This window comes from Streptomyces sp. NPDC058674 (genome assembly GCF_042716505.1).
Taxonomy (GTDB): Bacteria; Actinomycetota; Actinomycetes; order Streptomycetales; family Streptomycetaceae; genus Streptomyces.
On sequence record NZ_JBHXSC010000016.1, the window covers coordinates 1 to 56,285 of the forward strand.

The window sequence follows — 56,285 nt, forward strand, 5'->3', positions numbered from 1 at the left end:
GCGCCTCCAGCGCCCTGAACCGCGAGGACGCCGAGCACCTGGCCGCCGTGGCCTCCGGCTTCCACAGCCTGGCCAAGGGCGCGGGCCGGCACTTCCACGCCGGAGGCGTGCGCCAGACGATGGTGGAGATGGACGGGGGGCTCCTCGTCGTGGCGGCGGCGGGGGACGGCTCGTGCCTGGCCGTGCTCAGCGGCGCGGGCGCCGACCTCGGGCTCATCGCCTACGAGATGGCCCGGCTGGTCAAGCAGGTCGGAGAGCACCTCTACACCCCGTCCCGGTTCGCGGCCCGCCCGCCGTCCGCCGGCTGAGGGCGGTCCTGGACGTGAACGGCCAGTGGTACGACGCCGACGCCGGTCCGCTCGTCCGCCCGTACGCCATGACCGGCGGGCGTACGAAGCCGGGACCGCACGGGGTCCGCTTCGACCTGATCGCACTGGTCGTCGTGGACCCGGAGGGCACCGACGCGGATTCCGAGGCGCTGCTCGGCCCCGAACACCGGGCGCTGCTCGGCCTGTGCCGGTCCGAGACGCAGTCGGTGGCGGAGCTCGCCGCCGACGCGGATCTGCCCGTGGGGGTGGTGCGGGTGCTCCTCGGCGACCTGTTGGAGGGCGGTCACGTCAAGGTCAGCAGGCCCGTGCCGCCCGCCCGGCTGCCGGACGAGCGGATTCTGCGTGAAGTCATCGAGGGATTGCGAGCGCTGTGATGGTGGGACTGGGACTGGGACCGGGGCCGGGACGGGGACCGGGACGACACGACGAAGGATGCGGCGGACGGGCCCCTGAACCCGACCCGCAGGACGACGGCGAGTTCGCCGCCCTCGCGCTGAAGATCCTGGTGGCCGGCGGGTTCGGGGTCGGCAAGACCACGCTCGTGGGTGCGGTCAGCGAGATCCGGCCGCTGCGGACGGAGGAGCAGCTCAGCGAGGCCGGTGAGCGGGTCGACGACACGGGAGGGGTGGAGAGGAAGACCACCACGACCGTGGCCATGGACTTCGGGCGGATCACCATCCGGTCCGGGCTCTCGCTGTACCTGTTCGGGACGCCCGGGCAGGACCGCTTCTGGTTCCTGTGGGACGACTTGTCGCAGGGCGCGCTCGGCGCGGTGGTGCTCGCCGACACGCGCAGGCTGGAGGACTCCTTTCCGGCGGTGGACTACTTCGAGCACCGTCGCATCCCCTTCGTGGTGGCCGTCAACTGCTTCACGGACGCGCGCCGCTACGGGGCCCACGACGTGTCCCGGGCACTGGACCTGGAACAGGGCACGCCGGTGCTGTTGTGCGACGCGCGGGACAAGGATTCGGGGAAGGAAGTGCTGATCAGGCTGGTCGAGTACGCGGGGCGGGTGCACACCGCGCGGCTGCTGGACTCCGTGGGGCCGCAGGCCGGCCCGGCGTGAGCCGGCCTGCGGGCGCCCGGGTCAGTCCGCGACTCCGGCGGTGGCGATCACCTTGTCGATCGTGACCCGGACGAGGAGCTCGCCCGGGACGGCGTTGCGGCGACCGAAGGCCTCGGCCCGCTCCTCGCCCATGTAGCGGGCGGCGATCCTGGTCGCCCAGGTGAGCATGGCGTCCTGGCCGTCGGCGTACTCGGCGACCTCCGCGCGGCCTTGGAGCACGACGTAGGCGAACGGCGGCCGGTCGTCGTCGACGCAGAGCGCGACCCGGCCGTCCCGGACGAGGTTCCGCCCCTTGACCGTGTCCTTCCCGGTGTTGAACACGAAGGAATCGCCGTCGAGCACGAACCAGACGGGCGCGATGTGCGGACTGCCGTCCTCGCGGACGGTGGACAGCTTTCCCGTACGGGTGGAATGGGAGACGAATGCCCGCCATTCCTCTTGAGTCATCTTCTTCGCCATGGGGACATCCTCCTTGCCGGAAAGGGGCTGGTGGGGAAGGCTGGCGGCACGACCACGCGGGGCGGGGTGCGGCCAGGTCGGCGGCGCCCGGGGGGAGGGGCTCGACATGGCACTGGACAAGCAGCTCGACTGGCTGCTGGACGACCTGACGCGCAGGGTCCAGCAGGTGCGGCACGCGGTGGTGCTGTCCAACGACGGTCTGGTGACGGGCGCGAGCGCGGGGCTGGCCGGGGAGGACGCGGAGCACTTGGCCGCCGTCGCGGCCGGTCTGCAGAGCCTGGCGAAGGGTTCGGGACGGCACTTCCGGGCGGGTGAGGTCCGGCAGACGATGGTCGAGTTCGACGAGGGCGTCCTGTTCGTCATGGCGGCGGGTGCGGGCAGCTGCCTGTGCGTGCTGAGCGCCGCCGAGGCGGACATCGGGCAGGTCGCGTACGAGATGACGCTGCTGGTCAACCGGGTCGGAGAACACCTGGGCGTCGCGGAGCGGCGGATCACCGGCGGCTGATCCCGCGCCGCGGGCCGAGCGCCCGGGGAGTTGTCCACAGGCATCGCACGCTCTCGGCGTGCTGTCGTCGCGCTGGGTTACGGTCTTCACACAGAGTAATCGTTGCTCGTGGGGGAGGACCGTGATGGTGCCGATGGGGACCGCGCTGTGCGCCGGTGTGGGCGTGGATGCGCAGGAGCTGGTGGGCGGCGTGCAGGCCGCGGGGGAGCTGGGACTGAGCCGGAGCGAGTTCGCCCGGGCCGTCCAGTTGGGGATCGTGCGGGCGGGCCCGCCGGGGGCGGGCGGCTCCGCGCGCTACGCCCGCGCCGAGCTGGACCGGGTCCGTGCGGACGGGGGGCCGCCGGACGCGCTGCGCGACCGGCTGGAGACCGCGGCGGGCGCGGAGGCCGCGGCGGCGGTCCTGGGCGTGGGCCCGAGCCGGTTCACCCGGCTCGCGCGCTGCGGACACCTCGTCCCGGTCGGGTACCGGATCAACCGGTACCGGGCCGTGGTGTGGCTCTATCTGGCGGCGGAGCTGAGGGAGTTCGCCGCCCGGGAGCCGGGGATGCTGCGCGGCGCCGCACCCGCCGCGGACCGGGAGCTGATGGAGGCCAGGGCGGACCTGCGGCCACGCAGGTGGCGCGGCCGGCACGTCGGGCTGCTGCTGAGACGGACCGCGGACCCCTGGGAGCGGGCCGCGGTGCTGGCTTCCGTACTCCCGGAGGACGAGGTGGAGGCCGTGCCGGACCCGGCGGAGCGGACGGTGCTGACCGCGCTCGCCCCGCCCCCGCCGTACGGGCACCCGCAGGCCCCGGCCGCCGCGGCCGTGGCGGCGGCGCTGCTGAAGGCCGGCCCGCGGGACGAGATCGACTGGTACCGCTGCGGCCTGGGGTCCGCCCTGGCCGAAGCGAGGGGTCAGTCGAACTCGACGGGGGAGCGGGGGCCCACGTAGACCCAGGAGCCGTCCTCGCGGGAGAAGTCACTGTGCTCGTGCAGCGAGCCGGCATGCCCGCCCTCCCGGTAGTGCGCCCGGAACTCCACCGAGCCCTCGGTCTCGAACATCCCGCCGCGCTCGGTGGCGAGGACCTCCAGGCGCTCCCAGCGCTGTCCGGGTTCGAGGTCGAGCCGGTCGGGCCGCGTCGAGGAGTGCCAGGAGCGCAGCAGGTAGGCGGTGTCGCCGACGGCGAACGCGCTGAACCGGGAGCGCATCAGCGCCTCCGCGGTGGGGGCCGGCCGGCCACCGGTGTGGAAGCGTCCGCAGCAGTCCGGGTAGGCGGCGGGCAGCCCGCAGGGACAGGGGAGGGAGGACGTGGTCATGCGGGGGCTCAGTTCTCGGGAGGGGGCTCGACGGCCGCGGTGGCCGCGGTGGTCGAGGAGGGTGCGGAGGGCCGGGCCGGCTTCGCCGGATACGGGCGGAAGAGGCCCTCCTGGACCACGGAGACCAGCAGTCTGCCCTCCAGGTCGTAGATGCGGCCGCGGGCCAGACCCCGGCCGCCGTGCGCGATGGGCGCCTCCTGGTCGTACAGGAACCACTCGTCCGCCCGGAACGGACGGTGGAACCACATGGCGTGGTCGAGGCTCGCCATGTCGAAACCGCGCATCCCCCAGAGGGGCTCGACCGGGATGCGCACGGCGTCGAGGAGGGTCATGTCACTGGCGTAGGTGAGGGCACAGGTGTGCACGAGCGGGTCGTCGCCGAGGGGGCCGACCGCGCGCATCCACACCGCGCTGCGGGGATCGGCGTCCTTGAGCTCCTCGGGAGTCCAGCGGAGCCGGTCCACGTACCGGATGTCGAAGGGCTGGCGGCGGGCCATCCGCTCCAGCGCCTCGGGCAGCGCACCCAGGTGCTCGCGGATCTCGTCCGCGACCGTCGGGAGCGTGTCCGGGTGGGGGAAGTCGAGGCGGGGAGGGAGCTGGTGCTCGATGCTCCCCTCCTCCGGATGATGGAAGGAGGCGGTGAGATTGAAGATGGTCTTGCCCTGTTGGACCGCGGTGACCCGGCGCGTGGTGAAGGACCGCCCGTCGCGCACCCGCTCCACCTGGTACACGATCGGCACCCCGGGAATGCCCGGCCGCAGGAAGTACGCGTGGAGCGAGTGGACCGGGCGGTCGCTCTCGGTGGTGCGGCCCGCCGCCACCAGCGCCTGGCCGGCGACCTGGCCGCCGAAGACCCGCTGGAGGGACTCCTGCGGGCTGGCGCCCCGGAAGATGTTGACCTCGATCTGCTCCAGGTCGAGCAGATCGACCAGTCTCTCGGCGGGGTTCGTCATCAGAGGTTCTCCACTGTCGGGTCCGGGTCCGGTGCGTCCGGCGGGTTTCGGGGGTGGGTCAGAGAGCGCCGAGCTCGCCGACGGAGGTGAGCCGGATGACCGCCCGGCCCTCCTCGTCGGAGGCGGCGAGGTCGACCTCGGCACTGATGCCCCAGCCATGGTCGCCGTTGGGGTCGGCGAAGGTCTGGCGGACGCGCCACAGTCCGTGCGCCGCGTCCTCCTCGATCTGCAGGAGCTTGGGGCCGCGCGCGTCGGGGCCGGTGCCCAGGTCGTCGTACTCGTCCCAGTACCCGTCCATGGCCTCGCCCCAGGCGTCGGCGTCCCAGCCGGACTCGGCATCCAGCTCGCCCAGCACGTTGACGTGGTCGAGAGCGGCCAGCTCCACCCGGCGGAACATGGCGTTGCGGACCAGGACGCGGAAGGCCCGCGCGTTGGCGGTGACCGGCTTGACCTGGTCCGCCTTCTCCTGGGCCTGCTCCGCCGTCTCCACCTCGGGGTTCGCCAGCTGCTCCCACTCGTCCAACAGGCTGGAGTCCACCTGGCGGACCAGCTCGCCGAGCCAGGCGATCAGGTCCTGGAGGTCCTCGGACTTCAGGTCGTCGGGGATGGTGTGGTCCAGCGCCTTGTACGCGCCGGCCAGGTAGCGCAGCACGATGCCCTCGGTGCGGGCCAGCTCGTAGTAGGCGGTGAACTCGGTGAAGGTCATCGCGCGCTCGTACATGTCGCGGATGATCGACTTGGGGGAGACCGGGTGGTCGCGCACCCACGGGTGGCTCTTGGCGTACACGTCGTAGGCGTGCAGGAGCAGCTCTTCGAGCGGCTTGGGATAGGTGACGTCCTGCAGACGCTCCATCCGCTCCTCGTACTCCATCCCGTCGGCCTTCATCTGGCCGATCGCGATGCCGCGTTCCTTGTTCTGCTGGGCCGCCAGGATCTGCCGCGGGTCGTCCAGCGTCGACTCGACGACGGACACCATGTCCAGGGCGTAGGACGGGGACTCCGGGTCCAGCAGGTCGAAGGAGGCCAGCGCGAAGGTGGACAGCGGCTGGTTGAGTGCGAAGTCCTGCTGGAGGTCGACGGTGAGCCGGATGGTGCGGCCCTCCGCGTCCGGGGTGTCCAGCTTCTCGACGACCCCGCCGTCCAGCAGCGAGCGGTAGATCGCGATGGCCCGGCGGATGTGCCGCAACTGCGCCTTGCGCGGCTCGTGGTTGTCCTCGAGGAGGTGGCGCATCGCCCGGAAGGCGTCGCCGGGGCGGGCGATCACCGACAGCAGCATGATGTTGGTGACCTTGAAGCGCGAGGTCAGCGGCTCCGGGTCCGCGGCGATGAGCTTCTCGAAGGTGGTGTCCGACCAGGCGACGAAGCCCTCGGGTGCCTTCTTGCGGACCACCTTGCGGCGCTTCTTCGGGTCGTCGCCCGCCTTGGCGAGGGCCTTCTCGTTCTCGATGACGTGCTCGGGCGCCTGGGCCACCACATAGCCCGCGGTGTCGAAGCCGGCCCGGCCCGCCCGGCCCGCGATCTGGTGGAACTCCCGGGCCCGCAGGGTGCGGACACGGTTGCCGTCGTACTTGGTGAGCGCGGTGAAGAGCACCGTGCGGATCGGGACGTTGACGCCGACGCCGAGGGTGTCGGTACCGCAGATGACCTTCAGCAGGCCGGCCTGCGCGAGCTTCTCCACCAGGCGCCGGTACTTGGGCAGCATGCCGGCGTGGTGGACGCCGATGCCGTGCCGGACGTAGCGCGAGAGGTTCTGTCCGAACTTGGTGGTGAAGCGGAAGTTGCCGATGAGATCGGCGATCTTGTCCTTCTCCTCACGGGTGCACATGTTGATGCTCATGAGGGACTGCGCCCGCTCCACCGCCTGGGCCTGGGTGAAGTGCACGATGTAGACGGGGGCCTGCCGCGTCTCCAGCAGCTCGGTGATCGTGTCCGTGATCGGCGTGGTGACGTATTCGTACGAGAGCGGGACGGGCCGATTCGCGGAGCGGACCATCGAGGTCGGCCGCCCGGTGCGCCGGGTCAGGTCCTCCTCGAAGCGCTTCATGTCGCCGAGCGTCGCCGACATCAGGATGAACTGCGCCTGCGGCAGCTCCAGCAGGGGGATCTGCCAGGCCCAGCCCCGGTCCGGCTCGGCGTAGAAGTGGAACTCGTCCATCACGACCTGGCCGATGTCGGCGTGCCTGCCGTCGCGCAGGGCGATGGAGGCCAGTACCTCGGCGGTGCAGCAGATCACCGGGGCGTCCGCGTTCACGGAGGCGTCGCCGGTCAGCATGCCGACGTTCTCGGTGCCGAAGAGCTTGCACAGGTCGAAGAACTTCTCCGACACCAGCGCCTTGATGGGGGCCGTGTAGAAGGTGACCTTGTCCTGGGCCAGCGCGGTGAAGTGCGCGCCCGCGGCCACCAGGCTCTTGCCGGAGCCGGTCGGGGTGGACAGGATCACGTTCGCGCCGGAGACGACCTCGATCAGCGCCTCCTCCTGCGCCGGGTACAGGGTGATGCCCTGATCCTCGGCCCACGAGGAGAAAGCCTCGAAGAGGGCGTCGGGGTCGGCGTTCGGCGGGAGCTGATCAATGAGGGTCACACCCCCCATCTTGCCTGGCTTCGTGCCGGATGAGAGAACCGGCGGCCGGGACGAAGATCATCGACGGTACGCTGTGCCGTCGATGCGGCCCGAACGAATCCCTCGGCAGGGCCCGACCAGCACACCACCGGGGCGGGAACGACCATGATGGGTCCGGCGCACTCATTGTCCGGCGCGGCAGCCTGGCTGGGGGTGGGCGCGGCGACGGCAGCCGCCGGCCGTCCCATGCCCTGGCCGGTGCTGGTCGTCGGGGCGCTCATCTGCGCGGGAGCGGCCCTCGCCCCCGACCTGGACCACAAGTCGGCGACGATCTCACGCGCCTTCGGCCCGCTCTCCCGCGTCCTGTGCGAGGTGGTCGACAAGATCTCCTACGGTGTCTACAAGGCCACCCGCTCACCGCGGGACGCCCGCCGCACGGGCGGCCACCGCACCCTGACGCACACCTGGCTCTGGGCGGTCCTGATCGGCGTGGGCGCCTCCGCGCTCGCCGTCACCACCGAGCGGTGGGGCGTGCTGGCCCTCCTCTTCGTCCACCTCGTGCTGGCCGTCGAAGGCCTCCTCTGGCGGGCCGCCCGGATGTCCAGCGACATCCTCGTCTGGCTGCTGGGCGCCACCAGTGCCTGGATTCTGGCGGGCGTCCTCGACCAGCCCGGCAACGGCGCCGGCTGGCTGTTCGAGGCACCCGGCCAGGAGTACCTCTGGCTCGGCCTGCCGATCATGCTGGGCGCCCTGGTGCACGACATCGGCGACGCCCTGACCGTCTCCGGCTGCCCCGTGCTGTGGCCGCTCCCGATCGCAGGCAAGCGCTGGTACCCGCTGGGCCCGCCGAAGATGATGCGGTTCCGCGCGGGAAGCTGGGTGGAGCTCAAGGTCCTCATGCCGGTGTTCGTGCTCCTCGGCGGCGTCGGCGGAGCCTCCGCCCTCGGGTTCATCTGACCCCTCGCAGCGCGTACGGGGTTCCGGCCCCCGCAACGGCGGGGGCCGGAACCCCGTACGGGGCCGCGCCTGTCGGGTCAGCCGTGCCAGGAGCGCCACAGGGACGCGTAGGCGCCGTCGGCCGCGACCAGCTCGTCGTGCGAGCCGAGCTCGCTGATCCGGCCGCCCTCGACCACCGCGATCACGTCCGCGTCGTGCGCGGTGTGCAGCCGGTGGGCGATCGCGATGACCGTACGGCCGTCCAGCACCCGTGCCAGCGAGCGCTCCAAGTGCCGTGCGGCGCGCGGGTCCAGCAGGGAGGTGGCCTCGTCCAGCACCAGCGTGTGCGGATCGGCGAGCACCAGCCGGGCCAGCGCCACCTGCTGGGCCTGCGCCGGGGTCAGCGCCGTGCCGCCGGAGCCCACCTCGGTGTCCAGGCCGGCTTCCAGGGCCCGCGCCCAGCCCTCCGCGTCGACCGCGCCCAGCGCCGACCACAACTCCGCGTCCCCGGCTCCCGTACGCGCGAGGCGCAGGTTGTCCCGCAGCGAGCCCACGAACACGTGGTGCTCCTGGTTGACCAGGGCCACGTGCTCGCGCACCCGCTCCGCCGGCATCCGCGACAGCCTCGCCCCGCCGAGGGTGACCTCGCCGGTCCGGGGCGCGTAGATGCCGGCCAGCAGCCGGCCCAGGGTGGACTTGCCCGCGCCCGACGGCCCGACCAGCGCCATCCGGGTCCCCGGCGGCACCGACATCGACACCTGGTGCAGGACGTCCACGCCCTCCCGGTAGCCGAAGTGCACGTCGTCCGCGCGAACGGCCCGGCCCTCGGGGGAGACGGTCGCGTCCCCCGCCTCCGGCTCGATCTCCCGTACGCCCACCAGCCGGGCCAAGGACACCTGAGCGATTTGCAGCTCGTCGTACCAGCGCAGGATCAGGCCGATCGGGTCGACCATCATCTGCGCCAGCAGCGCGCCCGTGGTCATCTGCCCCACCGACATCCAGCCCTGCAGCACGCAGAAGCCGCCGATGAGCAGCACCGAGCCGAGGATCGTCATGAAGGTGACGTTGACGACGGGGAAGAGGACCGTCCGCAGGAACAGCGTGTACCGCTCCCACGCCGTCCACTCCTTGATCCGCCGCTCCGACAGCGCGATGCGGTCCCGCCCGAGGCGGTGCGCCTCGACCGTGCGGCCCGCGTCCACCGTCTCGGTGAGCACCGCCGAGACCGCCGCGTACCCAGCCGCTTCCGAGCGGTACGCGGAGGGCGCCCGCCGGAAGTACCAGCGGCAGCCGAGGACCAGCACCGGCAGTGCCACGAGCGCGGCCAGCGCCAGCGGCGGCGCGGTGACCGCGAGCGCCCCGTAGAGCAGCCCCGCCCACACCACGCCGATGGACAGCTGCGGCACGGCCTCGCGCATGGCGTTGGCCAGCCGGTCGATGTCGGTGGTGATCCGCGACAGCAGGTCACCGGTGCCCGCCCGCTCCAGCACGCCCGGAGGCAGGCCGACCGAGCGGACCAGGAAGTCCTCCCGCAGATCGGCCAGCATCTCCTCACCCAGCATCGCCCCGCGCAGCCGGACCAGCCGCACGAAGACGGTCTGGACGACGAGCGCCACCGCGAACAGCAGCGCGACCCGACCCAGATGGAGATCGCGCGCCCCCGCCGTCAGCTGGTCCACGACCCGGCCCAGCAGGTACGGGCCGACCATGGAAGCCACCACGGCGACCGCGTTGACGCTCACCAGCGCCACGAAGGCCCGCCGGTGCCGTCGGAACAGGCCGCGCACATAGCCCCGTACGGTCGCCGACGTGCCCACGGGCAGGGTCGCGGCCGCCTCGGGGGCCGCCGGATCGTACTGCGGCGGCGCCACGCCCGTCATGCGGATTCCTCGATCTCTGTGAGTGCCTCTTCGAGCTCTGTCAGTTCAAGCCCCGCGAGCCGCTGTTCCTCCTCCGTCTCACGGGTGACCACTGCCCGGTAGAGCGGTTCGCCCTGCAGCAGTTCGCGGTGGGTGCCCGTCGCGGTGACCGAGCCCTCGTGGATCAGCACCACCCGGTCGGCACGGTCCAGCAGCAGCGGGGAGGACGACAGCACCACCGTGGTGCGACCGGCGCGCAGCGCCGCCGTCCCGTCCGCGATCCGTGCCTCGGTGTGCGAGTCGACGGCCGAAGTCGGCTCGTCCATCACCAGCACCTCCGGGTCGGTGACCAGGGACCGGGCCAGCGCGAGTCGCTGGCGCTGCCCGCCCGACAGGGACCGGCCGCGCTCGGTGATCCGTGCGTCCATCGGGTCCTGCACGCCCTCCGGCGCCGACTGCAGCAGCGCGTCGAGCACGTCCGCGCACTGCGCCGCCTCCAGGGCGGCGGCGGGCTCCACCGCTCCGGACGCCGGTACGTCGAACAACTCGCGCAGGGTTCCCGACAGCAGTACCGGGTCCTTGTCCTGTACGAGGACCAGCGTGCGCGCCGTGTCCAGGGCGAGTTCGTCCAGTGCGACCCCGCCCAGCAGTACCGAGGGTCCGCCGGCCGCGTCCGTCGGGTGGCCTCCCAGCCGCTCGGCGAGCCGCCCCGCCAGGTCCGGATCCCCGCACACCACGGCGGTGAACCGGCCCGCGGGGACCAGCAGCCCGGTCTCCGGGTCGTACAGGTCGGCGCCCGGCGCGGGCGCGTCCGGCGCCGCACCGCCGTCCGCAAGGTCAGCCTCCGGTTCCGTGTCGGTCCGCGTCAGCGACAGCACGCGCGCGGCCCGCTGGGCGGAGGGGCGGGAGAAGGAGTACGCCATGGCGATCTCCTCGAAGTGCCGCAGCGGGTAGAGGAGCGTCGCCACCGCGCTGAACGCCGCGACGAGTTCACCCACCTCGATGCGTCCGTCCAGGACGAGCGCGGCGCCGTACCAGACGACGGTGATCAGCAGGACGCCCGGCAGGAGCACCTGGACGGCGGCGATCAGCGCCCACATCCGGGCACTGCGCACGGCGGCCGTGCGGACCTCCTGCGACGCCTCCCGGTAGCGGCCGAGGAACAGCTCCTCGCCGCCGATGCCGCGCAGGACCCGCAGGCCCGCGACCGTGTCGGAGGCGAGCTCGGTGGCCCTGCCCGCCTTCTCGCGTTGGAGATCGGCGCGCCGGGTGGCGCGCGGCAGCAGCGGCAGCACCGCCAGGGCCACCAGCGGGACGCCGACCGCCACGACCACGCCCAGGGCAGGGGCGTAGAAGAGCAGGCCGGTACAGACCAGGACGACGGCGAACGCCGCGGCGAGGAAACGGGAGACGGCCTCGACGAACCAGCCGATCTTCTCCACGTCACCGGTGGACACCGCGACCACCTCGCCGGCGGCGACCTGCCGGGTCAGCGCGGCGCCGAGTTCGGCGGTCTTGCGCGCCAGCAGCTGCTGCACGCGGGCGGCCGCGGTGATCCAGTTCGTGACGGCGGTCCGGTGCAGCATGACGTCGCCGACGGTGATGGCCGCGCCGAGCAGGAGCAGCAGGCCGCCGACGCGCAGCAGCCCGCCGGAGTCGCGGTCGACGGCCGCCTCGACGCCCAGTCCCACCGCGTACGGCAGTCCGGCGATACCGGAGAAGTGCAGCAGCCCCCAGCACAGGCTCTTGGCCTGACCGCCGAGTTGACCGCGCCCCAGCCACCACAGGAAGCGGGGGCCGGAGCGGGCGTCGGGTACCCCAGGGTCCGGATACGGTAGATCGCTGATCTGCATGACGCCCCATGGATGGTCGAGTGGTCCAAACCGTGCAAGGTTCGCTGTCCGGGCCGGTGCCGGGCAATCGGTTTTCCGGCTGCCGACGGGGGCCTGAGAGGATTTCTCCCGGTCAGGGACGGGTGGCGTGTTCCAGTTCGAGCGGGGCCGAGTAGTAGCTCCGTCCGGTGGCCCGCTCCATGCCCACCTCGCACATGCGGTTCGCCGAGAGGTGCGCGTCGTACGGCCGGGCCGCCACCTCCGCGGCCTCGCGGACCGTCGCCGAGGCCGTCAGCTCCGGGTGCAGCATCCCGCGGTCGCCGGCGAAGGCGCAGCAGCGGGCGTCGTACGGGACCACCACCTCGTCGGCGCAGGCCGCGGCCACCGTCCGGAGCTGCTCCTCGTCCCCCAAGTGCCGCATCGAGCACGTCGGATGGAGCACTGCGGACCGGACGGTGCGCCGGACCTCCAGGTGCGGCAGCAGCTCGTCCGCCGCCCAGACGACGGAGTCGACGACGGTGAGCTCCGCGTGCAGGGCCCGGTTGTCGCCGGTCAGGTAGGGGACCACCTCGCGGGCGATGCCCAGGGTGCAGGAGGAGGCGTCGACCACCAGCGGCAGCCGCCCGCCCGCCGTCCAGCCCCAGGCGGCCTCGACGATCCGGTTTGCCATCACCCGGTTGCCGGCGTCGTACCCCTTGGAGTGCCAGATCGTCGCGCAGCAGGTTCCGCGCACGTCGCGGGGGATCCACACCGGCTTCCCGGCGCGCTCCGAGACGGCGACCACGGCCTCCGGCAGGGACGGGCCCGAGCGGCCGTCGGGCCCGGCGAAGATCCGGTTGACGCAGGCCGGGTAGTACACGGCCGCGGCGCCCTCCCGCGTGGTGGCGGGCAGCTTCCGGGCCGCGGCGCCGGGGGCCTGTACCGGCCACTGCGGCACCAGGTCCGGGCGTACGGCCCTGCGCGCGGCTCCCGTGACCGCTGCGAGGAATCCGTCCCCTACCAGGTCGCCGATCCTTCCGGCGGCGGCCACGGCGAGCCGCGCCGCGCTCTCCACGGCCGCGAACCGCCGTGCGGCGAGCGCGGCGGCGCGCTCCTCGCGGGCGCTGTGCCGACGGTGGCGGAAGTCCTTCATCAGGGCTCCGGTGTCGATGCCGACCGGGCAGGCGAGCTTGCAGGTGGAGTCGCCGGCGCAGGTGTCCACCGCGTCGTGGCCGTAGGCGTCGAGCAAGCGCTCCTGCACGGCGGAGCCGGGCGGCTGGCGCACCATCTCGCGCCGCAGCACGATGCGCTGGCGCGGAGTGGTCGTCAGGTCCGCGCTGGGGCAGGTCGGTTCGCAGAAGCCGCACTCGATGCAGGGGTCCGCGACCGCCTCCACCCGCGGGATGGTCTTCAGCCCCCGCAGGTGCGCCCGGGGGTCGCGGTCGAGGAGGATGCGCGGGGCGAGCACCCCGTCGGGGTCCACCGTCCGCTTGGTGCGCCACATCAGTTCGGTGGCCCGGGGCCCCCATTCCAGCTCCAGGAAGGGCGCCATGTTGCGGCCGGTGGAGTGCTCGGCCTTCAGGGAGCCGTCGAAGCGCTCCACGGTGAGCCGGCAGAAGGCGTCCATGAAGGCCGCGTACCGCTCGACGTCGGCAGGGTCGGCGGCGTCGAAGGCCAGCAGGAAGTGCAGGTTGCCGTGGGCCGCGTGGCCGGCGACGGCCGCGTCGAAGCCGTGCCGCGCCTGGAGTTCGAGGAGGGCCTCACAGGCCTCCGCCAGCCGGGAGGGCGGTACGGCGAAGTCCTCGGTGATCAGGGTGGTGCCGGGGGCGCGGGCCCCGCCGACGGCGGTGACGAAGGCCTTGCGGGCCGTCCAGTAGCCGTTGGCGGTGCGGGTGTCCCGGGTGAAGGCGTTGGTGACGGACGCGGCCGGCTCCACGAGGTCCAGTCCGGTCAGCACCTCGGCCGCGCGGCGCTCGCAGGCATCGCGACCGGCCTCGTCCGGTGCGCGGAACTCCACCAGCAGCGCCGTCGTCTCCCGGGGCAGGTCCGCCCAGTCGGCGGGCACGCCCGGGACGCTGACGGAGGCGCGCAGGGTGTTGCCGTCCATCAGCTCGACGGCGAGGGCGCCGGCCGCGTTGAAGAGAGGTACGGCGGCCGCCGCTGCCGGCAGGGAGGGGAAGAAGAGCAGTCCGGTGCTCAGGCAGCGGTCCAGCGCAAGGGTGTCGAAGACGACCTCGGAGATGAAGCCGAGGGTGCCCTCCGAACCGACCGCCAGCCCGCGCAGGATCTCGACGGGGGTGGCGCCGTCCAGATAGGCGTCCAGACGGTAGCCGGTGGTGTTCTTGATCTCGTACTTGGCGCGGATGCGGGCGACCAGTTCCCGGTCCGCCTCGATCTCCCGCTTGATCTCCATCAGCCCGCGGCACAGGGCCGGTTCGGCGCGGGCCAGCTCCTCGCCGGCCAGCGGGTCGGCCGTGTCCACGACGGTCCCGGTGGGCAGGACGAGGGTGAGCGAGGACAGGGTGCGGTACGAGTTCCTCGTGGTCCCCGCCGTCATGCCGGAGGCGTTGTTCGCGACGACCCCGCCGAGGGTGCAGGCGATGGCGCTCGCCGGGTCGGGGCCCAGGACCCTGCCGTACGGCGCGAGGGCGGCGTTGGCCCGCAGGACGGTCGTGCCGGGCCGGATCCGGGCGCGCGCGCCCGCGTCCAGCACCTCGACGCCGGCCCAGTGGCGGCGCACGTCCACGAGGATGTCCTCGCCCTGGGCCTGGCCGTTGAGCGACGTCCCCGCGGCGCGGAAGACCACCTCGCGCTGCCTGCCGTGGGCGTAGGAGAGGACCGCGGAGATGTCGTCGATGTCCTCGGCGACCACCACGACCTGGGGCACGAAGCGGTAGGGAGAGGCGTCCGAGGCGTAGCGGACCAGGTCGGAGGCCTTCCACAGGACCTTCTCCGCCCCCAGCAGGTCTTCCAGCTCGGCGCGCAGCGGCTGCGGGGTGCCGCCGGCCCGGTGTTCCGGCAGCCGGTCGTGCGCGGGGCCGCCGCCGCCGAGCGGGCGCAGGCTTCCCGGTTTCGGTTCCAGCATCGGCATGTGCGATCCCTCGCCTCGTGGCGGCCTGCGCGGCCCTATCGGCAGCGCTGCTCCGGCGGAGCGTCCGCCAGGGTGTTCAGCAGGCCTCCGAGCAGCTCGCGCTGCTCAGCGGTCAGTGGGGCCAGGATCTCCTCCGCGGCCCCCGTCCGCGCGTTGCGCAGGCGGCGCAGCGTGGCGCGGCCGGTGTCGGTCAGTTCGATCCGTATGACCCGCCGGTTCGCCGGGTCGGGGGCGCGGCGCACGCACCCGGCGGCCTCCAGGCCGTCCACCAGCGTGGTGACGGCCCGGGGGACGACCTCCAGGCGGGCGGCGAGGTCCGCCATCCTGGGCGGCTGCGCGCCCTCGTAGTGCGACACCAGGCGCAGCAGGCGGCCCTGGGCCGGGGTGATCCCGAGCGGCTCCATGTGGTGCTTCTGTATGCGGTGGAGCCGACGGGTCAGGCGCAGCAGCTGCTCGGCGAGAACGCCGTCTGTGGTGTCGCTCTCGGAAGGTGTCCTCATACTGGGAACAGTATCAGGACCGGATTCATTGTGAGTATAGGTAACAATGAGCTATGCTCATTCGAGTCTCGTCAGAAGGAGGCCCATGCGCCCCGAGGAACCGAAGTGGACCCCATCGAAAGAATCCCTCGACCCCGACCGCCCCGCCCCGGCCGAGCAGCCGCGTGAGCTGCGGCGGATCGTCTCGCTCTTCCGGCCCTACCGCGGCCGGCTCGCCGTCGTCGGCCTGCTGGTGGGCGCCTCCTCGCTGGTCGGCGTCGCCTCGCCGTTCCTGCTGAAGGCGATCCTCGACGTCGCGATCCCGCAGGGGCGCACCGGTCTGCTCAGCCTGCTCGCGCTCGGCATGATCCTGACCGCCGTCGTCACGAGCGTCTTCGGCGTGCTCCAGACCTACATATCCACCACCGTCGGCCAACGCGTCATGCACGACCTGCGCACCGCCGTCTACGCCCAGCTCCAGCGGATGCCGCTGGCCTTCTTCACCCGGACCCGCACCGGCGAGGTGCAGTCCCGCATCGCCAACGACATCGGCGGCATGCAGGCCACCGTCACCTCGACCGCGACCTCGCTCGTCTCCAACCTCACCGCCGTCATCGCCTCCATCGTGGCCATGCTCGCGCTCGACTGGCGCCTCACGGTCGTCTCGCTGCTGCTGCTCCCGGTCTTCGTGTGGATCAGCCGCCGGGTCGGCACCGAGCGCAAGAAGATCACGCTGCAGCGCCAGAAGCAGATGGCGGCGATGGCCGCGACCGTCACCGAGTCGCTGTCGGTCAGCGGCATCCTGCTCGGCCGCACGATGGGCCGCTCCGACTCCCTCACCGACTCCTTCTCCCGGGAGTCCGAGAAGCTCGTGGGTCTCGAAGTGCGCTCCAGCATGGCCGGACGCTGGCGGATGTCGACCATCGGGATCGTCATGGCCGCCATGCCCGCCCTCATCTACTGGGCCGCGGGCATCGCGCTCCAGACGGGTGCGCCCTCGCTCTCCGTCGGCACCCTGGTCGCCTTCGTCACGCTCCAGCAGGGCCTGTTCCGGCCCGCCGTGAGCCTGCTGTCCACGGGCGTGCAGATCCAGACCTCCCTCGCCCTCTTCGCCCGCATCTTCGAGTACCTCGACCTGCCGGTGGACATCACCGAGCGCGAGGACGCGGTGCGGCTGGACCGGGCCGCGGGAGAGGTCCGTCTGGAGGGCGTGGACTTCGCGTACGACGCCAAGAACGGTCCGACCCTCCAGGGAATCGACATCACCGTGCCGGCCGGCGGCTCCCTCGCCGTGGTCGGTGCCACCGGCTCCGGGAAGAGCACGCTGAGCTATCTGGTGCCGAGGCTCTACGACGTGACCGGCGGCCGGGTCGCCATCGACGGGGTGGACGTGCGCGACCTCGACTTCGACTCGCTGGCCCGTTCCATAGGCGTGGTCTCCCAGGAGACCTACCTCTTCCACGCCTCGGTCGCCGACAACCTGCGCTTCGCCAAGCCGGACGCCACCGATGAGGAGATCATCGAGGCGGCCCGCGCGGCCCAGATACACGACCACATCGCCTCCCTGCCCGACGGGTACGACACTCTGGTCGGCGAGCGCGGATACCGGTTCTCGGGCGGCGAGAAGCAGCGCCTCGCCATCGCCCGCACCATCCTGCGCGACCCTCCGGTGCTGATCCTCGACGAGGCCACCAGCGCCCTCGACACCCGCACCGAGCACGCCGTGCAGCAGGCCATCGACCACCTGAGTGCGGGGCGCACCACCATCACCATCGCGCACCGCCTCTCGACCGTCCGCGACGCCGACCAGATCGTGGTCCTGGACGCGGGCCGGATAGCCGAGCGGGGGACGCACGAGGAGCTGCTGAAGGCGGAAGGACGGTACGCCGACCTGGTCCGCCGGGACCGGGACGCCGCGCTGGCGCCCGAGTCGACCCGAGAGGTGCGCGCGGCTGCGCAGGGAGTCCAACTGTCCCCGGTGAAGGTGTGACCGTACGGTCGGCGCCCGTGCCGGGTGCCTGCACGGTGTGTGCGTGCAGGCTGCCCTCCTCGCGCGCACGGTGCAGACCGCGAACCGGCGGTTCGCCACCCGGACGGCGACGGCGGACGGCAGCAAGGCGGACCGGCAGCGGCTCCTTCTTGTCTGACCGCCTGACCGCCTGACCGCCTGACCGCCCTGCCGCGGGTCTCCGGCGGTCACCGGCGGTCACCGGCCCTCCCCGTCGGACGCGCTACAGCGCGGTGGTCGCCGCCGCGGCGCGGTTCAGGAGGCGGCGGAGCTCGCGGACCGCGGCGCCGCCCGCGCGGTTGGCCCCGATCGTGGACGCCGACGGGCCGTACCCCACCAGGTGGATCCGCTCGTCCCGGACGGCCCTGGTCCCCTCCACCCGGATGCCGCCCCCCGGCTCGCGCAGATGCAGCGGGGCCAGGTGCTCCACGGCCGCGCGGAAACCGGTGGCCCACAGGATCACGTCCGCCCCGACCCGGCCGCCGTCGGCCCAGACGGCGCCGTCGGGGGTGATGCGGTCGAACAGCGCTCTGCGGTCCAGCACCCCCGAGGCGAGCCCGGCGCGGACCGCGTCGTTCAGCGGGAGCCCGGTCACGCTGACGACGCTCTGCGGAGGCAGGCCCCGGCGCACTCGCTCGTCCACCAGGGCCACCGCGGCCCGGCCCTCGGCCTCGCCGAAGCCTCCGTCGTGGAAGACCGGCGGCCGTCGAGTCACCCAGACGGTCCTCTCCGCCACCTCTGACATCTCCAGCAGGTGCTGTACCGCGGAGGTGCCGCCGCCGACCACGATCACCCGCGCCCCGGCGAACTCCTGCGGCCCCGGATAGTTCGCGGTGTGCAGCTGGCGCCCGCGGAAGGTCTCCTGGCCGGGGTAGCGGGGCCAGAAGGGCCGGTCCCAGGTGCCGGTGGCGTTGACCAGGGCCCGGGCCGACCAGGTACCGGCGGAGGTCTCCACCCGGAGCCGGCCGTCCCCCGCGTCGCGCACCGCGGAGACGTCCACGGGACGGCGTACGCGCAGGCCGAAGTGGTCCTCGTACGCGGCGAAGTACTCCCCGACCACCTCGGACGAGGGCCGCAGCGGGTCCGCCCCGGTCAGTTCCATGCCGGGCAGGGCGTGCATCCCGTGCACCCTGCCGTAGGTGAGCGAGGGCCAGCGGAACTGCCAGGCCCCGCCCGGGCGGGGCGCATGGTCCAGGACCACGTGGTCCACCCCCGCCCGGGTGAGGTGGTACGCGGTGGACAGGCCCGCCTGCCCGGCGCCGATGACCACCACGTCCACGTCCCGTGCGATGTCGTTCACGGTTCTACCAACCGACGGGGGCCCGGGGAACTTCCCGGCTACGGCCGGCCGGGCCGCGAGAGGCCGGCACCGGTCACCCGCCGGGTACGGCAGGCCGGGGCCCCGGCAGGGTCGGCCGCCACCGGGGTACCGCTCAGGCGGAGGCGCTGATCCAGGCCTGCAGCTGCTCCGGGGTCGTGGACGGGTCGGCGACCAGCGTGGCCAGCTCGTCCTCCTTGAAGCTCGCGGTGGTGATGGCCGGGCAGCGGTGGCAGGCGTCGACGCCCGTCTGCTGCCACCACTGGCACCGAGAGCGCAGGTGGCACCGTGGGACCGCGCGGTCCTCCGCCGCGGGCGGCAGCGTCAGCACCCGTTCCACCAGGGTGCAGTCGTTGCCCCGGCGGTTGGCGCAGCCGGTGACGCAGTGCGAGGCAAACCGCAGGACGCGGGTCGGCTCGATCCCCTCGGGGACGGCGCCGAGCACCTCGGACGCCGGAACCGGGTCGGCGAGGTAGGTCACCCGGCCGTCGCTCCCCGAACGGACGCCGAGGACGACGGACTCGGGAGACCGGGCGTCGCCGCTCGGACACCAGGTGGCCGGCGCGGCCGCGGACGGATCGGATCCCACGGTGCTCACCCGGCCCGTCAGCCGTCGATCGCGTCGTGCGAGGCGTCCAGCGCCTTGCCGACGGGTCCGCCGATGGTGCCCTGGAGCCCGAGGGCCTGCTCCTGTTCCACGGCCTGCGCGAGGTTCTGGTGCAGCTGCTCCACGGAGGTGATGCGCGCGGAGCTGCTCGGCGCGGCCTCGGTCGCGTTCGCGGCGCCCACCGCCGTGATCGCGATGCCCACCGCGATCACGGCCGCGGCGCCGCCGGCTGCCAGCTTGTTCTTCTTCATGAGGTCTCTCCCGGTGTCGGCGACGGAGGCTCCGCCGCTGTCCTGTACCGGGACGGTATGCCCGGCGCTCCGCCGGAAGAGGCAGTTTCCAGGGGCAGTTGTGGACCCTCCCGGCCTAGGAGCGGGCTGCGCGGAGCGTCGCCGGGACCGGGCCGACCGGTTGCAGGGTGAGGCCGGGGAACACCCCGGCCCGCCGCGCCCCCGTGTCCAGGTGGAACCGCTGCCCCAGCACGGCGAGCACGAGCGCCGCCTCCACCAGGGCGAACCGTGCGCCCAGGCACGCCCGGGGGCCGCCGCCGAAGGGGAACCAGGCGTGTTCCGGCACCGGATGCGGGGCGTCCGCGTCCCACCGCTCGGGGCGGAAGGCCTCCGGGTCGGGGAACCACCGCGCGTCCCGGTGCACCGACCACGGGCTGGCCCACACGGAGGTCCCCGCGGGCACCGCCCGCCCGCCGATGCTCGCGCCCTCCGCGGCCACCGCCGAGATCAGCCAGATCGGCGGGTAGAGCCGCAGGGCCTCCTTGACCACCTGCTGCGTCCAGGTCAGCTTCGGATAGTCCTCGTACCTCGGCAGCCGCCCGCCCAGGACCCGGTCCAGCTCCTCGGCCAGCCGGCCCAGGGCCGCGGGCGCCCCCGACAGCAGTTGCCAGGCCCAGGTCAGCGTGGTGGAGGTCGTCTCGTGGCCGCCTATGTAGAGGGTGATGGACTCGTCCCGCAGTTCTCTGCGGGAGAGCGGGCCGCCCTGTTCGTCGCGGGCGGCGAGCAGTCGGCCCAGCAGGTCGTCCCGCTCCGCCCCGGCCGCCGAGGCCGCCTCGTGCTCTCGTACGACGTGCTCGATCTCCCGGTCCAGGACCGCCACCGCCGCCCGCATCCGGCGCCGACCGGGGGTCCGCACCCACGGCGGCAGGAAGAGCGTGAGCCCCCGGAACTCGGCTCCCAGCTCGCGCTGCGCCGTGGCCATGGCCGCGCTGATGGGAGCCTCCCGGCCCGCTGCGTCACTCCCGAACAGCGTGCGCACCGCGATCCGCTGGGTGAGCCCGGCCATCTCCCGGTGCACGTCGATCCGTTGCCCGTCGCTCCAACCGCGGGCCAGCGCGTCCGCGCACTCCACCATGGTGGCGGCGTACGCGCGCACCTGGCGCGGCCGCACCGCGGGCTGGACCAGCGCCCGTTTGCGGCGCCAGTCGTCCCCGGTGGCGACGACCACTCCGTTGCCCAGTAACTGGCGGAAGGCCCAACCCAGTTCGGTCGGCTTGAAGGAGGATTCGACGGCGCCGAGCAGTTCGCCGGCGTGCTCGGGGCGGGAGACCAGCACATTGCGCCGGGGACCCAGCGCCCACGGCACCCAGTCGCCGTAGTCGTCCCGCAGGGACTCGAAGAAGCCCAGCGGATCGCGGGCGAAGGCGGGGAGATTGCCGAGGAGGGGCCACCGGCGCGGTCCGCGCTCGGCGCCCGGGGGCGGCAGCAGGGTGGCGGTCACCCGGGCATGGTGGCAGCGGACCGCGCCGGGCACCAGGGGAGCGCGCCGGACGGTTCCGCCCCCAGCGCCCGCCCCCAGCGCCCGCCCCCAGCGCCCGGCCCCAGCGCCAGGCCCCAGCGCCCGGCCCCGGTCCCCGCCGCGCCGTCAGCAGGCTCGGCGCCCGGCCCCCTGGCCCAGCCGCGCAGCCGCCCAGCCGCTCAGCCGGTCCGCCGTGCCGTCAGCCAGTCGTGCGCGGCTTCGGCGCTGAACTCGCCCTGCCCGCCCGGGAAGAGGAGCCCGACGTCCGCGAAGGCCGGATCGTGCGCCGTCGCCGCCACGTAGGGCACCGCCACGCAGTCCATGCCCGCCGCACGCGCGGCCAGCGCACCCGGCGCCGCGTCCTCGACGACCACGCAGTCCGTCGGCTCGGAGCCGAGCCGGCGGGCCGCCTCCAGGAACACGTCCGGCGCCGGCTTGCCGTGCGCGACCTCCTCGGCGGAGACCGCGGTGGTCAGCTGCGCGTCCAGGCCGGTGCCGGCCAGCACGGCGTCGATCGCCTCCCGCGAGGACCCGGAGGCCACCGCCATCGGCACGCCGGCGCGGTGCAGGCGCTCCACGAACGCGCGCATCTCGGGGAAGACCTCGGTCCGGGCGCGGGCCAGCGCCAGGTAGGCGGCGTTCTGCTCGGCAAGCAGTTGCTCCACCGGGGCCGCGATCCCGTACCGGGCCTTGAGGATCTCCAGGGTCTCCAGGGTGCCGATGCCGATGAAGCGGGAGTGCTGCTCCCACGTGAAGTCCGGGACGCCGTGCCGTTCCAGGGTGCGGCGCCCGGACTCGTAGTAGTTCGGCTCGCTGTCCACGAGGGTGCCGTCGAGATCGAATATGACGGAGAACATCCGCTGTGCCCGTCCTGCCGGTCGTGTCCTGTCTAGACCATTCTGTCAGGTGGTGCGCGCGGCCCGCCCCACGGACTCGACCAGCGGCAGCAGCCGGTGCGCCACCCGCTCGCGCAGGGCGACCTCGGTACGGGTGCGGACCACCCCGGGGAGCTGGATCAGGCGCTGGATGACGTCTTCCAAGTGCGCGTTGTCGCGGGCCGCGACGCGCGTCAGCAGGTCTCCGCCGCCCGTGATCGAAAAGGCCTCGATGATTTCCGGCACGGCGGCCAGGGCGTCCCCCACGTCGTCCAGGTGGCCCTGCGTGACCTCGATGTGCACGAAGGCGAGCACCGGATGCCCGAGCGCGGCGGGGGAGAGCACGGGACCGGTGCCGGTGATCACCCCGGTCCGCTCCAGGCGTTCCAGCCGGGCCTGCAGGGTGCCGCGCGCGACACCGAGGAGGCGTGCGTACTCGCGCACGCTGGTGCGCGGCTGCTCGATCAGCAGGCGCAGGATCTTGGTGTCGAGCTCGTCCACCGCCATGCGGCGACTGTACCAACGCCCCCCGAGCCCCGGCCGCGCCCGCCGTCCGGACGGCACCGCACCGCACCGCACCGCGACGCCCCCGGGAACGGCGTGCTGCGACCGCGCTGCGACCGTGCTCCGGCCAGTGCCTCCGCTGGACCTTCCCGCGGTACTTCCGGTGGTGCTTCCGGCCGTCCGGTGTGAGTGTCGGTAGCGGCACCGGTCCCGGGCCGGGACACGCGGTTCGCGGGCGCGGGACGGGGGAGCGGCGCATCCGATCGGGCCCGCCCACCGGAAGACACGTACGGGACGACACGGAGCGGAGACAGCCATGACGGGCCTGAACTGCCTGGTCACCGGAGCCACCGGCTACATCGGCGGCCGACTGGTGCCCGAACTGCTCGACGCCGGACACCGGGTCCGCTGCCTGGCGCGGACCCCGGCGAAACTGCGCGACCACCCCTGGGCCGGCCGGGCCGAGGTCGTGGCCGGCGACGCCACCGACGCGGAGTCGGTCGCGGCCGCCCTCCAGGGCATCGACGTGGCGTACTACCTGGTCCACGCCCTCGGCGGCGGTTCCGGCTTCGAGGAGCGCGACCGCGCCGCCGCCCGGATCTTCGCCGAACAGGCCCACGCGGCCGGCGTGCGCCGTGTCGTCTACCTCGGCGGCCTCATCCCCGACGGCATCCCGGCCCGGGAGCTCTCCCCGCACCTGCGCTCCCGCTCCGAGGTCGGCGAGATCCTCCTCGCGGGCGCGGTCCCGGCCACCGTGCTGCGCGCCGCCGTCATCATCGGCTCCGGCTCGGCCTCCTTCGAGATGCTGCGCTACCTCACCGAGCGGCTGCCCGTCATGGTGACCCCGAGCTGGGTCGGCACCCGCTGCCAGCCCATCGCCGTCCGGGACGTCCTGCGCTACCTCGTCGGCAGCGCCACCATGCCGCCCGAGGTCGACCGGGCCTTCGACATCGGCGGCCCGGACGTGCTCACGTACGAGGAGATGATGCGCCGCTACGCGCTGGTGGCGGAGCTGCCCAAACGGCTCATCCTGAGGGTCCCGATGCTGACCCCCCGGCTGTCCAGCCACTGGATCGGCCTGGTCACCCCGGTGCCGCGGGCGCTGGCCCGGCCGCTGGCCGAGTCCCTGCGCCACGAGGTGGTCTGCGCCGAGCACGACATCGCCCGGTACGTCCCCGACCCGCAGGGCGCCCCCATCGGCTTCGACCAGGCCCTCGTGCTGGCCCTGCGGCGGGTGCGGGAGGCCAAGGTGGACACCCGGTGGTCCTCGGCCTCCGTACCGGGCGCCCCGAGCGACCCGCTGCCCACCGACCCGGACTGGGCCGGCGGCAGTCTCTACTCCGACGAGCGGGAACGGGACGTCGACGCCTCGCCCGAGGCGCTGTGGCGGGTGGTGGAGGGCATCGGCGGGGAGAACGGCTGGTACTCCCTCCCGCTGGCCTGGTCCGTACGGGGCTGGCTGGACCGGCTCGCCGGCGGTGTCGGCATCCGCCGCGGGCGGCGCGACGCGGCCCGGCTGCGGGTCGGGGACTCCCTCGACTTCTGGCGGGTGGAGGAGATCGAACCGGGCCGCCTGCTGCGCCTGCGCGCCGAGATGCGGCTGCCGGGCCTGGCCTGGCTGGAGATGTACGCCGAGCCCTGCCGGGCCGCCTCCGACGGGGAGGGCGAACCGGCGCGGGCCCCCGCCGCCGGAGCGGAACCCCACTCGGCAGCCACCCCGGGCGCGGCCGCCCCGACCGGTGCCCCGTCGGCCGCCCCGGCCGGTCCTACGCCCGTCAACGGGGCGCCGGGTCCCGGCACGACCCGGACCCGGTACCGGCAGCGGGCCCTGTTCCACCCCCACGGGCTCCTCGGACACATGTACTGGTGGAGCGTCTCCCCCTTCCACGCCCTCGTCTTCGGCGGCATGGCCCGCAACATCGCCCGCGCGGCCGAACGCCGGGACCGCCCGCAGGACCCCGCCGCATCCGATCGGAATCCCGTCCCCGAAGTACCCGTAGACAGCCGTCCCCCACAGCATTGACGCGGAGCGAGAGCCCATGAACGTCGCGGTGGTCCTGTACACGTCCGACCTTCGCCTGCACGACCATCCGCCGCTGCGCGCGGCCCTCTCCTCCAGCGACCGGATCGTTCCCCTCTTCATCCGCGACCGCGCCGTCGAGGCCGCCCCCGGCTTCGCCTCGCCCAACCGGCAGGCGTTCCTCGCCGACTGCCTGGCCGACCTCGACTCCGGCCTGCGCGAACGCGGCGGCCGCCTGGTCGTGCGCTCCGGCGACGTCGTCGCCGAGACGGCCGCCCTCGTCCGGGAGACCGACGCCGACGAGGTCCACATGTCCGCCGGCGTCAGCGCCTACGCCCACGCCCGCGAGGAACGCCTGCGCGCCGCCCTCGAAGCCGAGGGGCGCCGGCTGTACGTGCACGACATGGTGGTCAACGCCGTCGCCCCCGGAGCCGTCACCCCCGCCGGGTCCGACCACTTCGCCGTCTTCACCCCTTACTCCCGCCGCTGGGCCGACACGCCGCTGCGGCCCGTCGGCAGCGCCCCGCGCGACGTCCGCGTCCCCGACGGCGTCGGCTCCGAGCCGCTCCCCGCGCGCAGCGCCGTCACCGGCGCCTCACCGGGCCTCGCCCGCGGCGGCGAGACCGAGGCCCGCAGGCTCCTGAGCACCTGGCTGCGCTCCGGCATCGCGCGCTACGAGGACGTCCACGACGACCTGGCCGGCGACGCCACCTCCCGGCTCTCCCCGCACCTGCACTTCGGCTCCCTCTCGCCCACCGAGGCCGTGCACCGCGCCCGCGCCGCCGGGGGCCCCGGCGCCGAGGCCTTCGTCCGGCAGCTGTGCTGGCGCGACTTCCACCACCAGGTGCTGGCCGCCCGGCCCCGGGCGGCCCACCAGGACTACCGGACCCGCCAGGACCACTGGCGCACCGGCCCCGCCGCCGAGGAGGAGACCGAGGCGTGGAAGGAGGGCCGCACCGGCTACCCCGTGGTCGACGCCGCGATGCGCCAGCTGCGCCACGAGGGCTGGATGCACAACCGCGGCCGGCTGGTCGCCGCGAGCTTCCTGGCGAAGACCCTGTACGTGGACTGGCGGGTCGGAGCCCGCCACTTCCTGGAGCTCCTCGTGGACGGGGACCTCGCCAACAACCAGCTCAACTGGCAGTGGGTGGCCGGCACCGGTACGGACACCCGGCCCAACCGCGTCCTCAACCCGGTCCGCCAAGGCCAGCGCTACGACCCCGACGGCGCGTACGTGCACCGCTGGGTGCCGGAGCTCGCCGGGCTCGCCGCCCCGCGCGTCCACGAGCCCTGGCGGCTCCAGGGCGCGGAGCGGGCGCGGTACGACTACCCGGAGCCGCTGGTGGAGCTCTCCGACGGCCTCGACCGCTTCCGGCAGGGACGGGGTAACGCGTGAGCACACCCCGTCCGGCGCCGGACGTATCGTGAGCGGGTGCGCACCGTGCCGCCGACCACACCGCCGCAGGACCTCCCCGACGCCCCGCTGAGCACCGGAGCCGTCGCCCGGCGCCTGGGGGTCTCGCCCACCACCCTGCGCTCCTGGGAGCGCCGGTACGCCATCGGCCCGGCCCGCCGCGAGGACGGACGCCACCGCCGCTGGACCCCGCAGGACATCGCCCGCCTGGAACTGATGTGCCGGCTCACCGCGCAGGGCGTACCGCCGGCCGAGGCCGCCCGCGCCGCCCGGGACGCGGCCCGGGACACCCGGGTTGCCTTCCCCGCGGCCCCGGTCGGGGGATCGGAGCCGGCCCGGGCCCCCGGCGGACCCAACTCCCTTCCCCTGGGCGAGGTCCGCCCGGAGTGCCGGGGGCTCGCGCGGGCCGCCGTACGACTGGACGCGCCCGCCGTGGAGGAACTGCTGGACGCCGCCCTCGCGGAGCACGGCCTCGTCACCGCGTGGGAGGAGGTCATCGCGCCCACCCTGCACGCGGTGGGCCGCAAGTGGGCCTCGGCCGGGGAGCGTTACGTGGAGGTGGAGCACCTGCTGTCCTGGTACGTCTCCTCGGCCCTGCGCCGGGTCCGGACCGCGCCGGGCCGGCCGGGCGTCCCGCCGGTGCTGCTGGCCTGCGTCCCCGGCGAGCAGCACAGCCTGCCGATGGAGGCGCTGGCCGCGGCACTCGGCGAACGCGGCCTGTCCGTCCGGATGTTCGGCGCGGCACTGCCCGCGGAGGCGCTGCACGACGCCGTCCGGCGCACCGGCCCGCGGGCCGTGGTGCTGTGGTCCCAGTCCCGGGTGACGGCCGACCGTGCCCTGGTGCGGTCGGTGGCCGCCATCGAGTGGGGGCTGCGCGGCGCCCGCGGGCACTCCGCCCTGCTGCTCGCAGGTCCCGGCTGGGCGTCGGGGGTCCAGGACCCGCGCACCGAGCGGTTGTTCGGGCTGCGCTCGGGCGTCGACGTCATCGTTGCGCTGGCAGCGGGCGCGCCTCCAGCGACTGGCGCAGCCCGTGCAGCGCCCGCCGCATATGGCTCTTGACGGTGCCCAGGGGCAGACCGGTGCGGGCCGCGATCTGGGTCTGGGTGAGGTCCCCGTAGAAGGCCAGGTGCAGGACCCGCTGCTGCGCCGAGGGCAGGCGCGACAGTTCCCCCAGGACCGTGACCCGGTCCACGACCCGCTCCGGCTCCGGTTCCGGCCAGGCGTGCCCGCCGGGGCGCGGGACGAGGGCGGGGAAGGCGCGGGCCGCCGCCGCGGCCGCCCGTGCCCGCCGGGTCCGCGCCTCCAGGGCGTCCGCCACCTTGTGCCGGGTGATGCCGGTGAGCCAGGCGCCCAGGCCGCCGGGCCCCGGCCGGTAGCCGTTCCGGCCGCGCCAGGCGGCCAGGAAGACCTGCTGGGTGACGTCCTCCGCCTCCCGCTCGTCGCCCAGCGACCGCCGGGCCAGGGAGTGCACCAGGGGCCGCCAGCGCCGGTAGACCGCCTCCATGCAGCCCTCGTCACCCGCCGTGAAACCGGCCGTGACGCGTTCCTCACGCTCCTCGTCGTCCATGGCCCGAGCCTCGCCAGCGCGACCCGCGGGGCCAACTCGCAGCGTTTTCGCATCGATTTTCCGGGACGCCCGGGGAGCCCGGTTCCGGGGCCTCATCCGGCCCGCGCGTGGTTCCATGGCGCCCGAGAGTGACAGGTCCCCGCGGCCGGGGGGCGCCGACATGCCGGACGGTCGGCAGGGCATAGGGTCCGGAGGATGAGCGACCTGCTGCTGGTGAGGCACGGTGAGACCGAGTGGAGCGCCAACGGGCGGCACACGGGGCGCACCGACGTACCGTTGACCGCACGCGGGGTCGAGGAGGCCGTCTCGCTCGCCCCGTACTTCCAGGACCGGCGCCCGGCGCTCGTGCTGACCAGCCCGCTGCGGCGGGCCGTGGCCACCGCGCAGCTCGCCGGCCTCACCGGCGGCGTGACCGATCCCGACCTGTACGAGTGGGACTACGGCGGCTACGAGGGGGTCACCACCGCCGAGATCCGCCGGACGGCACCCGACTGGTCCCTGTGGACCGACGGCGTCCCGGCCGGCGACGCCGCGCATCCGGGCGAGAGCGCCGCCCAGGTGGGCGAGCGGGCGGACCGGGTCCTGGACCGGATCGCCCCGGTGCTCCGCGCGGACGCGGGGGATGCCGTGCTGGTGGCCCACGGCCACTTCCTGCGCGTCCTCACGGCCCGCTACCTGCGCCTCGCACCGGAGGAGGGCCGGTTGTTCCTGCTGCGCACCGGCACCGTCAGCATGCTCTCCACGGAACACGGCCTGCCCGTGATCGCCGGCTGGAACACCCGCCCCTGACCCCGCCGGCCGTCCCGCCTCGCGCGCGGGCGGAGCCGGGGCGACGATGCGTACATGGCCCACGACGACGGTGCGGGCAGTGGTGGCGGACCGGAGACCGGAATCCCTGAAGCGGGGCTGAAGGCCAACGCGATCGGGTTCCTCGACGCGCTCGTCATCGGCCTGAACTCCACATCGCCCGCGTACTCGCTGGCCGCCGTGATCGGCCCGATCGTGGCGCTGGCCGGGATCTACGCCCCCGGCGTGATGCTGGCCTCCTTCGTGCCGATGCTGCTGATCGCCGCGGCCTTCTACTACCTCAACAAGGTCGACCAGGACTGCGGGACGACCTTCTCCTGGGTCACCCGGGCCATGGGGCCCTGGGCGGGCTGGCTCGGCGGCTGGGCGATCGCCATGACCGGTGTGCTCGTCATCGGCTCGCTCGCCGACGTGGCCGTCCACTTCGGCCTGCTCGCCGCGGGTCTCGACGGCTGGGCCACCGACGCGCTGATCCGCCAGACCCTCGCCGTGCTGGTGATCCTCGCCATGACCGCCGTCTGCGTCATCGGCACCGAGATGTCCGCCAAGCTGCAGAACGTCCTGATCCTCGCCCAGGTCTTCTTCCTGCTGGTCTTCGCCGTGGTGGCCCTCTACCGCGTCTACGCGGGCACCGGCACCCTCGACGCGATCAAGCCCTCGGCGGCCTGGCTCAACCCCTTCGGGGCCGGCGGCGCCGCCCTCACCGGCGGTCTGCTGCTCGGCGTGTTCATCTACTGGGGCTGGGAGTCGGCGGTCAACCTCACCGAGGAGGTCGAGGACTCGGCCACGGCACCGGGCAAGGCCGGCATCTGGTCGACCGTGGTGCTGCTGGTGACCTACCTCTCGGTGGGCTTCGCCGTCGTCGCCTACGCCGGTACGGCCTTCCTCGCCGAGAACGCGGGGGAGGAGGAGGCCGTCTTCGCGGTCCTCGCCCACGAGGTCATGGGCGGCTGGGACTGGGTGGTCCTCCTCGCCGTCTGCACCTCCGCGCTGGCCTCCACGCAGACCACGATCATCCCGGCGTCCCGGACCGCCCTGTCCATGGCCCGGCGCCACGCCCTGCCCCCGCCGCTCGCACACATCCACCCGCGGTTCCGCACGCCCGACGTGAGCACGTGGTGGGTGGCCGGCATCGCGATCGGCTGGTACCTCGTGGTCAACCAGATCAGCGAGAACGCGCTGCTGGACTCGCTGACCGCGCTCTCCCTGCTCATCGCGTTCTACTACGCGCTCACCGGGCTGGCCTGTGCGATCTACTACCGCCGCCACCTCCTGGAGAACCTGCACAACTTCGTGCTCATCGGCGCCGGACCGCTGCTCGGGGCCGGGCTGCTGGCCTGGCTGCTGGTGGAGTCGGTCGCCGACATGTCCGACCCGGAGAACTCCGCGAGCGGGGTCTCCTGGTTCGGGCTGGGGCCGCCGCTGGTCATCGGCATCGCCATCGCCGTCGTGGGCGTGCTCGTCATGTGCTTCTGGCGGCTGCGCGACGGCAGGTTCTGGCAGGAGCGGCGCGGCGTGGCCGACCCGGACCTCGTACACGGCACGCGCGAACCAACCTGAGGAGGCCCGATGTCCGTCGTCCTGGGGTACGACGAATCGCCCGGCGCAGAGCGGGCCCTGCACGTGGCGCTGGAGGTGGCGGCGGCCTTCGGCGAGCCCCTGGTCCTCGTCTACGGAGCCGCTGCCCCGGGCCCCGGCGGCGAGGAGTACCGGGCCCACCGCGAAGCCGTCCGGCAGGCGGGCCGCAGCGCCCTGTCCCACGCGGTGGAGGCCGCCGACGAGGCCGGCGTGCCCTCGACGGTCGAGGTGGTCGACGACAAGCCCGCCCAGGCGCTGCTCGCGGCCGCCGAGCGCCACCGTGCGCGGGTCATCATCGTCGGCAGCTGGGGTGACAGCCCCATCCGCGGCGCCCTGCTCGGGTCCACGCCGCACAAGCTGCTGCACCTGTCACCGGTGCCCGTCCTGTGCGTGCCGACCGAGGCCGCCCCGCCCGGCTGACCTCCGAGCGGCCGACCCGTTCGAACAGGAACGCCCGCGCGGAAAGGGCCACGGCGCCTTCCGTCGTGGATATCGCGAAGTGCGCGGGACCGGCCTCGCGGCGCCGCATGCGGGCGGTCGGCATACACGGTGGGCCGACGGAATTGCCGCGCCCGCGCATTCACGCGAAATCCGCGTCCCGGACGGCGCTCGACCCTGCGGAAAGGACCGGGGCGTCGCCCGTGTCGGAAAACGCCTCCCGCGTGACCGGTGTGGACGGAGTCGAATGCGGGTCCGTGCCACACCTGCCCGGCGCGACGGAAGCGCTGCCCGCCGAGGCCACCGGTCGCCCCGGGCGGAACCCGGGAGCGCGGCGGGGCCGGTGGCCCGTCTCCGCGGTGTCCTGCGGGGGACCGCCGCCGGCCGCTCCGCGGCCGGGGTCCGCCGGCCCTTCCACCCGCCGGACGGGGGTGTTCTCCACGACCGCCCAGCCGGTACCGCCCCCGGGGGCGGCCACTTCGACCAGCCGGTGGTCGAGGTGTCCCGTGATCATGACCGCCATGAGGGACAGGTACTCGCGCTGCAGCTCGGGGGCGAGCAGGCCCTCCGCGGCCACCGGGAGCACGGCCCGGGAGCCTTTCCCGAGGCCTTCTCCGAGCAGGGCGCACGTGGTGTGGACGGCGCGGACCACCGCCTCGAAGTGCTCCCCCTCCAGGCGCCCCCGCAGGACCTCCAGGTAGCTCCCCAGGACATCGGCCTCCCGGCCGTCATCCGGGTCCTCCGGACGGCGCTCGACCATGCCCCACCCCTCCCGGACGGCCCGGTCCATGCGGTCGGCGCCCCCGCGCGGCAGCCCGACCATGCCGCGCGCATATTCCGAATGGATACACGTTCGGTATTTTCAGGATGAATTCAGTATCTTCTCTCATCCTACATTGACAGTGCGCTGCGCTCTGAGGGTTAATTACTTACACGGGTGGCCTGATGTGGTCGTCCGTCGGCGGGATCTGGTCGCTCCGCGACCGCTTCGCTCCGGCGGCCGCAGCGCGCCGCCACGGTGGTGCTGCGTCGGAGGGGTGGTTGCGGGTCGCGGCGGTCGCGATGTCATATTGAGCGGTTATTGGTGAATCAGGCTCTTTTTCTTGGGGGATCAATGACCCAGCTCAACTCTTTCTCCGTTCCCGATTTCCACCTCCCCTTCGGGAACTCCAAGCATCCGCTGGCCGCCCGGGCCAATGCGGAGGCCACCCAGTGGGTGGTACGCCACGAGCTCGTCACCGAGGCCGTGGAGCAGTTCTCCGGCATCGGCTGCGGCCATCTCGCGGGCCGGGTGAGCGGTGACGTGCCGTACGAGCGCATCGTGCTGCTCGCCGAGTGGATGGCCTGGTCGTTCGTCCTGGACGACCAGCACGACCACCTCATCAGGACGGGCGAGGTCGCCGCGTGGCGGCCCGTCACCGCCGCGATCACCGAGCACCTGGAGACGGGGCGGACCGGCAGCCCGCAATCGCGCCGGAATCCGCTGGTCAACGGATTCATCGAGCTGTGCGACCGCATCACGGCCGGGATGTCCGCGGGGACCGCGGCCCGCTACCGGGCCCATGTCGCGCTCATGCTGCACTCCTTGGACCAGGAGGCGGGCAACCGCGGCGCTGGCGGACGCCCGGACGTCGAGGACTACGTCCTGATGCGGCGCCACAGCTCCCAGTTGCTGCCGATGATGGACATGGTGGAGGCCGGACTGGGCGTCGACCTCCCGCAGGAGGTCCGCGACCTCCCCGATTTCCGTGAACTCATCGCGAGCGCGCTGGACGTGATCTCCTGGGGGAACGACGTGTTCTCCCTGCCGAAGGAGCTGTCCTGCGGGGACAACAACAACCTCGTCTCGCTCATCTCCTCCTGGGAGGGGTGCTCGCTCTCCGACGCGGTCCGCTCGGTCGAGGGCCGCATCCAGGCCCGCATAGAGGAGTACCTGGCCGCGGAGCGGCGGCTGTTCCGGACCCTGGACGCCGATCCGGTGGCGGATCCGGCCCTGCGTGCAGCGGTCTCCCGATGCGTGCGGAGTTACGAAGACTGGATGATCGGCGCGGATCTGTGGCAGCGTTACGAGTGCACGCGGTACAGCGACGAACGGTTCGCTGCCGGGCTGGAGTCTGCCTACACCCGCCCGGATCTGGTCTCGGTGGCATGACGGGGAGTCGGTCCATGGCACATCTCGAGGATCCGGCACCAGCGGTCAACGCCCCGGCGGCTCCGGGCCGGTTACCGGTCCTGGGCCACGTGCTGCAGTTGTGGCGGCAGCCGATCGCGTTCCTGGAGTCCTTGCGGGAGCACGGCGAGATCGTACGGCTCGACATAGGCACCTGGCCGGTCCACGTCCTCACGAGCCCGGACCACGTGCACGCCGTACTCGTCCAGCAGGCGCAGAAGTTCGGCCGCGGCCGGGTCTTCGACCGGCTTCGCCCCATGTTCGGAAACGGCCTCGTCACCACCGACGGCGAGTTCCACCGCAAGCAGCGCCGCATGATCCAGCCGGCCTTCCACCGGAACCACATCGCCGAGTACGCCGAGGTGATGAGCCGGCAGGCGGAGGAGATGGCCGCGTCGTGGACCGCGGGCCGGGAGGTCTCGATGGTCACCGAGACGCGCCGGTACGCGCTGTCCTCGGTCGCCGAGATGATCTTCTCCGGCGATCTGAGCCGGCCCGCCGTCGCGGAGGTGCACCGGTCGCTGCCCGTCGTCCTGGAGGGCATGCTCGTACGCGCGGTCATGCCCAAGTCGCTGGACCGGCTGCCGATCCCGCTCAACCGGCGGTTCGACGCGGCCGCGGCGCGCCTGCGCCGGATCATCGACGAGGTGATCGCGCAGTACGGCGCCGACGAGGAGGACCGTCACGACCTCCTCTCCCTGCTGCTGTCCAGCGTGGACGCCGACACGGGGGCGGCGATGAGCGCCGAGCAGGTGCGCGACGAGGTGATCGCCATCATGTTCGCCGGTACGGAGACCTCGGCGACCACGCTGGCCTGGATCTTCCACGAACTGGGGCGCCACCCCGAGGTGGAGGCGCGTCTGCACGCCGAGGTGGACGCGGTGGTGGGCACGCGCTCCGTCCGCCCCGACGACCTCGCGAAACTGACGTACGCGAACAGCGTCTTCCAGGAGGCGCTGCGGCTGCATTCGCCCCTGCTCTTCACCCGGCGGTCGCTGGCCCCCCTCACCCTGGGCGGCGTCTCGATCCCGGCCGGAGCCGAAGTGGCCTACAGCCCCTACGCGTTGCACCGGGACCCGGCGCTGTTCCGCGACCCCGCGGTCTTCGATCCGGACCGGTGGCAGGAGGGCGCCAAGGACCGGCCGCGCGACCACCGCTACGTCCCGTTCGGCGCGGGCCAGCACAAGTGCATCGGCGATTCCTTCGCGGTGGCGGAGATCCTGACCGCGCTGGCGACCGTGGCCACCCGGTGGCACCTCGCCCCCGCTCCGGGAGTGACGGTGCGCGAGGTGCCTGCGGGGATACCCCAGCCCAGTGAGCTCCCCATGATTCCCGTCCCGCGCCGGTGACGGAATCCGATCGAGCCCGCTTGTCGGAGGGTGATTCCCGCCAACCTTTGGCACTGCCCCGCACGGAAGTCGGCAGAGGCTACAGGATTACCCTCGTAAGGATTGGCGAGATGCCGCAATAATAACTTTAAGCAGCAACATCTCGCCCCCGGGCCGTACACTCGGCCGCACGCGCAGGAGGGGGCAGGAATGTCACATGTCACGGAACCCAAAGGGCGGGCTCCCCAGCCACTGCTCGAACGGGAATCCGAAATTCTGGCGATCCACCGCTCGGTGGACGATCTCTTCGGCGTTCCGGACAACGGTTCGGCCACGCGCCGCGGAGGCGTACTGACCTTCGCGGGATCGGGTGGGATAGGCAAGACCACCCTGCTGGCCGAGGCCCGGCGGCACGCAGTCGAGCGCGGCTGCACCGTGCTCTTCGCACGCGGCGGCGAGCAGGAGCGGCAGGTGCCGTTCCACGTGATGCGCCAGCTCATCCAGCCGACGTTCGCCGCGATGACCGAGGAGGAACGCCGCGACGTCCTCGGCAACTGGTACGGCATCATCGCCCCGGCCCTCGGCCTGACGGCCGCCCCGAAGGGGCCGGCGGCGCCCGACCCGCAGGGAGTGCGCGACGGCCTCGACTGGGTCGTCACCCATCTGACGGTCCGCAGCGCCCCGGTGGTCCTGGTCCTCGACGACGCGCACTGGGCGGACGCTGAGTCCCTGGCGTGGCTGACCGCCTTCGCCGCCCGGGCCGAGGAACTGGCCATGCTGATCATGGTGGCCTGCCGTCCGGACGAGATCCCCGCCGACGCCGCCTCCCTGCGCGCCCTGATGGGCCGCCAGGGAACCCGGCCGCACGAGCTGGCCTCGCTCAGCACCGGCGCGGTGGCGCGCATCGTCCGCGACACCCTCGGCGAGAACGCCGACGACGTGTTCTGCCGGGAGTGCTGGGCGATCACCGGCGGCAACCCCTTCGAGGTCGTCGAGCTGGCCATGAAGGGCCGCGACCGAGGGCTGAAGCCGCACCAGGAAAACATCCCGCAGCTGCGGGACCTCGCCTCCGCCGTCAAGGGCAGCGGCCTGATCGAGCGCATGGAGCAGCTCGGGACGTCCACCGTCCGGCTCGCCTGGGCCGCCGCGGTCCTGGGCACGGGGATTCCCACCGGCATCGTCGGGAGCGTCGCCGCCCTCGGTGAGGCACAGACCGCCGAGGCCATCGACCAACTGCACACGGCCCGCATCCTGACCGTCCTCCCCAGCCTGCGCCGCACGGACGTGGTGGAGTTCTTCCACCCCCTCATCGCCACCGCCGTCTACCGGTCCATCCCGCCCGGTGTGCGCGTCGCCATGCACGGGATGGCCGCCCAGGCCCTGGTCGACGACGGGCACGGAGCCGCGGCCGCAGCCCGCCACCTGCTGGAGATGCACCCCGACGGCGATCCCTGGGTCGTGCAGCAACTGCGCCAGGCGGCGCGCGAGAGCTTCTCCGCGGGCGCGCCCGACGCGGCGCGGCGCTACCTGGCGCGGGCGCTGCGCGAACCGCCGGACGTCGAGGACCGGGCCGAGGTGCTCTTCGAGCTCGGCTCCGCCAACCTCCTGCACGATCCCGGCACCACCATCAACCAGCTCAGGACCGCGCTGGAGGAGCCCAAGACCGAACAGGGCCTGCGGGAGGCGATCACGTACCGGCTGGCCCAGGCGCTCGCGCACACCGGTCAGCTGGGGGCGGCCGCCGAGCTCCTGGCCGAAGAGGCCCGCGGCGCCACCAGCTCCCGCACCCGGCTGCGGATGCAGGCCGAACAGTTCAAGTGGAACTCGGTCCGCTTCGACGAGGAGAACTCACCCGCCCGGTCCCGGCTGCTCTCCCAGTTCGCCAAGCGGCTCACCGGCCGCGGCCTGGCCGAGCGCCACATCCTCGGGCTGCGGTCCTGGGACGCCGCCATGCGCGGCGAACCCGTCGCGGTCTCCCTGGACTACGCCGACCAGGCGCTGACCGGCGGCCTCAGCTGGACCGACCAGGACTTCGGCTTCGAGGTCCCGGCCGTCGTGGCGCCGTCACCCTCATGTACTGCGACCAGCCGGGCCGTGCCGAGGAGCTCTTCAACAGCGCCATCGTGGAGTTCGAGGAGAAGGGCTGGCGCGGCGCGCACCTGTCGTTCGTCTACACCCTGCTCGGCTACGTCCGGTACCGGCGCGGACGGCTCGCCGAGGCCGAGGACTTCGTCCGCAACGGTCTGCAGATCGCCGACCGCATCGGACACGGCATCCCGGCCCAGTGGTACGCGGTCGGCACCCTCATCGAGACGCTGCTCGCCCGCGGCAACGTCACCGAGGCCGCGCAGGTCGCCCGTAGCTACAAGCTGGCGGACGGCTTCCCCAAGGCCGTCGTCTACCCCGACCCCCAGGCCGTATGGGGCAAGCTCCTCCTGGCCCAGGGCCGGATCGACGACGCGGAGAGGCACCTCACCGCGGCGGGCAAGCGCCTCGACCTCCGCGGCACGCGAAACCCGTCGTGGAGCCCCTGGCAGCTCGACCTGGCCCTCGCCCAGGTGACCCACGATCCGGGACAGGCACGGGCCACGGCGAACGAAGCGGTGGCACGCGCCCGGTCCTTCGGGGCGTCCAGCGTGATCGGCCACGCCCTGCGCGTCGCCGCGACGGCCGCGGACCCCTCCCAGGCGGTCGTCCTGCTCCAGGAGGCGGTGGAGCACCTCGAACAGTCCCCGGCCGCCTGCGAACTCGCCCACGCGCTCGTCGACCACGGCACGGCGCTGCACACCATGGGCGATCCGCACCGGGCCGCCCAGCAGCTGTACCGCGGCATGGAGACCGCCACGGCCTGCGGTGCCGACGCGCTCGCGAGCCGCGCCCGGGCCCAGCTCGCGTCGGCGGGCCTGCGTCCCCGGCGTCTCTACTCCTCCGAACGGGACGCCCTGACGGTGGCGGAGAGCGCGGCGGCCCGGCACGCCGCTCTCGGCCTCGACGGTCAGGCGATCGCCAGGGAGATGCGCATCGACCCCCACGCGGTCTCGGAGCTGCTGTCCGCCGTCTTCACCAAACTGGGCACCGACCGGCTCGGCCTCCGCAGGGCCCTCGGCATCTGACCACCGGGACCCGCGGGCGGCACACCACACAGCCGGCGGGCACCTCCCGCGGGCCGCTGCGTCTGACGCAGCGGCCCGCGTCCCGTTCCGTCCGGTCGGCGGGAAGGAGGTCCGATGGCACCCCGGCGGCCGATGAGCGGCCCGATCGGCTGGGCCAATGGACCAGCCGAGCGCTCCCGACTTGAGCCAGTGGGCCCATGGATGCTTATCTGTGTCGTATCCATGTACATTCGGCGCCGCGCGGTGCCGGACGGCAACGAGGCCGGTCCGGAGCGCGGTGCCTTCGCCGTGCCCGCTCGCCGCCCCCCACCCCCGGGCGACAGCGGGCCGGCGTGCGCCATCGCGAGGGGGGCGGCACACCGCCGTGAAGAGGATGTTCGTGGCTCCGGACCCGGGGCGTTCGAGACTCAGGAATTCGCTGCGCGCGGTCATCGGCGTCGCCGCCGCCGTCACCCTCGCCGAGCTGTGCGGCCTGTCCCGGACCGCTTCCCTCACCGGGGGGCTGGCGGCCCTGCTCGCCCTCTTCACCGTGCTCGACACGACCGTCCCCGCCCAGCGGGCCACCACCGCCCTCCTTCCCGTCGCGGGATTCCCGGTACTGGCGCTGGCCACCACCCTGCACGGGGCGCCGCTCGCCCGCGACGCCGCCTTCCTCGCCGTGGTGTTCGCGGGGGTCTACGCCCGGCGCTTCGGCCCGAGGGGGCACGCGCTGGGGATCTTCGGCTTCATGATGTTCTTCGTCACCCAGTTCCTCCACGCCGTCCCCGGCCAGCTGCCCGAGCTGTACGCCGCCGTCGCACTGGCGCTCCTGGCCTCCGCCGCCGTCCGCTACGTGCTGTGGCCCATCGAGCGCCGCACCCCGCCCCCCGCCGCTCCGCCCGGACTGCCCGGCTCGGGCCTCGCCCGGCCCACCACCCGCCAGGCCTTCCAGGCCACTCTGGCCTGCGGCTTCGCCCTCGGCATCGGGCAGGCGCTGTCCGAGGACCGCTGGTACTGGGCCGTCGGCACCGCGTGGTGGATCTTCGTGAACACCGCTTCGCGGGGCGAGACCCTCGTCCGCGGCTTCCGCCGTGTCGTCGGTACCGTCGCCGGCATCGCCGCGGGCCTGCTGATCGCCGTACCGCTGCACGGAGCGCCCGCGCCCACCGCCGCACTGGTCGCGGTGTGCGTCTTCGGGATCTTCTACACCGCTGCCCCCTCGTACTCCTGGATGATGTTCTTCGTCACCGTCATGGCGGGGCTGCTCTACGGACTGCTCGGCGTGCTGCACCCCGGCCTGCTGCTGCTGCGCTTCCAGGAGACCGCGATCGGCGCCCTCGGAGCCGCCCTCGCCGTGGTCCTGGTGCTCCCCGTCACCACGCACGCCACCAACCACGCCTGGATCCAGCGCGCGCTGCGCTGCGTCCACGCGGCCACCGGCGAAGCGGCGGCCCGCCTCGCCGGTTCGGCCTCGGCCGACCCCGCCCCGCACGCCGCCGAACTGGAGCTGCTGCTGGCACGGGTACGGATGGCGCTGGCGCCGCTGGTGCACCCGCTCAGCCCGCTGCGCGCCCGCAAGGCCCGGGCCCTCCAGGTCATCGCCCTGCTGGACGAGTGCGCGCGCGAGGTCCGCGGCCTGGCCGCGGTGGCCGCCGACCCGGCCGCCTCGCACGACGCCCGGCTGGCGGCAGCCTGCTGGCGGGTGGAGGCCGCCGTGGAGGCGCTCACCGCGGGCGAGCAGGAGCTGGAACGGCCCACGACGGCCCGCCCCGCGGCCACCGAGCCCCCGGCCCTGCGCCACCTGCACGGCATCGAGCGTGCGCTCGCGGACCTGTCGGCTCCGCTGCGCAGCGATCCCCGCAGCCCGCTCGTCCGCGCCTGACCCGCCCGCGGCCCCGGTACCGCGTCCGGCGGCGACCGGGGCCCGCCCGCCGCCGGCCGGCCCCCCGGCCGGCGGCGTCAGCGGCGGTGCAGGAGCCCGTCCGGCGCCCGCTCCAACCCGGCCGGCAACCGGCCGGTGGTGTGCACCACGCCGAGGGACTGGGTCGCCCGGGTCAACGCCACATACAGGTCGCTCGGCGGGAAGTCGGCCGGCTCCACCACGACCACCGTGTCGAATTCCAGCCCCTTGGCCTGCCGCGGGTCGAGGAGCACCACGGGCCGGGTCAGGTCCGGCTCGGCGCCCTCCCGCAGGTCCGGCAGGACCGCGGCCAGCCCGGCGTGCAGCTCCCGCGGCGCGATCACCGCGATGCGCCCCCCGGCCGGACGCTCACGCGCCACGGCCTCCGCCACCGCCTCCGCCGCCGCCCCCGCCAGGTCCCCGGCCGCGCGCGCCCACGGCCGCACCCCGGTGGACCGTACCGAGCGGGGCGGCTCGAACGACGGATCGCGGTCCCGCAGCACCGCGGCCGCCACCTCCATGACCTCGGCGGGCGTCCGGTAGTTGACCCCCAGCCTGACCAACTCCCAGCGGTCGCCCACGTACGGGGCGAGGACGCTCTCCCACGCACCGCAGCCGGCCTCCTCGGCCGTCTGCGCCGGATCGCCGACCAGGGTCATCGACCGGGTCGGGCAGCGCCGCATCAGCAGTCGCCACGCCATCTCCGACAGCTCCTGCGCCTCGTCCACGATGACGTGCCCGAAGGCCCAGGTCCGGTCCGCCGCGGCCCGTTCGGCGGTACTGCGGTGATCGGCCTCCTCGTACCACTCGGCCATCCGCTCGGCGTCGACGATGTCGTGCGCCGCGAGGAACTCGTTCTCCTCGTCCTCGAACTCGTACGACTCCGAGCCCTGCGACAGGTCCAGCACCCCCTGCGCGTACGCGACGCGCCGCTCCCGCTCCCGTACCTCCGCGGCCCGCCGGGCGCTGTCGTCCTCCCCGAGCAGCTCGGCCGCCTCGTCCAGGAGCGGTACGTCCGCCGGGGTCCACGCGGGGGAGCCGGTGTCCTCGCGGCGGATCAGCGCCGCCTCCTCGGCGCACAGGTGGGTGGGCTCGGCCAGGAAGTCCCGGAGCAGCTGCTCGGGGGTGAGGGAGGGCCACAGGGTGTCGATCGCGGCGTGCACCGCGCCGCTCGTCGCGATCTCCTTGCCGAGCTGTGCGACGTCGTCGGCGCCCAGCAGGTTCGGCCCGCCGTACGGATCGGCGCCCAGCCGGTCCGCGAGCTGGGCCGTCAGGGCGTCGATGACGCGGAAGGCGAAGGCGGGCCGCGCCTCGTTGTGCGGCAGGCCGGTGGCGCGGGCGCCGTCGCGCGCCTCGTGGGCCATCGTGCGGTCCAGCAGGAGCACCCCGTAGTCGTCGTGGTCGATCTCCAGAGCGGGCTCGGGCACGGTGTCGTACTCCTCGCCGGTGCCCGCCGGCAGGGTCTCCGGCAGGCGCTGCCGGTCGGCGACGACCCCGGCCAGCACCTGGGCCATCCGTACCCGCCCCTTCACCGCGGCGGCGCCGGGACGGTCGACTCCCGTGGCCCGGACTCCGGGGAAGAGCTCCCCGGGGGTGGCGAGGAGGACACCGGTCTCGCCGAGCGCGGGAAGGACCCCTCCGATGTAGCCCAGGAAGGCCTGGCCGGGGCCGACGATCAGCACTCCGCGCCTGGCGAGCAGCTCGCGGTGGGCGTACAGCAGGTAGGCGGCGCGGTGCAGGGCCACCGCGGTCTTGCCGGTGCCGGGACCGCCCTCGACGACCAGCACCCCTCGGTGGGTGGAGCGGATCACCCGGTCCTGCTCGGCCTGGATGGTGCGCACGATGTCGTGCATCCGGCCCGTCCGGGCGGCGTCGAGCGCGGCGAGCAGCACGGCGTCCGCGTCGGAGCCCTCGTGCCCGGTGCGCTCCTCGTCGGCGAGGTCGAGGATCTCGTCGTGCAGGGCGGTGACCGTCCGCCCCCGGGTGCTGATGTGCCGGCGTCGGCGCAGCCCCATGGGGGTGTGGCCGGTGGCGAGGTAGAAGGGGCGCGCCACGTCCGCGCGCCAGTCGAGGACCAGGGGGGTGCGCTCGGTGTCGTCGGCGCGGATTCCGAGCCTGCCGATGTGGTGGTCGCGGCCGTCGGAGAATTCCAGACGGCCGAAACACAGGCCGTTCTCCCCGGCGTTCAGGGCGGACAGCAGGCCGGATTGCCCGGCGACCAGGACGTCCCGTTCCAGTCGGGCCTGCCCTCCTGAGCCCACGGCCCGCAAGGCTCCTTCGACCGCCTGTACGGCCTGGTCGCGCAGGTCGTCGAGGCGGCGATAGAGGCCGGTGACGAATTGCTGCTCTTTCCGGAATTCCTCGGTTGACAATTGCGCTCCCGCCGCGATACAGTGCCCTTGTGTGCTTCTTCATGTCTCCGTTTCCGCGAAGTCATGAATTGACCAATATACGCTCTCCCCTCCCTCGGTAGTCAATTGGCCCAGCCAATTCGACCGGGGGATTTTTTGCGTACCGTGGGCCCCCTGGCCACCGCGCACGCTCCTGCCGGCGGCGCCCTCTGCGGGTTCGACACCACCCTCTGCGGCGGGAGGCCGGCCGCCGGGGGGCGGGCGCTCTGCGTGAGCCGTGCCTGCACCTGACCGTGCGGGCCGGACGGAGCGCCGTCAACTCCCGGACGGGGCCGCATCGTACGCGCTGTCGATTCCTCCTGGCGGCCCCTTCGGCCAAGACCACTCGGAAGAGTGTTCCCATGGTGTCTGTCCCACGCCGCTGAGCTGCTGCATGTACAAAGGGTGGTTGCTCATCGTTCATCCGGTACGTACCGGGTCGATCCGGTCGGACAGGGGGTCACCGCCCGCAATGGAGATACCTCAACAGCGCTCCGCCGCCGCCCGGGTGCGGGAAGAGGCCGAGGAGTTCATCCGGCTCTTCCACCGGGAGAACCCGGAAGCCGGTGATCCGCGCCCCCGGCTCGCCGCCGTACGGGACGAGCTCGCGCGGACCGGGACCTACCGGCACACGCCGCAGGAGCTGGTCCACGGGGCCCGCGTGGCCTGGCGCAACAGCAACCGCTGCATAGGCAGGCTCTACTGGAACTCGCTGAGGGTCCGCGACCGCCGGGGCGTGGTCGAGTCGGACCGGGTGGCCGAGGAGTGCTTCGAGCACCTGCGGGAGGCCACCAACGGCGGCCGCGTCCGACCCGTGATCACGGTGTTCGCCCCCGACGCGCCGGGCCGTCCCGGACCGCTGATCTGGAGCGAGCAGCTGGTCCGCTACGCCGGCTACGGCGACCACCCCTCGATAACCGTCGGCGACGCCCGTAACGCCCCGCTCACCGAGGCCCTGCTGCGGCTCGGCTGGACCGGGGGCGCCGGCACCCCCTTCGACCTGCTCCCGCTGGTGGTCCAAGGGGTCGACGACAAGCCCCGCTGGTTCGAGACCCCCGCGGACGCCGTCCTGGAGGTCCCGATCCGCCACCCCGACGACGCCGGCTGGGGGGAGTGGGGGCTGCGCTGGCACGCCGTTCCGGCCATCTCCAACATGTGCTTGGAGATCGGGGGCATCCACTACCCCGCCGCCCCGTTCAACGGCTGGTACATGGGTACCGAGATCGGCGCCCGCAACCTCGCCGACACCGACCGCTACAACCTCCTCCCCGCCGTCGCCCGCCGCCTGGGCCTGGACACCACGAGCGACCGCTCGCTCTGGAAGGACCGGGCGCTGGTCGAGCTCAACCGGGCGGTCCTGGACTCCTTCGACCGGGCGGGGGTGACGATCTCCGACCACCACACGGAGTCCCGGCGCTTCCTGACGCACCTGGAGCGGGAGGAGCGCAAGGGCCGGGAGGTGGGAGCGGACTGGTCGTGGATCGTGCCGCCGATCTCCGGCTCCGCGACACCCGTCTTCCACCGCACCTTCGAGGAGCGGCAGAGCAGCACGTCGTACGTCCACCACCCGGGAGCGCAGGAGCGGGCCCAGGGGCGGGACTTGGTCTAGACCTTCTGTTACCGTCGGCCCGAACGTATCCGGGAGCGGCGGAGAGGGCACGGCCCATGGGTGGCATGGAAGGGGCGGAAGGCGCGGGCGGCGCCGACGGTGCGGACCGCGGGCGCGGTGCGGCCGGCGGGGACGGCGCCGACCGTGCGGACCGCGAGGGCAGGGCGGTCGGCGGGGGCGGGGCGGCCGGCGGACGTGGTGGGGCCGGCGCGGGCCGGGGGGACGGACTCCGGGCCTACATCGGCTCCTTCACCTCGGGCGGCGGCCACGGCGTCACCACGGCGGCCGTGGATCCGGCGACCGGAGCCCTCACCGTCCTCTCGGCCCTCGGCGAAGTCGAGGACCCCTCCTACCTCGCGGTCGCGCGGGACACGGGCCTGCTCTACGCGGTGAGCGAGACGGACCGCGGCGCGGTGGCGGTCTTCCGGCCCACCGCCGAGGGGCTGGCCCCCGTCGGCCGGGCCGTCGCGGTGGGCGGCTCCGGCCCCACCCACCTCAGCGTGGCCGGGCGGCGCCTCCTGACCGCCAACTACACCTCCGGCGGCGTCAGCAGCCTGCCGCTCGCCGCGGACGGCAGCCCCGCCGGGCCCGCCTCCGTCCTGGAGCACCGGGGCTCGGGCCCCGACGCCGGGCGTCAGGAGCGGCCGCACGCCCACCAGGTGCTGCCGGACCCCACCGGCCGCTGGGTCCTCAGCGTCGACCTCGGCACCGACTCGGTGCGGGTCTGCGGGCCGGATCGGGACACCGGCGGCCTGCGGGTGCACGCCGAGACCGCGCTGCGGGCCGGGACCGGCCCCCGCCACCTCGCCTTCCACCCGGACGGCGCGGTGGTCTACGTACTGCACGAGCTGGAGCCGCAGCTGACCGTCTGCCGGTGGGACGCGGCATCCGGCCGACTGGAGCCGGTCGCGGAGGTCCCGGTGGTCTCCGAGGCCGGTGCGGGGGGCGTACGCGCCTACCCCTCGGCGGTGGTCGCCTCGCCCGACGGACGCTTCGTCTGGGCCGCGGTCCGCGGCGCCGATGTGATCGTCACCCTCTCCCTCGCCGGCGGCGCCGAGGAGCCGCGGCGCACGGACACCGTGGCCTGCGGAGGCAGCTGGCCGCGCGATCTCGCCGTCGATCCGTCGGGGCGCAGGCTGTACGCGGCCAACGAGCGCTCGGGCGAGGTGACCTGGTTCGACGTGGACCCGCTCAGCGGCCGGCCGGGCAAGGCGGGCTCGGTCGCCGTCCCCGCGGCCACCTGTGTGGTCTTCGCCTGAAGCGCGCGGAAGGGCCCGCACCCGGGAGCTCGGAGCTTGGGTGCGGGCCCTTCGGCGGGCCCGTCAGTGGGCGGCGGCGCCCTGTGTGATGCCGAGGGCGGCGGAGTACTGCGCGACGGCCAGCTTGCCGAGCGCCGAGTAGGCGCCGAGCACGTCGGCGGCGGCGCAGCCGGCCTCCTTGCAGGCGGTGTCCAGGAGGCCTTCGGCGGCCTCCGGGCCGATCAGGTACGGCGCCAGCGCCAGCTGCGTGGAGCCCTCGCGGCGCAGCTGCTCGGCGACCGCGGCCACCGAGCCCTCCTCGTCCAGCGCTGCGGCCTTGACCGGCACGGCCAGGCGGGCGGCGAGCAGCATGCCGGTGATCCCGGCGGCCTGCACGGCCTCCTCGCCGCCGGTGGTGGCCAGGACGATGCCGTCGGCGGCGGTGGTCACGGTGAACAGGCGGGCGCGGTCGGCGCGGGCCAGGCCCGCCTCGGACAGCCGCACGTGCAGGCCCTCGGCGAGCAGGGGGTGCGGTCCGAGGACGTCGGCCAGCTCGACGTTGGCCGAGGACTCCATCAGGGCCTGTCGGACCCGGCGGAGCAGGTCGGCGTCGGGACCCGCCAGCAGCGGCACGACCACGGCGTCCGGGCCGGTCGGCGCGGCCACCTCGTGTCCGGCGGCGCGGGCGAACTCCGCGCGCGCGGCACGCTCGGAGACGACGGCGGTCAGCGCGCCGGACAGGGACGGGAACTCGGAGGCGTCGTCACCCTCGATGAAGCCGATCCGGGCGTCGAGGCCCGGCAGCTCGGAGCGGCCGATGCTGATGATCTCTTCCGCCAGCCCCCGCGAGGAGGCCGAGGGGGCACCGGGCACGGCGAGCACCAGCGCGGGCGCGCCCTCGGGCGCCGCCGCGGGCTCGGGCCGGCGGTGCCGTCCGGTCTGGCGGGGTCGCGGCATTCGTACGGGCAGGCCATTTGCGGGCCCAGTGGGGGAGCTCATGGCGCCGCATGCTACTGGCTTATCGGAACCGGGTGTTCGGGCAGGGCCTACTCGGGTGGCATCTGTCCGTATTTATCCGGTGAATATCAGATACGATCAACTGACGGACGGCAAGCGCCAGTCCACGGGCTGTGCACCCTGGCCCACCAGGAGGTCGTTCGTCCTGCTGAAGGGCCTGGAGCCGAAGAATCCGTAGTCGGCGGACCTGGGGGAGGGGTGGGACGACTCCACCGCCGGCAGGTCGCCGAGGAGGGGGCGCAGATTGCGGGCCGCCCGCCCCCACAGGATCGAGACGAGCGGCTTGCCGCGTGCGGCGAGGGCCCGGATGGCCTGGTCCGTGACCGCCTCCCAGCCCTTGTCCTGGTGCGCGTTGGGACGGCGGGGCGCGGTGGTCAGCGCGCGGTTGAGCAGCAGCACGCCCTGCCGGGTCCACGGGGTGAGGTCGCCGTTGGCGGGGCGTCCCGTCCCGAGGTCCCGGTGCAGCTCCAGGAAGATGTTGTCCAGGCTCGGCGGTACGGGCCGGACCTCCGGGGCCACCGAGAAGGACAGCCCCACCGCGTGCCCCGGCGTGGGGTAGGGGTCCTGGCCGACGATGAGGACCTTCACCTCGTCGAAGGGCTGCTGGAAGGCGCGCAGCACGTGGGGCCCGGCCGGCAGGTAGGTCCTCCCCGCCGAGACCTCGGCGCGCAGGAAGTCGCCCATGGCGGCGATCTGCCCCGCCACCGGCTTCAGAGCCCGGGCCCAGCCCGGCTCGACGATCTCGTTCAACGGTCTCGCTGCCACGGTGGATCACTCTACTGGCCCAGTGTGGCCGCCCGCACGCACAGGACGTCCGGCAGGTGTCCGGCCAGCAGTTGCCAGTTCTCGCCGTCGTCGCGGCTCGCGTACAGCTCGCCGTTGCGGTTGCCGAAGTAGACGCCCGCCGGGTCCGCGTCGTCCGTGCACAGCGCGTCGCGCAGGACGGTGCCGTAGTGGTCGCCCTCCGGCAGGCCCTTGGAGAGGGGCTCCCAGCTGGCGCCCGCGTCCCGGGTGCGGAAGACCCGGCAGCGGTGCTCGGCCGGCACCCGGTCGGAGTCCGCGTTGAGCGGGAAGACGTAGGCGGTGTCCGGCCGGTGCGGGTGGGCGGCCACCGCGAAGCCGAAGTCGGACGGGAGCCCGCCGCCGATGTCCGTCCACACGGCCCCCGCGTCGTCGCTGCGGTAGACGCCCCAGTGGTTCTGGAGGTACAGCCGGTCGGTGTTCCCGGCGTCCTGGGCGATCTTGTGCACGCACTGGCCGAACTCGGGATGCGGGTCCGGCAGGAAGACCGCGGAGACCCCGTCGTTCGACGGCGACCAGCTGGCCCCGCCGTCCGCGCTCCGGAACACCCCCGCCGTGGACACGGCCACCGTCAGCGCCTCCGGGTCCCGCGGGTCGGTGATCACCGTGTGCAGCCCCTCGCCGCCGCCACCGGGCACCCACGCGGAGCGGCTCGGGTGCTCCCACAGCGGCCGGACCAGCTCGAAGGACTCGCCGCGGTCCGTGGAGCGGAACAGTGCGGCGGGCTCCGTCCCGGCATAGACCACGTCCGGGGCCTCGGGCCCGGCGGGGTGCAGCTGCCAGACCCGCTCCAGGGAGGCGCCGGTGTCCTTGGGGAACTTCACCGCGGCCGCGGCCGGTTCCCGCCAGGTCGCCCCGAGGTCGTCGGAGCTGAAGACGGACGGCCCCCAGTGCAGGCTGTCCGCCCCGGCCAGCAGCCGCGGCACCGCGCCCCGCCGGTCGACGGCGACGGCGTAGACGGCCTGGGCGTTGAAGTGGGGCCCGGCGAACTCCCACGGGCCCTCCCCGCGGCGTCGGCCGACGAAGAGTCCCTTGCGGGTTCCCACGAGCAGTAGTACGTCGGCCATGGCCGGCACCTCCGGGCGTCGTCGTCCCTGCGGTCCCGCTCGGATCGCGTGCGCTGCGGGTTCTCCGGCGGGTCTTTCCGGCCAGTCTGCACCCGCCCACCGACAGGGGCCCGGCGGGCCGCGCGGCGCCCCGCGCGGGTCTTCCGCCGTCGATCGGGCCGGATCGTTTTTCCGATCGTTTACCCGACAGAAATGACTGTTGCTTGCATGGAGGTGTCCGGAATGGATTGACTTCACGCCAACCGCAGCCGCAGCGAGAGGACCCATGTGGCCACCGAGCACCTGTCACCGCTCGACCTCGCCTTCTGGCGGATCGAATCCGCCTCGCACCCCATGCACCTCGGCGCCCTGGCCGTCTTCCGGGCCGCCGCCCCCGGCGCGGCCGAGCGCGCCGCCGAACTGCTCGCCGCGCGCTGCGCCGCGGTGCCCGGCCTGCGCCGCCGCATCCGCGACGTGCTGCTGCCGGTCGGCGCGGCCGCCTGGTCCCCGGACCCCGGCTTCGACCCGGCGCGGCACGTCTTCCTCGTACCCGCCGGGAACACCGGCACCCCACCGCAGGAAGCCGCCGGTCCGCTCATGGCCAGGCCGCTCGACCGGGCCCTGCCGCCCTGGGAGGCCCACGTCCTGGCGGGTCCCGGTCCGGACGCCTTCGCGGTCCTGTTCAAGTTCCACCACGCCCTCGCCGACGGCCTCGGCGCGCTCGCGCTCGCGGCGGCGCTCTTCGACGAGGGCCCGGCCCTCCGGCCTCCCCCGCGTCCCCTGCCCGCCCAGCGGGGCGGCGGCTCCCCGCTGCGCCGGCTGCCCGGCGCCCTGGCCGCCCGCGTCCAGGAGGTGGGCCAGGCCCTGGAGATCGGCGCCGCCGTGGCCCGCTCCGGCCTGCCGCTGGGGGTGCCCGAGGCGCTCCTCGCCGACCCCGACGGGCCCGCCACCCGTACCGTCGCCGGAGTCGCCCTCGACCTCGACGAGGTCAACCTGGTCCGAAAGGCCGCGGGCGGCACCGTCAACGACGTACTGATCACGGTGGTCGCCGGCGCCCTGCGGCGCTGGCTGGAGGAGCGCGGCGACCCCGCCCCCCGGGGGCCCGGCCCCCGCGCCCTGATCCCGGTCTCCCGCCGGGGCCGGCCGGGAGCCGCCGCGGGGAACCGGCTCTCCGGCTACCTGCTGCGGCTTCCCCTCGCGGAGCGGGACCCGCTGCTGCGCCTGGACCGGGTGCGGGCCGCCATGGACCGCAACAAGGACGCCGGGCCGGCCCGCGGCGCCGGGGCCGTCGCACTGCTGGCCGACCACGTCCACCCGCTCGGACACCGGCTCGGCGGCCCGCTCGTCGCACAGGCCGCCCGGCTGCTCTTCGACATCCTGGTCACCAGCGTCCCGCTGCCCGGCCTGACCTTCTCCCTCGGCGGCAGCCGGGTCCACGAGGTCTACCCCCTCGCCCCGCTGGCCCGCGGCCAGTCCCTGGCCGTGGCGGTCTCCACGTACAAGGGCACCGTCCACTACGGGCTCGTCGCCGACGCGGGGGCGGTGCCGGACCTGGGGGCCCTCGCCGGGGCGCTGCGCGCGGAGCTGGCCGTGCTTGTACGAGAGGTCTCGTAGTACGAGAGAATTCGTAGTACGGTGTCTGTCGTACCAAGCCGCCGATCCCCGGTACGCCGGTCGTCCTTGGAGAGCCCTGATGAGTGCTGCCCCCGCCGCCTTCACCGCCCTGTTCGCGCCGTACACCCTGCGGTCGGTCACCGTGCCGAACCGCGTGTGGATGGCCGCGATGTGCCAGTACAGCGCCGAGGCCTCCGGCCCGGACGAGGGCGCGGTCGGCGACTGGCACTTCGCGCACTACGCCGCCCGAGCCGTCGGCGGCGCCGGCCTGATCGTCCAGGAGGCCACCGCCGTCTCCCCCGAAGGCCGGATCTCCCCCTACGACCTCGGCATCTGGAACGACACCCAGGTCGAGGCCGCCCGCCGGATCACCTCCTTCGTCAAGGCCCAGGGCGCGGTCCCCGGCATCCAGCTCGCCCACGCCGGCCGAAAGGCCTCGACCGACCGGACCTGGAAGGGCGGCGGCCCGGTCGGCCCCGAGGAGCACGGCTGGCAGCCGGTCGCCCCCAGCGCCGTGCCCTACCAGGAGGGCCACCCGGTGCCGCACGAGCTGACCGTCGCGGAGATCCACGGGGTCACCGCCCAGTTCGCGGCCGCCGCCGAGCGCGCACTGCGCGCCGGCTACGAGGTCGTCGAGGTCCACGGCGCCCACGGCTACCTCATCGGCGAGTTCCTCTCCCCGCACAGCAACCGGCGCACCGACGCCTACGGGGGCTCCTTCGAGAACCGCACCCGCTTCGCGCTCGAAGTCGTGGACGCCGTCCGCGCCGTGTGGCCCGAGGAACTCCCGCTGTTCTTCCGGATATCCGCCACCGACTGGCTGGAGGAGGACGGCTGGACCGCCGACGAGACGGTCCGGCTGGCCCCCCTGCTCGCGGAACACGGCGTGGACCTCCTCGACGTCTCCACCGGCGGGCTCGCCCCCGGGGTGACGATCCCGGTCGGCCCCGGCTACCAGGTGCCCTTCGCGGCCAGGGTCAAGGCCGAGACCACCCTGCCGGTCGCCGCCGTCGGCCTGATCACCGAACCGGAACAGGCCGAGAAGATCCTGGCCAACGGGGAGGCCGACGCGGTCCTGCTCGGCCGCGAGCTGCTCCGCGACCCCTACTGGGCCCGCCGCGCGGCCGCCGAACTGGGCGCGGAGCTCCGCACCCCCGAGCAGTACCACCGCTCCTGGTGACCCGGGTGCGGCGCGCAGGCCTCCGCCGGTGCGCCGCACCCCGCCGGGTCCTACGACGGTTCTCGTACGATGAGGTCTCTCCCGTCGGGACCCCGCCGGACCCGATGAACCGAGCGAGTGGAGCAGGACATGACGGAACGTGACACGGCCCGCGCCCTCGCCCACCCCGAGCCCGGGGAGATCCGCCTCGAAGGAGTGCTGCACGCGCTCTCCGACCCGCTCCGGCTCTCGATCACCCGCGACCTGGCCGCCTCCGCCGCCGAGCTGGCCTGCTCGCACTTCGACCTGCCGGTCACCAAGTCCACGACCACCCACCACTTCCGCGTCCTGCGCGAGAGCGGGGTCGTGCGCCAGACCTACCGGGGCACCACCAAGCTCAACGCCCTGCGCCGCCGCGAGCTGGACGCCCTCTTCCCGGGCCTCCTCGACTCGGTCCTGACGGCGGCCGCCGCGGAGGAAGGCCGCCTGGAGCGGGCCCGGTCCGTCCGATAGCGCACGTCCGGCCCGCGGGACCACCCGGCGCCGGGACCGGTGGCGGGGTCAGCCCGGCACCTGGATCGGCGGGCGGCGGGACCGCCCGGCACCGGGATTCGGCGGGTGGCGGGGCCGCCCCGTACCGGGACCGGCGGCCGGATCAGCCCGGTAGGTGTCCGGCCGCTCCCCACAGGCCCTGCCAGTCGGGGATCTTGACCGAGCGCCGGCCCAGGGAGCGGCCCAGCTCCGCCTCGGCCGTCTCGATCGCCAGCCACCCCGGCCACTCCACCGGCCGCACCCCCGCCGCACGCATGGCGTCCAGCGGGTCACCCGGCAGTTCGCGCCGGGCCAGCCGGCCCGCGTCCTGGAGCAGCGAGGAGACCGTCTCCTTGGCGCAGGGGCGGTTCGTGCCGATCACGCCCGTCGGACCGCGCTTGATCCACCCGGCCACGTACTCGCCCACCGAGGCCCGGCCCGCGCGCAGCACCCGGCCCGCGGCGTGCGGGACCGTGCCCCTCGCCGGGTCGAAGGGCAGCCCGGCCAGGGGGACGCCCCGGTACCCCACCGAGCGCAGCACCAACTGCGCGGGGAGGTCCTCGTACACGCCCGTCCCCTCGACCCCGCCCCGCCCGTCCGGGGCGGTGCGCTCGAAGCGCACCCCGGCGGCCCGCCCGCCGGGCCCGCCCAGCACTTCCACCGGCCGCAGGTAGAACCGCAGGGCGATCGAGCGAGGCCCGCCGGCCGGGCCGGCGTCCGCCCAGCCGCGCAGCACCTCCACGTTGCGCCGCGCCGCGGCGGGCAGCGCGGCGCCCGCGCCCGGATCGGCGTACGCGGGGTCGAGGGCGAGCTCGGCGGGCACCACCCGGACGTCCACGCCGGGCAGCGTGGAGAGCTCGCGCAGCTCCTTGGTGGTGAACTTCGCCTGGGAGGGACCGCGTCGGGCCACCATCGACACCGCCCGCACCCCGCTGTCCGCGAGCGCGCCGAGGGCGGGGTGCGGCATGTCGGTCGGTGCCAGCTCCGCCTCCCCGCGGGCGAGGATCCGGGTCACGTCCACGGCGACGTTGCCCGCCCCGACCACCACCGCCGACTCGACGCCGGCCAAGCCGAAGGCCTCGGCGGCGGCGTCCGGATGGCCGCTGTACCAGGACACGAAGGCGGTCGCCGAGTGCACCCCGGCCAGTTCCTCGCCGGGGATGCCCAGCAGCCGGTCCCGCGCCGCCCCCACGCAGTACACGACCGCGTGGTACAGCTCCAGCAGGCGTTCCGCGGGCAGCGCCCCGCCGCCGACCTCGACGTTCCCGAGGAAGCGGATCCGCTCGTCCTCCAGGACGGTGCGCAGGCTGCCCTGCAGCGACTTGATCTTCTCGTGGTCGGGGGCGACCCCGTACCGCACGAGACCGTACGGAGCCGGCAGCCGGTCCAGCACGTCCACGCGCACGCCGGGCACCTCGCGCTGCTGGACCAGTGTCTGTGCGGCGTAGACCCCGCTGGGGCCCGATCCGACGACGGCGACTCGAAGCACGGCGGAGCTCCTCCCGCGGGTGATCCCAGCATGACACCGCTCCCCCGAGCCGTCAGCCCATGGAGCGCATCCGGTGGATCTCGGCGGTCTGCGTGGCCACCAGCTCGGTGGCCATCTCCTCGACCGCGACGTTGTTGCCCCCGGCCAGCGCCGTGCCGGCCATCGTCAGCGCGCCCTGGTGGTGGGCGGTCATCAGCGTCAGGAAGAGACGGTCGAAATCGGCGCCCCGGGCGTCGCCGAGTTCCTTGAGCTGCTGCTCGGTCGCCATACCGGGCATCGCGCCGTGGTCGTGGTCCCCGGGGGCCCCCGCCGGTGCGGGGTACCGGGCCAGCCACTTCTCCATCACGGCGATCTCCGGCTTCTGCGCCACCGTGATCCGGTCCGCGAGCCGCTTCACGCCCTCCGCGGAGGCGCGGTCGGGCGCCAGCGAGCTCATCGTCAGCGCTTGGCGGTGGTGCTCGACCATGTGCCGCACGTACGTGCGGTCGGCCGCGTTGGGAGTGTCGTCCGGCCGCTCCCGGGCGGCCTGTTCGGGGGAGAGGGTGCGCGATGTCCCGCCCGGCTCGCCTGGTGCGATCACCACCGGTCGGCCGTCTTTCGCGTCCTGGGGGCCGCCGTCGTCCTGACAGGCCGCCAGGGTGAACAGGAGCCCGGCGGCCGCGACCGCTCCGGCGAATCGGCCGAGTAACCCTTTTGCCATGTCCATGGAAAGGAACATACTGCCGGGGTCCCGGTTCCGCGCCCATCCGACGCGGAGCCGATCGGACTCCCATGGGAGGCAACAGTGACCTCGAAGCACACCACCAGAGTGCGGAAACGGAGTCTGGGCGCGGCCGCCGTGGCGGCCGGGCTCCTCACGGCGCTCCTGACGGCCGCACCCGCGTCCGCCACCCCCGACCCGGGCGACCTGACGCCCGGCAGCGGCTCCCGGCAGAGCGCCGCGAGCGCCGAGGCCCGGGAGCTCGCCCCCGGCGAGATACCGGGCCGGGACGAGATCGTCCACAGCCGGAACGTCAAACCCCTGGCGAACATCCCCAGCACCAACCCGGCGGGCATCAACACCGACCTGGCCTTCCAGGGCGCGTACGCCTACGCGGGCAGCTACGACGGATTCACGATCTACGACATCGGCAACCCCAAGGCGCCCAAGACCGTCACGCGGGTGCTCTGCCCGGGCGGCCAGAACGACATCTCCGTCCACGGGGACCTGCTCTTCCTCTCCACCGACTCCTCGCGCAGCGACGACTCCTGCAACAGCGTCTCGCAGCCCGCGACGGAGAAGTCCTCGTGGGAGGGCATCAAGATCTTCGACATCAAGGACAAGAAGAACCCCAGGTACATCAAGTCCGTCGAGACCGCCTGCGGCTCCCACACGCACACGCTGGTGCCGGGCGACCGCGACCTCTACCTGTACGTCTCCTCCTACTCCCCGAACGAGGCCTACCCGGACTGCAAGCCGCCGCACGACGGCATCTCCGTGGTGAAGGTCCCGAAGAAGGCCCCGACCAAGGCCGCGGTCGTCGCCTTCCCGGTCCTCTTCCCCGACGGCGGCAACCCGGGCGCCCCCGACAACCCGGGCGTCTCCAAGACCACCGGCTGCCACGACATCACCGTGCTGCCGTCGAAGAACCTGGCCGCCGGCGCCTGCATGGGCGACGGCATCCTCTTCGACATCAGCAAGCCCGAGCAGCCGCGGGTGATCGACCGGGTCCAGGACAACGTGAACTTCGCGTTCTGGCACTCGGCGACCTTCAACGAGCGGGCGAACAAGGTCGTCTTCACCGACGAGCTCGGCGGCGGTGGCGGCGCCACCTGCAACGAGGCCACCGGCCCCCAGCGCGGCGCCGACGGCATCTACGACATCACCGGCCGCGGGGACCACCGCGAACTCGTCTTCCGCAGCTACTTCAAGATCCCGCGCCACCAGGCCGACACCGAGAACTGCGTGGCCCACAACGGCTCGCTGGTCCCGGTGGGCGGCGGCCGCGACATCATGGTCCAGGCCTGGTACCAGGGCGGCGTCTCGGTCTGGGACTTCACCGACTCGTCCCGGCCCAGGGAGATCGGCTACTTCGAACGCGGCCCGCTCTCCACGGACGCCCTCGGACTCGGCGGCTCCTGGTCGGCGTACTACTACAACGGCCACATCTACTCGAACGACATCGCCAAGGGCTTCGACGTGCTGAGGCTCGACGACTGGCGCACCGAGAGCGCGAAGCGCGTGCGGATGGACCGGCTCAACGTGCAGACCCAGCCCGAGTACCGCTAGGTCCGGCCGGTCGGGTCCGGCCAGTCGGTCCGGCTGGTCAGGTCGTCCGGCCTGTCAGGTCCGGTCAGCAGGGAACGTTCCGCCGGGCGGTCCGCCGTCCGGGGGGACGCCCAGCTCCCAGTCCAGGCCGTACCGCTGGAACAGCTCGGCCCGCAGCCGGCCCGCCGGCATCGGAGCCCCCGGCAGCAGCACCGCCACCACCGCGCCCATCAGCAGCGCCCGCAGCAGCGGATAGTCCGCGTCCACGTCGGCCGAGCCGTACCGGGCCACCGTGTCCCGCAGCAGTTCGGCCAGCCGCTGCTGCTCGGGGCACTGGATGAACCCGTCCGCCTGGAGGATTCCCGCCATGTGCGTGCGCATCAGCCGCGGATGGTCCCGGGCCAGTCCGAGGATCGCGTCGATGGCGCGGGCGAGGCGCTCGGGGCCCTCCCGCGGGCCGGAGGGCCGCGGCTCGCGCTCCAGCGCGGCGGCCAGGGTCCGGTGCATCAGCCGGTGCACCGCGGACTGCAGCAGCTGCCGCTTGCCCGGGAAGTAGTACGACACCAGGCCGCGGGCCGCGCCCGCCCGATCGGCGATGTCGCCGAGTTTCGTGGCCTCGTATCCGCGCTCGGCGACGAGGTCGACGGTCGCCTGCAGCAGCCGCTCCCTGGAACGTCTGCGCAATTCTTCATTGACCGATGCGCTGCGCGGGACCATGCTTACTCCTGCTGCGTTGGCTGGCTCCGAGCCAATATACTCAGCGCGCGGGACCGTCTGCTCTGGGTGACACGGGGGATCGCCCAGAGCAGGCACGCCCGCGACGGCCGGATCCGGCCGTGGCGCCCGCGACCACGGCGACCCCCAGGAGCCAGCCCGCGAGGACGTCCGAGGCCCAGTGCACCCCGAGATGGAGCCGGGTGAAGCCGACTCCGAGGACCGACACCGCGGCCACCGCCCAGGCGGTCGCCAGAGCCCACCGCGGAGCCGCGCCGGGCAGCAGCCACAGCAGCATGCCGCAGACCACGGTCGCGGTCATCGCGTGGCCCGAGGGGTAGGCCGAGTAGTGCGCCGCATCGACAGGGTCCGGCCACACCGGACGCTCCCGGCCCACCAGGGCCTTCAGTCCCTGCTGCACCACCGAGGCAACGACCGCGGCCACCGCCACGCGCAGCGCCCGGCCGCGGTCGCCGCGCCACCACAGCGTGATGAAGGCGGCTGCGGCCAGGGCGCGCATGGTCCAGGGGTCCCACACCCAGTCGGAGAGCACCCGCATCGCCTGCGTCGTCCCCGGATGGGCGACCGCGCGGGCGTGCAGCTCCTCCGCGATCCGCTCGTCCAGGAAGAGGAGCGGCCCCCAGCGCACCACCACGAGCACGGTCAGTACGGCCGCGATCAGCACGCAGCCGACGCCCGCCAGACGCAAAGGATCGTTCCGCATGCGGTCGATCCTCGCACCGGCGGCCGCGGGCCGGTCGCGGGCGCGCCCGCTCCGGACGCGCCCGCGCGCTGAGTCCCGGCTGCGCCGGCGCGCCGGGCACCGGCTACGCGAGCGCGCTGAGTCCCGGGACGAAGGCGACCAGCAGCGGCACCGCCGGCACGAGGGTGGCCAGCGCCGTCAGCCGCAGCCGCCGGGTGGCCGACAGCCGGGGCGCGGCCGACAGGAGCCGCCGGACCCGTTGCGGGACGTGCGCCTGCGGGGCCGGGCTGGGCCCGAACACCCCGCGGTCCTCGTTGAGGCCGACCAGGGCCAGCGCGATCGTCAGCCGGCCGAAGCGCCGCGAGGCCACGTCGTCGGCGGCCAGCTCGACCAGGCGGTGCATCTCCGCCTCGAACGCGGCGAAGACCGGCACCTGGGGGAAGCCCCGGGCCAGCGCCCGCGAGCAGTGCAGCAGCCAGTCGTGCCGCGCCGCCGCGTGCCCCTGCTCGTGGGCCAGCACGGCGTCCAGCTGGCTCCCCTTCAGCCGGGACAGGGCCGCCGTCGTGACCACCAGCTGCGGGGCCGCACCCGGCAGCCACCAGGCGTCCGGCCGCGATCCCTCCAGTACGACGAGCCGCGCGCCGGCCGGCTCCTCCCCGGGCAAAAGCGGTGCCCGCAGGCGCAGTTCGGTGTCCTGGGCCCGGCGCCCGGCGCGGGCGCGGAGCACCTCGCGGCCCAGCATCGCCCCGGTCCACAGTGCCCCGCCCGCCAGCACCAGCGCGGTGGCGGCGGCCCAGCCGCCGCCGGACGCGCCCAAGGCGTAGGCGTCGGCCACGCCGTGCGGCGCGGCGGCGAAGAGCCGGCCGCGGACGGCCTGCCAGGCGGCCGCCGCGCTCAACAGCATCGACAGGCCGAGGCACAGCAGTACTGCGCCCACCACGCACTGCCAGACCCACAGGGCGACCACCGGCTCGCGCTCGGGCCACCGGGCCCGGGCCAGCAGGCGG

49 protein-coding genes (1 of these 49 running past the window's edge) are annotated in these 56,285 nt (G+C 73.8%); 24 read left to right on the top strand and 25 right to left on the bottom strand.

The window, feature by feature from the left end:
• The 3 genes from ACFWU6_RS11120 to ACFWU6_RS11130 all read left to right on the top strand — a co-directional run.
• The coding region (locus ACFWU6_RS11120; RefSeq protein WP_383980501.1) for a roadblock/LC7 domain-containing protein at positions 1-308 on the top strand (308 nt) is incomplete at its 5' end.
• Positions 309-376: 68 nt separating this feature from the next.
• Complete coding sequence (locus ACFWU6_RS11125; RefSeq protein WP_383801206.1) at positions 377-703, top strand: DUF742 domain-containing protein; 327 nt, start codon at positions 377-379, stop codon at positions 701-703.
• An 8-nt stretch (positions 704-711) separates the two neighbouring features.
• Entirely contained in the window at positions 712-1,395 is a 684-nt protein-coding gene (locus tag ACFWU6_RS11130; RefSeq protein WP_383980585.1) for an ATP/GTP-binding protein, read from the top strand.
• A gap of 21 nt (positions 1,396-1,416) precedes the next feature.
• Here ACFWU6_RS11130 and ACFWU6_RS11135 read toward each other — a convergent pair whose 3' ends face one another.
• Positions 1,417-1,854, bottom strand: a complete 438-nt coding sequence (locus ACFWU6_RS11135; RefSeq protein WP_383801121.1) for a PPOX class F420-dependent oxidoreductase — start codon at positions 1,852-1,854, stop codon at positions 1,417-1,419.
• A 106-nt stretch (positions 1,855-1,960) separates the two neighbouring features.
• Here ACFWU6_RS11135 and ACFWU6_RS11140 point away from each other — a divergent pair, with 106 nt between their 5' ends.
• Positions 1,961-2,359: a roadblock/LC7 domain-containing protein gene (locus tag ACFWU6_RS11140; RefSeq protein ID WP_383980503.1), complete on the top strand. Its 399-nt coding sequence runs from the start codon at positions 1,961-1,963 to the stop codon at positions 2,357-2,359.
• Between the two features lie 124 nt (positions 2,360-2,483).
• Positions 2,484-3,290: a DUF6397 family protein gene (locus ACFWU6_RS11145; protein WP_383980504.1), complete on the top strand. Its 807-nt coding sequence runs from the start codon at positions 2,484-2,486 to the stop codon at positions 3,288-3,290.
• On the opposite strand, the gene ACFWU6_RS11150 is transcribed toward ACFWU6_RS11145, so the two are convergent.
• Genes ACFWU6_RS11150 through ACFWU6_RS11160 form a run of 3 tightly spaced genes read right to left on the bottom strand, consistent with a single transcriptional unit; the run spans position 3,254 to position 7,189 of the window.
• Positions 3,254-3,655 carry a YchJ family protein gene (locus ACFWU6_RS11150; RefSeq protein WP_383980506.1) on the bottom strand — a complete coding sequence of 134 codons (402 nt, stop codon included), beginning with the start codon at positions 3,653-3,655 and terminating at the stop codon, positions 3,254-3,256. The two genes, ACFWU6_RS11145 and ACFWU6_RS11150, sit on opposite strands and share 37 nt — an antisense overlap.
• An 8-nt stretch (positions 3,656-3,663) precedes the next feature.
• Positions 3,664-4,608 carry an acyl-CoA thioesterase gene (locus tag ACFWU6_RS11155; protein WP_383801133.1) on the bottom strand — a complete coding sequence of 315 codons (945 nt, stop codon included), beginning with the start codon at positions 4,606-4,608 and terminating at the stop codon, positions 3,664-3,666.
• A 58-nt stretch (positions 4,609-4,666) separates the two neighbouring features.
• Positions 4,667-7,189, bottom strand: coding sequence for a DEAD/DEAH box helicase (locus ACFWU6_RS11160; RefSeq protein ID WP_383801136.1), 2,523 nt, complete (start codon positions 7,187-7,189; stop codon positions 4,667-4,669).
• Positions 7,190-7,333: 144 nt separating this feature from the next.
• On the opposite strand from ACFWU6_RS11160, the gene ACFWU6_RS11165 reads away from it, so the two are divergent.
• Entirely contained in the window at positions 7,334-8,125 is a 792-nt protein-coding gene (locus ACFWU6_RS11165) for a metal-dependent hydrolase (protein WP_383801139.1), read from the top strand.
• A 77-nt stretch (positions 8,126-8,202) separates the two neighbouring features.
• Here ACFWU6_RS11165 and ACFWU6_RS11170 read toward each other — a convergent pair whose 3' ends face one another.
• The 4 genes from ACFWU6_RS11170 to ACFWU6_RS11185 form a co-directional block, all read right to left on the bottom strand.
• Positions 8,203-9,984: an ABC transporter ATP-binding protein gene (locus tag ACFWU6_RS11170; RefSeq protein ID WP_383980508.1), complete on the bottom strand. Its 1,782-nt coding sequence runs from the start codon at positions 9,982-9,984 to the stop codon at positions 8,203-8,205.
• Positions 9,981-11,816 carry an ABC transporter transmembrane domain-containing protein gene (locus ACFWU6_RS11175; protein WP_383980509.1) on the bottom strand — a complete coding sequence of 612 codons (1,836 nt, stop codon included), beginning with the start codon at positions 11,814-11,816 and terminating at the stop codon, positions 9,981-9,983. Before ACFWU6_RS11175 ends, ACFWU6_RS11170 begins: the two co-directional genes overlap by 4 nt.
• Positions 11,817-11,928: 112 nt before the next feature.
• A complete protein-coding gene (locus tag ACFWU6_RS11180; protein ID WP_383980511.1) occupies positions 11,929-14,865 on the bottom strand; it encodes an FAD-binding and (Fe-S)-binding domain-containing protein in 2,937 nt (978 codons plus the stop codon).
• Between the two features lie 35 nt (positions 14,866-14,900).
• Positions 14,901-15,365: a MarR family winged helix-turn-helix transcriptional regulator gene (locus ACFWU6_RS11185; protein ID WP_383801151.1), complete on the bottom strand. Its 465-nt coding sequence runs from the start codon at positions 15,363-15,365 to the stop codon at positions 14,901-14,903.
• Positions 15,366-15,450: 85 nt separating this feature from the next.
• Between ACFWU6_RS11185 and ACFWU6_RS11190 the strand changes: the two genes are divergently transcribed.
• Positions 15,451-17,334 carry an ABC transporter ATP-binding protein gene (locus ACFWU6_RS11190; RefSeq protein ID WP_383980513.1) on the top strand — a complete coding sequence of 628 codons (1,884 nt, stop codon included), beginning with the start codon at positions 15,451-15,453 and terminating at the stop codon, positions 17,332-17,334.
• Between the two features lie 241 nt (positions 17,335-17,575).
• On the opposite strand, the gene ACFWU6_RS11195 is transcribed toward ACFWU6_RS11190, so the two are convergent.
• The 6 genes from ACFWU6_RS11195 to ACFWU6_RS11220 all read right to left on the bottom strand — a co-directional run bounded on the left by ACFWU6_RS11195 (position 17,576) and on the right by ACFWU6_RS11220 (position 22,408).
• Positions 17,576-18,652 (bottom strand): FAD-dependent oxidoreductase, encoded by a 1,077-nt coding sequence (locus ACFWU6_RS11195; RefSeq protein WP_383980515.1) that lies wholly within the window; start codon positions 18,650-18,652, stop codon positions 17,576-17,578.
• A 133-nt stretch (positions 18,653-18,785) separates the two neighbouring features.
• A complete protein-coding gene (locus ACFWU6_RS11200) occupies positions 18,786-19,259 on the bottom strand; it encodes a hypothetical protein (RefSeq protein ID WP_383801159.1) in 474 nt (157 codons plus the stop codon).
• A 17-nt stretch (positions 19,260-19,276) separates the two neighbouring features.
• A complete protein-coding gene (locus ACFWU6_RS11205) occupies positions 19,277-19,528 on the bottom strand; it encodes a hypothetical protein (protein ID WP_383801161.1) in 252 nt (83 codons plus the stop codon).
• A gap of 115 nt (positions 19,529-19,643) precedes the next feature.
• Positions 19,644-21,008 (bottom strand): cytochrome P450, encoded by a 1,365-nt coding sequence (locus ACFWU6_RS11210; RefSeq protein WP_383980518.1) that lies wholly within the window; start codon positions 21,006-21,008, stop codon positions 19,644-19,646.
• A 197-nt stretch (positions 21,009-21,205) separates the two neighbouring features.
• Positions 21,206-21,883, bottom strand: a complete 678-nt coding sequence (locus tag ACFWU6_RS11215; RefSeq protein WP_383801166.1) for an HAD family hydrolase — start codon at positions 21,881-21,883, stop codon at positions 21,206-21,208.
• 45 nt (positions 21,884-21,928) lie between these two features.
• Positions 21,929-22,408 (bottom strand): Lrp/AsnC family transcriptional regulator, encoded by a 480-nt coding sequence (locus ACFWU6_RS11220; protein WP_383801169.1) that lies wholly within the window; start codon positions 22,406-22,408, stop codon positions 21,929-21,931.
• A gap of 313 nt (positions 22,409-22,721) precedes the next feature.
• Here ACFWU6_RS11220 and ACFWU6_RS11225 point away from each other — a divergent pair, with 313 nt between their 5' ends.
• From ACFWU6_RS11225 to ACFWU6_RS11235, 3 genes are read left to right on the top strand one after another with little or no spacing between them, the layout of a single operon-like run.
• A complete protein-coding gene (locus ACFWU6_RS11225; protein WP_383801172.1) occupies positions 22,722-24,428 on the top strand; it encodes an SDR family oxidoreductase in 1,707 nt (568 codons plus the stop codon).
• A 16-nt stretch (positions 24,429-24,444) separates the two neighbouring features.
• A complete protein-coding gene (locus ACFWU6_RS11230) occupies positions 24,445-25,821 on the top strand; it encodes a cryptochrome/photolyase family protein (protein ID WP_383801175.1) in 1,377 nt (458 codons plus the stop codon).
• 36 nt (positions 25,822-25,857) lie between these two features.
• Entirely contained in the window at positions 25,858-26,898 is a 1,041-nt protein-coding gene (locus tag ACFWU6_RS11235; protein ID WP_383980520.1) for a MerR family transcriptional regulator, read from the top strand.
• On the opposite strand, the gene ACFWU6_RS11240 is transcribed toward ACFWU6_RS11235, so the two are convergent.
• Entirely contained in the window at positions 26,822-27,406 is a 585-nt protein-coding gene (locus ACFWU6_RS11240) for an RNA polymerase sigma factor (RefSeq protein WP_383801181.1), read from the bottom strand. The two genes, ACFWU6_RS11235 and ACFWU6_RS11240, sit on opposite strands and share 77 nt — an antisense overlap.
• A 195-nt stretch (positions 27,407-27,601) precedes the next feature.
• Between ACFWU6_RS11240 and ACFWU6_RS11245 the strand changes: the two genes are divergently transcribed.
• Genes ACFWU6_RS11245 through ACFWU6_RS11255 form a run of 3 tightly spaced genes read left to right on the top strand, consistent with a single transcriptional unit; the run spans position 27,602 to position 30,211 of the window.
• Positions 27,602-28,195, top strand: coding sequence for a histidine phosphatase family protein (locus ACFWU6_RS11245; RefSeq protein WP_383801184.1), 594 nt, complete (start codon positions 27,602-27,604; stop codon positions 28,193-28,195).
• A 54-nt stretch (positions 28,196-28,249) separates the two neighbouring features.
• Positions 28,250-29,773 carry an APC family permease gene (locus ACFWU6_RS11250; RefSeq protein ID WP_383801187.1) on the top strand — a complete coding sequence of 508 codons (1,524 nt, stop codon included), beginning with the start codon at positions 28,250-28,252 and terminating at the stop codon, positions 29,771-29,773.
• A gap of 9 nt (positions 29,774-29,782) precedes the next feature.
• A complete protein-coding gene (locus ACFWU6_RS11255; RefSeq protein WP_383801190.1) occupies positions 29,783-30,211 on the top strand; it encodes a universal stress protein in 429 nt (142 codons plus the stop codon).
• Positions 30,212-30,371: 160 nt separating this feature from the next.
• On the opposite strand, the gene ACFWU6_RS11260 is transcribed toward ACFWU6_RS11255, so the two are convergent.
• Positions 30,372-31,052, bottom strand: a complete 681-nt coding sequence (locus ACFWU6_RS11260) for a hypothetical protein (protein ID WP_383980522.1) — start codon at positions 31,050-31,052, stop codon at positions 30,372-30,374.
• Positions 31,053-31,343: 291 nt separating this feature from the next.
• Between ACFWU6_RS11260 and ACFWU6_RS11265 the strand changes: the two genes are divergently transcribed.
• From ACFWU6_RS11265 to ACFWU6_RS11285, 5 genes are all read left to right on the top strand, one after another.
• Positions 31,344-32,381, top strand: coding sequence for a lyase (locus ACFWU6_RS11265; RefSeq protein WP_383801192.1), 1,038 nt, complete (start codon positions 31,344-31,346; stop codon positions 32,379-32,381).
• A 14-nt stretch (positions 32,382-32,395) separates the two neighbouring features.
• A complete protein-coding gene (locus ACFWU6_RS11270) occupies positions 32,396-33,748 on the top strand; it encodes a cytochrome P450 (RefSeq protein WP_383801195.1) in 1,353 nt (450 codons plus the stop codon).
• 189 nt (positions 33,749-33,937) lie between these two features.
• Positions 33,938-36,289: an AAA family ATPase gene (locus ACFWU6_RS11275; RefSeq protein ID WP_383980523.1), complete on the top strand. Its 2,352-nt coding sequence runs from the start codon at positions 33,938-33,940 to the stop codon at positions 36,287-36,289.
• Complete coding sequence (locus tag ACFWU6_RS11280) at positions 36,286-36,840, top strand: hypothetical protein (RefSeq protein ID WP_383980525.1); 555 nt, start codon at positions 36,286-36,288, stop codon at positions 36,838-36,840. Before ACFWU6_RS11275 ends, ACFWU6_RS11280 begins: the two co-directional genes overlap by 4 nt.
• Before the next feature lie 373 nt (positions 36,841-37,213).
• Positions 37,214-38,701, top strand: coding sequence for an FUSC family protein (locus tag ACFWU6_RS11285; RefSeq protein ID WP_383801793.1), 1,488 nt, complete (start codon positions 37,214-37,216; stop codon positions 38,699-38,701).
• 77 nt (positions 38,702-38,778) lie between these two features.
• On the opposite strand, the gene ACFWU6_RS11290 is transcribed toward ACFWU6_RS11285, so the two are convergent.
• The gene (locus ACFWU6_RS11290) at positions 38,779-41,091 is read right to left on the bottom strand and encodes a HelD family protein (protein WP_383980527.1); all 2,313 of its coding nucleotides are present in this window, start codon (positions 41,089-41,091) and stop codon (positions 38,779-38,781) included.
• Between the two features lie 490 nt (positions 41,092-41,581).
• Here ACFWU6_RS11290 and ACFWU6_RS11295 point away from each other — a divergent pair, with 490 nt between their 5' ends.
• Both ACFWU6_RS11295 and ACFWU6_RS11300 read left to right on the top strand, forming a co-directional pair.
• Complete coding sequence (locus ACFWU6_RS11295) at positions 41,582-42,718, top strand: nitric oxide synthase oxygenase (protein ID WP_383980529.1); 1,137 nt, start codon at positions 41,582-41,584, stop codon at positions 42,716-42,718.
• Between the two features lie 65 nt (positions 42,719-42,783).
• The gene (locus ACFWU6_RS11300) at positions 42,784-43,977 is read left to right on the top strand and encodes a lactonase family protein (RefSeq protein ID WP_383980531.1); all 1,194 of its coding nucleotides are present in this window, start codon (positions 42,784-42,786) and stop codon (positions 43,975-43,977) included.
• Positions 43,978-44,040: 63 nt separating this feature from the next.
• Here the strand turns inward: ACFWU6_RS11300 and ACFWU6_RS11305 are convergent, their stop codons facing one another.
• From ACFWU6_RS11305 to ACFWU6_RS11315, 3 genes are all read right to left on the bottom strand, one after another.
• Positions 44,041-44,955, bottom strand: a complete 915-nt coding sequence (locus ACFWU6_RS11305) for a sirohydrochlorin chelatase (protein ID WP_383980532.1) — start codon at positions 44,953-44,955, stop codon at positions 44,041-44,043.
• 96 nt (positions 44,956-45,051) lie between these two features.
• Positions 45,052-45,738, bottom strand: coding sequence for a uracil-DNA glycosylase (locus ACFWU6_RS11310; protein WP_383980534.1), 687 nt, complete (start codon positions 45,736-45,738; stop codon positions 45,052-45,054).
• Between the two features lie 11 nt (positions 45,739-45,749).
• Positions 45,750-46,841, bottom strand: a complete 1,092-nt coding sequence (locus tag ACFWU6_RS11315; protein ID WP_383980536.1) for a WD40/YVTN/BNR-like repeat-containing protein — start codon at positions 46,839-46,841, stop codon at positions 45,750-45,752.
• Positions 46,842-47,108: 267 nt separating this feature from the next.
• Between ACFWU6_RS11315 and ACFWU6_RS11320 the strand changes: the two genes are divergently transcribed.
• The 3 genes from ACFWU6_RS11320 (at position 47,109) to ACFWU6_RS11330 (ending at position 50,106) form a co-directional block, all read left to right on the top strand.
• Positions 47,109-48,434 (top strand): wax ester/triacylglycerol synthase family O-acyltransferase, encoded by a 1,326-nt coding sequence (locus ACFWU6_RS11320; RefSeq protein ID WP_383801762.1) that lies wholly within the window; start codon positions 47,109-47,111, stop codon positions 48,432-48,434.
• A 79-nt stretch (positions 48,435-48,513) separates the two neighbouring features.
• A complete protein-coding gene (locus tag ACFWU6_RS11325) occupies positions 48,514-49,614 on the top strand; it encodes an NADH:flavin oxidoreductase/NADH oxidase (protein WP_383801759.1) in 1,101 nt (366 codons plus the stop codon).
• A gap of 129 nt (positions 49,615-49,743) precedes the next feature.
• Entirely contained in the window at positions 49,744-50,106 is a 363-nt protein-coding gene (locus tag ACFWU6_RS11330) for an ArsR/SmtB family transcription factor (RefSeq protein ID WP_383801756.1), read from the top strand.
• A gap of 142 nt (positions 50,107-50,248) precedes the next feature.
• On the opposite strand, the gene ACFWU6_RS11335 is transcribed toward ACFWU6_RS11330, so the two are convergent.
• Positions 50,249-51,613: an FAD-dependent oxidoreductase gene (locus tag ACFWU6_RS11335; protein ID WP_383801753.1), complete on the bottom strand. Its 1,365-nt coding sequence runs from the start codon at positions 51,611-51,613 to the stop codon at positions 50,249-50,251.
• A gap of 52 nt (positions 51,614-51,665) precedes the next feature.
• Positions 51,666-52,319, bottom strand: a complete 654-nt coding sequence (locus ACFWU6_RS11340; protein WP_383801750.1) for a DUF305 domain-containing protein — start codon at positions 52,317-52,319, stop codon at positions 51,666-51,668.
• A gap of 78 nt (positions 52,320-52,397) precedes the next feature.
• Here ACFWU6_RS11340 and ACFWU6_RS11345 point away from each other — a divergent pair, with 78 nt between their 5' ends.
• Positions 52,398-53,882 (top strand): LVIVD repeat-containing protein, encoded by a 1,485-nt coding sequence (locus ACFWU6_RS11345; RefSeq protein ID WP_383801747.1) that lies wholly within the window; start codon positions 52,398-52,400, stop codon positions 53,880-53,882.
• Positions 53,883-53,936: 54 nt separating this feature from the next.
• On the opposite strand, the gene ACFWU6_RS11350 is transcribed toward ACFWU6_RS11345, so the two are convergent.
• From ACFWU6_RS11350 to ACFWU6_RS11360, 3 genes are all read right to left on the bottom strand, one after another.
• Positions 53,937-54,578 carry a TetR/AcrR family transcriptional regulator gene (locus tag ACFWU6_RS11350; protein WP_383801744.1) on the bottom strand — a complete coding sequence of 214 codons (642 nt, stop codon included), beginning with the start codon at positions 54,576-54,578 and terminating at the stop codon, positions 53,937-53,939.
• 40 nt (positions 54,579-54,618) lie between these two features.
• Positions 54,619-55,299 (bottom strand): phosphatase PAP2 family protein, encoded by a 681-nt coding sequence (locus tag ACFWU6_RS11355; protein WP_383980538.1) that lies wholly within the window; start codon positions 55,297-55,299, stop codon positions 54,619-54,621.
• 103 nt (positions 55,300-55,402) lie between these two features.
• A protein-coding gene (locus tag ACFWU6_RS11360; RefSeq protein WP_383801738.1) for a M56 family metallopeptidase crosses the window boundary here: on the bottom strand, positions 55,403-56,285 show its 3' portion. 56 nt of this gene lie beyond the right edge of the window; 883 of the gene's 939 nt are visible here — the last part of the coding sequence; its start codon lies off the right edge, out of view — the gene reads right to left on this strand; it ends in the stop codon at positions 55,403-55,405.

Coding starts and splice junctions, on each gene's coding strand:
- ACFWU6_RS11125 (WP_383801206.1), top strand. CDS start 377: ATGACCGGCGGGCGTACGAAGCCGGGACCGCACGGGGTCCGCTTCGAC.
- ACFWU6_RS11135 (WP_383801121.1), bottom strand. CDS start 1,854: ATGGCGAAGAAGATGACTCAAGAGGAATGGCGGGCATTCGTCTCCCAT.
- ACFWU6_RS11140 (WP_383980503.1), top strand. CDS start 1,961: ATGGCACTGGACAAGCAGCTCGACTGGCTGCTGGACGACCTGACGCGC.
- ACFWU6_RS11145 (WP_383980504.1), top strand. CDS start 2,484: ATGGTGCCGATGGGGACCGCGCTGTGCGCCGGTGTGGGCGTGGATGCG.
- ACFWU6_RS11150 (WP_383980506.1), bottom strand. CDS start 3,655: ATGACCACGTCCTCCCTCCCCTGTCCCTGCGGGCTGCCCGCCGCCTAC.
- ACFWU6_RS11155 (WP_383801133.1), bottom strand. CDS start 4,608: ATGACGAACCCCGCCGAGAGACTGGTCGATCTGCTCGACCTGGAGCAG.
- ACFWU6_RS11165 (WP_383801139.1), top strand. CDS start 7,334: ATGATGGGTCCGGCGCACTCATTGTCCGGCGCGGCAGCCTGGCTGGGG.
- ACFWU6_RS11170 (WP_383980508.1), bottom strand. CDS start 9,984: ATGACGGGCGTGGCGCCGCCGCAGTACGATCCGGCGGCCCCCGAGGCG.
- ACFWU6_RS11175 (WP_383980509.1), bottom strand. CDS start 11,816: ATGCAGATCAGCGATCTACCGTATCCGGACCCTGGGGTACCCGACGCC.
- ACFWU6_RS11180 (WP_383980511.1), bottom strand. CDS start 14,865: ATGCCGATGCTGGAACCGAAACCGGGAAGCCTGCGCCCGCTCGGCGGC.
- ACFWU6_RS11185 (WP_383801151.1), bottom strand. CDS start 15,365: ATGAGGACACCTTCCGAGAGCGACACCACAGACGGCGTTCTCGCCGAG.
- ACFWU6_RS11190 (WP_383980513.1), top strand. CDS start 15,451: ATGCGCCCCGAGGAACCGAAGTGGACCCCATCGAAAGAATCCCTCGAC.
- ACFWU6_RS11205 (WP_383801161.1), bottom strand. CDS start 19,528: ATGAAGAAGAACAAGCTGGCAGCCGGCGGCGCCGCGGCCGTGATCGCG.
- ACFWU6_RS11215 (WP_383801166.1), bottom strand. CDS start 21,883: ATGTTCTCCGTCATATTCGATCTCGACGGCACCCTCGTGGACAGCGAG.
- ACFWU6_RS11220 (WP_383801169.1), bottom strand. CDS start 22,408: ATGGCGGTGGACGAGCTCGACACCAAGATCCTGCGCCTGCTGATCGAG.
- ACFWU6_RS11225 (WP_383801172.1), top strand. CDS start 22,722: ATGACGGGCCTGAACTGCCTGGTCACCGGAGCCACCGGCTACATCGGC.
- ACFWU6_RS11230 (WP_383801175.1), top strand. CDS start 24,445: ATGAACGTCGCGGTGGTCCTGTACACGTCCGACCTTCGCCTGCACGAC.
- ACFWU6_RS11240 (WP_383801181.1), bottom strand. CDS start 27,406: ATGGACGACGAGGAGCGTGAGGAACGCGTCACGGCCGGTTTCACGGCG.
- ACFWU6_RS11245 (WP_383801184.1), top strand. CDS start 27,602: ATGAGCGACCTGCTGCTGGTGAGGCACGGTGAGACCGAGTGGAGCGCC.
- ACFWU6_RS11250 (WP_383801187.1), top strand. CDS start 28,250: ATGGCCCACGACGACGGTGCGGGCAGTGGTGGCGGACCGGAGACCGGA.
- ACFWU6_RS11255 (WP_383801190.1), top strand. CDS start 29,783: ATGTCCGTCGTCCTGGGGTACGACGAATCGCCCGGCGCAGAGCGGGCC.
- ACFWU6_RS11260 (WP_383980522.1), bottom strand. CDS start 31,052: ATGGTCGGGCTGCCGCGCGGGGGCGCCGACCGCATGGACCGGGCCGTC.
- ACFWU6_RS11265 (WP_383801192.1), top strand. CDS start 31,344: ATGACCCAGCTCAACTCTTTCTCCGTTCCCGATTTCCACCTCCCCTTC.
- ACFWU6_RS11270 (WP_383801195.1), top strand. CDS start 32,396: ATGGCACATCTCGAGGATCCGGCACCAGCGGTCAACGCCCCGGCGGCT.
- ACFWU6_RS11275 (WP_383980523.1), top strand. CDS start 33,938: ATGTCACATGTCACGGAACCCAAAGGGCGGGCTCCCCAGCCACTGCTC.
- ACFWU6_RS11285 (WP_383801793.1), top strand. CDS start 37,214: ATGTTCGTGGCTCCGGACCCGGGGCGTTCGAGACTCAGGAATTCGCTG.
- ACFWU6_RS11295 (WP_383980529.1), top strand. CDS start 41,582: ATGGAGATACCTCAACAGCGCTCCGCCGCCGCCCGGGTGCGGGAAGAG.
- ACFWU6_RS11300 (WP_383980531.1), top strand. CDS start 42,784: ATGGAAGGGGCGGAAGGCGCGGGCGGCGCCGACGGTGCGGACCGCGGG.
- ACFWU6_RS11305 (WP_383980532.1), bottom strand. CDS start 44,955: ATGAGCTCCCCCACTGGGCCCGCAAATGGCCTGCCCGTACGAATGCCG.
- ACFWU6_RS11315 (WP_383980536.1), bottom strand. CDS start 46,841: ATGGCCGACGTACTACTGCTCGTGGGAACCCGCAAGGGACTCTTCGTC.
- ACFWU6_RS11325 (WP_383801759.1), top strand. CDS start 48,514: ATGAGTGCTGCCCCCGCCGCCTTCACCGCCCTGTTCGCGCCGTACACC.
- ACFWU6_RS11330 (WP_383801756.1), top strand. CDS start 49,744: ATGACGGAACGTGACACGGCCCGCGCCCTCGCCCACCCCGAGCCCGGG.
- ACFWU6_RS11340 (WP_383801750.1), bottom strand. CDS start 52,319: ATGGACATGGCAAAAGGGTTACTCGGCCGATTCGCCGGAGCGGTCGCG.
- ACFWU6_RS11350 (WP_383801744.1), bottom strand. CDS start 54,578: ATGGTCCCGCGCAGCGCATCGGTCAATGAAGAATTGCGCAGACGTTCC.
- ACFWU6_RS11355 (WP_383980538.1), bottom strand. CDS start 55,299: ATGCGGAACGATCCTTTGCGTCTGGCGGGCGTCGGCTGCGTGCTGATC.